At 63.0% G+C, this 56,596-nt stretch carries 52 protein-coding genes (1 of these 52 cut by a window edge); 26 read left to right on the top strand and 26 right to left on the bottom strand.

Annotated elements, in window-relative coordinates; translation table 11 throughout:
- A protein-coding gene (locus NKJ57_RS28820) for a nitroreductase (RefSeq protein ID WP_023700347.1) crosses the window boundary here: on the top strand, nucleotides 1-197 show its 3' portion. 508 nt of this gene lie to the left of the window's left edge; the window shows 197 of its 705 coding nt (coding positions 509-705); the start codon falls outside the window, past its left edge; the stop codon is at nucleotides 195-197.
- 18 nt (nucleotides 198-215) lie between these two features.
- Here the strand turns inward: NKJ57_RS28820 and NKJ57_RS28815 are convergent, their stop codons facing one another.
- The 5 genes from NKJ57_RS28815 to NKJ57_RS28795 all read right to left on the bottom strand — a co-directional run bounded on the left by NKJ57_RS28815 (nucleotide 216) and on the right by NKJ57_RS28795 (nucleotide 6,978).
- Nucleotides 216-1,658, bottom strand: coding sequence for an MFS transporter (locus NKJ57_RS28815; protein WP_352513549.1), 1,443 nt, complete (start codon nucleotides 1,656-1,658; stop codon nucleotides 216-218).
- A 152-nt stretch (nucleotides 1,659-1,810) separates the two neighbouring features.
- The gene (gene soxG / locus NKJ57_RS28810) at nucleotides 1,811-2,398 is read right to left on the bottom strand and encodes a sarcosine oxidase subunit gamma family protein (RefSeq protein ID WP_023751625.1); all 588 of its coding nucleotides are present in this window, start codon (nucleotides 2,396-2,398) and stop codon (nucleotides 1,811-1,813) included.
- Nucleotides 2,399-2,420: 22 nt separating this feature from the next.
- Nucleotides 2,421-5,414 carry a sarcosine oxidase subunit alpha gene (locus tag NKJ57_RS28805; RefSeq protein ID WP_352513548.1) on the bottom strand — a complete coding sequence of 998 codons (2,994 nt, stop codon included), beginning with the start codon at nucleotides 5,412-5,414 and terminating at the stop codon, nucleotides 2,421-2,423.
- Complete coding sequence (locus NKJ57_RS28800; protein WP_023710790.1) at nucleotides 5,411-5,707, bottom strand: sarcosine oxidase subunit delta; 297 nt, start codon at nucleotides 5,705-5,707, stop codon at nucleotides 5,411-5,413. Before NKJ57_RS28800 ends, NKJ57_RS28805 begins: the two co-directional genes overlap by 4 nt.
- Nucleotides 5,708-5,718: 11 nt before the next feature.
- A complete protein-coding gene (locus NKJ57_RS28795; RefSeq protein ID WP_352513547.1) occupies nucleotides 5,719-6,978 on the bottom strand; it encodes a sarcosine oxidase subunit beta family protein in 1,260 nt (419 codons plus the stop codon).
- A 319-nt stretch (nucleotides 6,979-7,297) separates the two neighbouring features.
- Between NKJ57_RS28795 and NKJ57_RS28790 the strand changes: the two genes are divergently transcribed.
- From NKJ57_RS28790 to NKJ57_RS28725, 14 genes are all read left to right on the top strand, one after another.
- Nucleotides 7,298-9,787: a mechanosensitive ion channel family protein gene (locus tag NKJ57_RS28790; RefSeq protein ID WP_352513546.1), complete on the top strand. Its 2,490-nt coding sequence runs from the start codon at nucleotides 7,298-7,300 to the stop codon at nucleotides 9,785-9,787.
- Nucleotides 9,788-9,932: 145 nt separating this feature from the next.
- Nucleotides 9,933-10,196, top strand: coding sequence for a hypothetical protein (locus NKJ57_RS28785; protein ID WP_023670370.1), 264 nt, complete (start codon nucleotides 9,933-9,935; stop codon nucleotides 10,194-10,196).
- Between the two features lie 207 nt (nucleotides 10,197-10,403).
- Nucleotides 10,404-11,837: a UbiA family prenyltransferase gene (locus tag NKJ57_RS28780; RefSeq protein ID WP_352513545.1), complete on the top strand. Its 1,434-nt coding sequence runs from the start codon at nucleotides 10,404-10,406 to the stop codon at nucleotides 11,835-11,837.
- A gap of 3 nt (nucleotides 11,838-11,840) precedes the next feature.
- Nucleotides 11,841-13,193, top strand: a complete 1,353-nt coding sequence (locus NKJ57_RS28775) for an FAD-binding oxidoreductase (protein ID WP_352513544.1) — start codon at nucleotides 11,841-11,843, stop codon at nucleotides 13,191-13,193.
- A 124-nt stretch (nucleotides 13,194-13,317) separates the two neighbouring features.
- The gene (locus NKJ57_RS28770; RefSeq protein ID WP_023741597.1) at nucleotides 13,318-13,761 is read left to right on the top strand and encodes an EamA family transporter; all 444 of its coding nucleotides are present in this window, start codon (nucleotides 13,318-13,320) and stop codon (nucleotides 13,759-13,761) included.
- Nucleotides 13,758-14,765, top strand: coding sequence for an NAD-dependent epimerase/dehydratase family protein (locus NKJ57_RS28765; RefSeq protein ID WP_352513543.1), 1,008 nt, complete (start codon nucleotides 13,758-13,760; stop codon nucleotides 14,763-14,765). Before NKJ57_RS28770 ends, NKJ57_RS28765 begins: the two co-directional genes overlap by 4 nt.
- Before the next feature lie 67 nt (nucleotides 14,766-14,832).
- Nucleotides 14,833-16,263 (top strand): aspartate aminotransferase family protein, encoded by a 1,431-nt coding sequence (locus tag NKJ57_RS28760; protein WP_245274398.1) that lies wholly within the window; start codon nucleotides 14,833-14,835, stop codon nucleotides 16,261-16,263.
- A gap of 33 nt (nucleotides 16,264-16,296) precedes the next feature.
- Entirely contained in the window at nucleotides 16,297-17,532 is a 1,236-nt protein-coding gene (locus tag NKJ57_RS28755) for a hypothetical protein (protein WP_352513542.1), read from the top strand.
- A 15-nt stretch (nucleotides 17,533-17,547) separates the two neighbouring features.
- Nucleotides 17,548-18,285, top strand: coding sequence for an FkbM family methyltransferase (locus NKJ57_RS28750; RefSeq protein ID WP_352513554.1), 738 nt, complete (start codon nucleotides 17,548-17,550; stop codon nucleotides 18,283-18,285).
- A 155-nt stretch (nucleotides 18,286-18,440) separates the two neighbouring features.
- Nucleotides 18,441-21,002, top strand: coding sequence for a GcvT family protein (locus NKJ57_RS28745; RefSeq protein WP_352513541.1), 2,562 nt, complete (start codon nucleotides 18,441-18,443; stop codon nucleotides 21,000-21,002).
- Between the two features lie 91 nt (nucleotides 21,003-21,093).
- Complete coding sequence (locus NKJ57_RS28740; RefSeq protein WP_352513540.1) at nucleotides 21,094-21,939, top strand: DUF1194 domain-containing protein; 846 nt, start codon at nucleotides 21,094-21,096, stop codon at nucleotides 21,937-21,939.
- Between the two features lie 99 nt (nucleotides 21,940-22,038).
- Nucleotides 22,039-22,989 (top strand): ABC transporter substrate-binding protein, encoded by a 951-nt coding sequence (locus NKJ57_RS28735; protein ID WP_352513539.1) that lies wholly within the window; start codon nucleotides 22,039-22,041, stop codon nucleotides 22,987-22,989.
- 105 nt (nucleotides 22,990-23,094) lie between these two features.
- Complete coding sequence (locus NKJ57_RS28730) at nucleotides 23,095-23,868, top strand: ABC transporter permease (protein WP_352513538.1); 774 nt, start codon at nucleotides 23,095-23,097, stop codon at nucleotides 23,866-23,868.
- On the top strand, nucleotides 23,865-24,650 hold the full coding sequence (locus NKJ57_RS28725) for an ABC transporter ATP-binding protein (protein WP_023741590.1): 786 nt from the start codon (nucleotides 23,865-23,867) through the stop codon (nucleotides 24,648-24,650). Before NKJ57_RS28730 ends, NKJ57_RS28725 begins: the two co-directional genes overlap by 4 nt.
- A gap of 1 nt (nucleotide 24,651) precedes the next feature.
- Here NKJ57_RS28725 and NKJ57_RS28720 read toward each other — a convergent pair whose 3' ends face one another.
- From NKJ57_RS28720 to NKJ57_RS28705, 4 genes are all read right to left on the bottom strand, one after another.
- On the bottom strand, nucleotides 24,652-24,825 hold the full coding sequence (locus tag NKJ57_RS28720) for a type II toxin -antitoxin system TacA 1-like antitoxin (protein WP_352513537.1): 174 nt from the start codon (nucleotides 24,823-24,825) through the stop codon (nucleotides 24,652-24,654).
- Nucleotides 24,826-24,832: 7 nt separating this feature from the next.
- Entirely contained in the window at nucleotides 24,833-25,771 is a 939-nt protein-coding gene (locus NKJ57_RS28715) for a GlxA family transcriptional regulator (protein ID WP_348524244.1), read from the bottom strand.
- Nucleotides 25,772-26,120: 349 nt separating this feature from the next.
- Entirely contained in the window at nucleotides 26,121-26,255 is a 135-nt protein-coding gene (locus NKJ57_RS28710; protein ID WP_023681787.1) for a hypothetical protein, read from the bottom strand.
- Nucleotides 26,256-26,617: 362 nt separating this feature from the next.
- On the bottom strand, nucleotides 26,618-26,803 hold the full coding sequence (locus tag NKJ57_RS28705; RefSeq protein ID WP_023700331.1) for a hypothetical protein: 186 nt from the start codon (nucleotides 26,801-26,803) through the stop codon (nucleotides 26,618-26,620).
- A 199-nt stretch (nucleotides 26,804-27,002) separates the two neighbouring features.
- Between NKJ57_RS28705 and NKJ57_RS28700 the strand changes: the two genes are divergently transcribed.
- Entirely contained in the window at nucleotides 27,003-27,902 is a 900-nt protein-coding gene (locus tag NKJ57_RS28700; RefSeq protein ID WP_023670389.1) for a LysR substrate-binding domain-containing protein, read from the top strand.
- 124 nt (nucleotides 27,903-28,026) lie between these two features.
- Here NKJ57_RS28700 and NKJ57_RS28695 read toward each other — a convergent pair whose 3' ends face one another.
- From NKJ57_RS28695 to NKJ57_RS28650, 10 genes are all read right to left on the bottom strand, one after another.
- On the bottom strand, nucleotides 28,027-28,992 hold the full coding sequence (locus NKJ57_RS28695) for an alpha/beta hydrolase (protein ID WP_352513536.1): 966 nt from the start codon (nucleotides 28,990-28,992) through the stop codon (nucleotides 28,027-28,029).
- 251 nt (nucleotides 28,993-29,243) lie between these two features.
- Nucleotides 29,244-29,411 carry a hypothetical protein gene (locus tag NKJ57_RS28690; RefSeq protein WP_352513535.1) on the bottom strand — a complete coding sequence of 56 codons (168 nt, stop codon included), beginning with the start codon at nucleotides 29,409-29,411 and terminating at the stop codon, nucleotides 29,244-29,246.
- Between the two features lie 186 nt (nucleotides 29,412-29,597).
- The gene (locus NKJ57_RS28685; protein ID WP_352500487.1) at nucleotides 29,598-31,727 is read right to left on the bottom strand and encodes an ASKHA domain-containing protein; all 2,130 of its coding nucleotides are present in this window, start codon (nucleotides 31,725-31,727) and stop codon (nucleotides 29,598-29,600) included.
- Nucleotides 31,678-32,652 carry a methyltetrahydrofolate cobalamin methyltransferase gene (locus NKJ57_RS28680; protein ID WP_023670394.1) on the bottom strand — a complete coding sequence of 325 codons (975 nt, stop codon included), beginning with the start codon at nucleotides 32,650-32,652 and terminating at the stop codon, nucleotides 31,678-31,680. Before NKJ57_RS28680 ends, NKJ57_RS28685 begins: the two co-directional genes overlap by 50 nt.
- 80 nt (nucleotides 32,653-32,732) lie before the next feature.
- The gene (locus NKJ57_RS28675) at nucleotides 32,733-33,824 is read right to left on the bottom strand and encodes a methylenetetrahydrofolate reductase (RefSeq protein WP_352513534.1); all 1,092 of its coding nucleotides are present in this window, start codon (nucleotides 33,822-33,824) and stop codon (nucleotides 32,733-32,735) included.
- A complete protein-coding gene (locus tag NKJ57_RS28670) occupies nucleotides 33,821-34,432 on the bottom strand; it encodes a methylenetetrahydrofolate reductase C-terminal domain-containing protein (protein WP_352513533.1) in 612 nt (203 codons plus the stop codon). The genes NKJ57_RS28675 and NKJ57_RS28670 overlap by 4 nt, the downstream gene beginning before the upstream one ends.
- Nucleotides 34,425-34,727 carry a virulence factor gene (locus NKJ57_RS28665; protein WP_023670397.1) on the bottom strand — a complete coding sequence of 101 codons (303 nt, stop codon included), beginning with the start codon at nucleotides 34,725-34,727 and terminating at the stop codon, nucleotides 34,425-34,427. The genes NKJ57_RS28670 and NKJ57_RS28665 overlap by 8 nt, the downstream gene beginning before the upstream one ends.
- Before the next feature lie 188 nt (nucleotides 34,728-34,915).
- Nucleotides 34,916-35,698, bottom strand: coding sequence for a formyl transferase (locus tag NKJ57_RS28660; RefSeq protein ID WP_352513532.1), 783 nt, complete (start codon nucleotides 35,696-35,698; stop codon nucleotides 34,916-34,918).
- Between the two features lie 110 nt (nucleotides 35,699-35,808).
- Complete coding sequence (locus tag NKJ57_RS28655; RefSeq protein WP_023670399.1) at nucleotides 35,809-36,384, bottom strand: DUF4893 domain-containing protein; 576 nt, start codon at nucleotides 36,382-36,384, stop codon at nucleotides 35,809-35,811.
- A gap of 114 nt (nucleotides 36,385-36,498) precedes the next feature.
- On the bottom strand, nucleotides 36,499-37,128 hold the full coding sequence (locus NKJ57_RS28650) for a DUF1638 domain-containing protein (RefSeq protein WP_023691015.1): 630 nt from the start codon (nucleotides 37,126-37,128) through the stop codon (nucleotides 36,499-36,501).
- Between the two features lie 65 nt (nucleotides 37,129-37,193).
- Here NKJ57_RS28650 and NKJ57_RS28645 point away from each other — a divergent pair, with 65 nt between their 5' ends.
- Nucleotides 37,194-37,334, top strand: coding sequence for an entericidin A/B family lipoprotein (locus tag NKJ57_RS28645; RefSeq protein WP_023670401.1), 141 nt, complete (start codon nucleotides 37,194-37,196; stop codon nucleotides 37,332-37,334).
- Between the two features lie 89 nt (nucleotides 37,335-37,423).
- On the opposite strand, the gene NKJ57_RS28640 is transcribed toward NKJ57_RS28645, so the two are convergent.
- Entirely contained in the window at nucleotides 37,424-38,122 is a 699-nt protein-coding gene (locus NKJ57_RS28640) for a cobalamin B12-binding domain-containing protein (RefSeq protein ID WP_023670402.1), read from the bottom strand.
- 261 nt (nucleotides 38,123-38,383) lie between these two features.
- On the opposite strand from NKJ57_RS28640, the gene NKJ57_RS28635 reads away from it, so the two are divergent.
- The 7 genes from NKJ57_RS28635 (at nucleotide 38,384) to NKJ57_RS28605 (ending at nucleotide 46,246) form a co-directional block, all read left to right on the top strand.
- Entirely contained in the window at nucleotides 38,384-39,958 is a 1,575-nt protein-coding gene (locus NKJ57_RS28635; RefSeq protein ID WP_023670403.1) for a trimethylamine methyltransferase family protein, read from the top strand.
- An 89-nt stretch (nucleotides 39,959-40,047) separates the two neighbouring features.
- On the top strand, nucleotides 40,048-40,734 hold the full coding sequence (locus tag NKJ57_RS28630) for a 4Fe-4S dicluster domain-containing protein (RefSeq protein ID WP_352513531.1): 687 nt from the start codon (nucleotides 40,048-40,050) through the stop codon (nucleotides 40,732-40,734).
- A gap of 103 nt (nucleotides 40,735-40,837) precedes the next feature.
- On the top strand, nucleotides 40,838-41,575 hold the full coding sequence (locus NKJ57_RS28625) for a dienelactone hydrolase family protein (RefSeq protein WP_352513530.1): 738 nt from the start codon (nucleotides 40,838-40,840) through the stop codon (nucleotides 41,573-41,575).
- A gap of 95 nt (nucleotides 41,576-41,670) precedes the next feature.
- Nucleotides 41,671-42,849, top strand: coding sequence for a BaiN/RdsA family NAD(P)/FAD-dependent oxidoreductase (locus NKJ57_RS28620; protein ID WP_352513529.1), 1,179 nt, complete (start codon nucleotides 41,671-41,673; stop codon nucleotides 42,847-42,849).
- Between the two features lie 215 nt (nucleotides 42,850-43,064).
- On the top strand, nucleotides 43,065-43,625 hold the full coding sequence (locus tag NKJ57_RS28615; protein WP_023688122.1) for an RNA polymerase sigma factor: 561 nt from the start codon (nucleotides 43,065-43,067) through the stop codon (nucleotides 43,623-43,625).
- 2 nt (nucleotides 43,626-43,627) lie between these two features.
- Entirely contained in the window at nucleotides 43,628-45,739 is a 2,112-nt protein-coding gene (locus NKJ57_RS28610; protein ID WP_352513528.1) for a vWA domain-containing protein, read from the top strand.
- Between the two features lie 240 nt (nucleotides 45,740-45,979).
- Nucleotides 45,980-46,246 (top strand): hypothetical protein, encoded by a 267-nt coding sequence (locus NKJ57_RS28605; RefSeq protein WP_031202677.1) that lies wholly within the window; start codon nucleotides 45,980-45,982, stop codon nucleotides 46,244-46,246.
- Between the two features lie 8 nt (nucleotides 46,247-46,254).
- Here the strand turns inward: NKJ57_RS28605 and bmt are convergent, their stop codons facing one another.
- Both bmt and NKJ57_RS28595 read right to left on the bottom strand, forming a co-directional pair.
- On the bottom strand, nucleotides 46,255-47,277 hold the full coding sequence (bmt, locus tag NKJ57_RS28600; RefSeq protein WP_023805462.1) for a betaine--homocysteine S-methyltransferase: 1,023 nt from the start codon (nucleotides 47,275-47,277) through the stop codon (nucleotides 46,255-46,257).
- A 114-nt stretch (nucleotides 47,278-47,391) separates the two neighbouring features.
- Nucleotides 47,392-48,249 carry a helix-turn-helix domain-containing protein gene (locus NKJ57_RS28595; RefSeq protein ID WP_023681768.1) on the bottom strand — a complete coding sequence of 286 codons (858 nt, stop codon included), beginning with the start codon at nucleotides 48,247-48,249 and terminating at the stop codon, nucleotides 47,392-47,394.
- 224 nt (nucleotides 48,250-48,473) lie between these two features.
- Here NKJ57_RS28595 and NKJ57_RS28590 point away from each other — a divergent pair, with 224 nt between their 5' ends.
- The gene (locus NKJ57_RS28590) at nucleotides 48,474-49,484 is read left to right on the top strand and encodes a fatty acid desaturase (protein ID WP_031201844.1); all 1,011 of its coding nucleotides are present in this window, start codon (nucleotides 48,474-48,476) and stop codon (nucleotides 49,482-49,484) included.
- A gap of 91 nt (nucleotides 49,485-49,575) precedes the next feature.
- A complete protein-coding gene (locus NKJ57_RS28585) occupies nucleotides 49,576-50,403 on the top strand; it encodes a phosphate/phosphite/phosphonate ABC transporter substrate-binding protein (protein WP_352513527.1) in 828 nt (275 codons plus the stop codon).
- Here the strand turns inward: NKJ57_RS28585 and NKJ57_RS28580 are convergent.
- The 4 genes from NKJ57_RS28580 to NKJ57_RS28565 form a co-directional block, all read right to left on the bottom strand.
- Nucleotides 50,368-51,675 carry a M24 family metallopeptidase gene (locus NKJ57_RS28580; RefSeq protein WP_352513553.1) on the bottom strand — a complete coding sequence of 436 codons (1,308 nt, stop codon included), beginning with the start codon at nucleotides 51,673-51,675 and terminating at the stop codon, nucleotides 50,368-50,370. The two genes, NKJ57_RS28585 and NKJ57_RS28580, sit on opposite strands and share 36 nt — an antisense overlap.
- Nucleotides 51,676-51,787: 112 nt before the next feature.
- The gene (locus tag NKJ57_RS28575) at nucleotides 51,788-53,290 is read right to left on the bottom strand and encodes an ArnT family glycosyltransferase (RefSeq protein WP_352513526.1); all 1,503 of its coding nucleotides are present in this window, start codon (nucleotides 53,288-53,290) and stop codon (nucleotides 51,788-51,790) included.
- Nucleotides 53,291-53,388: 98 nt separating this feature from the next.
- Nucleotides 53,389-55,959 (bottom strand): GcvT family protein, encoded by a 2,571-nt coding sequence (locus tag NKJ57_RS28570; RefSeq protein ID WP_352513525.1) that lies wholly within the window; start codon nucleotides 55,957-55,959, stop codon nucleotides 53,389-53,391.
- On the bottom strand, nucleotides 55,956-56,378 hold the full coding sequence (locus NKJ57_RS28565; protein WP_502902074.1) for an endonuclease domain-containing protein: 423 nt from the start codon (nucleotides 56,376-56,378) through the stop codon (nucleotides 55,956-55,958). Before NKJ57_RS28565 ends, NKJ57_RS28570 begins: the two co-directional genes overlap by 4 nt.
- Nucleotides 56,379-56,596 lie beyond the last annotated feature (218 nt).

Raw genomic sequence — 56,596 nt, 5'->3', positions numbered from 1 at the left:
GAGGCAGGGGCCTGCACACCTGCCCGCAGGCCGCCTTCGCGCCCTATCACCGGCAGATCCGGCCGGTGCTCAACATCCCCGATGAGGAGATCGTCGTCTGCGGCATGGCGCTCGGCCTCGAGGATACGTCGAAACCCGAAAACGACTTCCGCACCGACCGCGTGCCGCTGGAAGAGTGGGTGACGTTCAGCGAATAGGGCTCGGCTAACGGCGCCTCATTCCACGTTCATCTGCGCGCCGTGGCCGCTGACATGGGCGCCGTCCTGCGGTGTCAGTCTGAGATAGGCGATCAGCGCGCACAACGTGATGACGCCCTCGACCACGAACAGGATGCGGAAATCGTTGGTCACCGCCGGCCTGCCGCCAGCCAGGAACGACAACAGCGCCGCCGCCAGGCCGACGCTGATCGCCACCCCCAACTGCCACAGTATGTAGTAGAGCGCGCTGAAGCGGGCGAGCTGGTCGGGCGCGATGTCGGAATAGGCGAGGTTGCCGGTCGAAGCCCACTGCGCCGAGCGCAGAACGCCGAAGGCAAAGATATAGACGAGCACGATCCAGACCGGCGTTGTCGCCTCAATCGAGGCGAAGCCCGCTACCATGGCAGCAACGATCGGCGTGTTGACGACCAGCACGCGGCGAAAGCCGAAACGGTTGAGCAGGCGCGGCATGAACACACGCATGATCAGCGAGCCGATTGCGGCGACGAAAGTCAGCGATCCCGCCTGCACCGCGCTCATGCCGAAGCCGAGCTGGAACATCAGCGGCAAAAGGAAAACGACCGAGCTCAGGCCGATCGTGTCCAGCCCACCACCGGTGAGGAAGGAGATGCGAAAGGTGCGGATGCGCAGGAGTTTCAGGTCAAGCAAGGGGTTGCGGGCGCGCAGGCAGTAGAAGGAAGCAAGCGTCAGGATGACGATCGCCAGCGTCAGCTCGGCCGCGATCATGCTGCCGGCGGCGTCTTTGGCCGCAAGCGAATCCATGCCGAAGACCAGCAGGACCATGCCGCTGCCGACCAGCAGGAAGCCCGGGAAATCGAACGGCGTGCGCACCGGTTTGGTAACGGCCGGAAACAGCGACGCGGCAAGAACGGCCGCGGCCAGCGCGAACGGCACGTTGATGAAGAAGATCCAGCGCCAGGAAATGTAGGTAGTCAGCGCGCCGCCGACCAGCGGGCCGACCAGCGGTCCGGACTGGCCGGCCAGCGAAATATACATGTTGATCTTCAGCGTGCGGCTGCGCGGGAAGGTCGACAGGATGACGACCTGGCCGAGCGTCCCCATCAAGGCGCCGCCGAAGCCTTGCAGCGCGCGGGCGCCGACCAGCGTCCAGATGTCGTTGGACAGGCCGCACAGCGCCGATGACGCGGCGAACACCAGCAAGGCGAAGCAATAGACATTGCGCAGGCCGAAGCGGTCGGCGGCCCAGCCGCCGAGCGGCATCGAGATGATCAGGCTGGCAACATAGACGGTGATCAACAGGCCGAGCTGGCTCGGCGGCCGGCCGAGGCTGTCGCTGATGCCGGGCAGGGCGGTGACCACGACATTCTGGTCGAGGCTGGTCATGAACACGCCGCAGGCGACCGTGAGCGGCAGCAGGAGCAAGGCTCTGGCGGACACATCGGCGCGATCCGTGGCGCCGGCGGATAGTTCTGCGGTCATGGGGATGTTCGAACCAAACGACGATGCCGACTCTGAGACGGGATCTTTTAATCCCGTGGGCCGGTTGGGCCACGTTCCCCACCATGGGCTTCCATTGGAGCATTCTCTAGCGGCAGAACCGGCTGGCCTTGAGGCCAGAACGGCTGTCGGCCCTACTGAACCTCGTAGCCGACCTCCTCGCTGGCATGGCAGAGCGCCTTCCAGAACGAGCGGGCGAAGGAGCGGAAGACATAGATGTCGAACTGGTCGGCGCCGGTGCGCTGGATCTGCGCAAAGACGTCGTGATGGGTGGTCGAACGGCCGGAGCCTATGGGGAAGGCGGGCAGCGCAAAGTCGATGGCGAAGAATTTCGCCAGCACCCATTCGGCCTTAGGGCCGGCGATGCGGATAGCGGTGCGGCCATGCGACAGGTCGGTGATCGTGCCGATTGCCGGGGTTACGTCCCCGGCAAAACGCGCCGCCAGGCCCTCGGCATCGTCGACGACCGTGAATTTTCCAGGCGCGAAACCGAACACGGCCTTGCCGAACTTGGCGAGACCGCCGCCGGCACCGTCGGGCAAAGCGAGCCCGGTGACCTTGCCGATCGCCTCGATCAGCTGCTTTTCCGCGCCCGGCCACGCGGCCAGTTGCAGGATCGAGCCTGGCCGGGTCTCGGTCAGGATGACTTCAACGCCATGCTCGAAATTGCCGTGCGAACCCGGATGGGATACCGGCTCGAGCGGCGAGAGGCGCTCGGGCAGTTGGCGTTCGGGTGATTGGCGCTCAGCCATGCATGCGGCTCCCGTCCGGGTCGTAGAAATGGTTGGAGACGATCTCGACCGGCCCGAACCGCTTGCGCAGCGGATCGGAGATGAACGCGCGGGTGCCATGGCGCGCCTTGCCGCCTTCGACCAGGGCCAGCGCGATGTGCTTGCCCAGCGCCGGCGAATAGCAGCAGGCGGTGATGTGGCCGATGGAATCGTGCGGATTGGCTTCGTCCAGTTGCTCGACGAGGTGGGCGCCGCCATTGAACGGCCGGTTGTCGAGCGAGACCAGGCCGACCAGCTGCAGCCGCTCGGGCGCGATCAGGCCTTCGCGGTCCATCATCGCCGAGCCGATGAACGGCTTCTTCTTCGACAGCATCCAGTCGAGATGCAGGTCGCGCGCCGTGGTGCGGCCGTCGATCTCCGCGCCGGTGACATGGCCCTTTTCGATGCGCATCGTGCCCAACGCCTCCAGCCCGTAGGTGACCAGGCCGAACGGCTTGCCGGCTTCGACAAGGGCTTGCCAGACATGGGTGCCGTAGCCGGCGCCGCAATAGACCTCGAAGGCCATTTCTCCGGAGAAGGACAGCCGGCAAATCATCACCGGCACGCCTGATATCTCGCCGCGCACGATGCCCATGAAGGGCAGGGCTGTGTTGTCGACGGCGGTGCCGGTGACACAGGCGGCGAGGATGGCCCGTGCCTTCGGCCCGCCGATGGCCGCGCCCGCCCATTCGTCGGTTACCGAGGTGACATGCACTTTGAGTTCCGGCCAGATGACGTCGAGGAAATATTCCAGATGCTGCATCACCTTGCCGGCGTTGGCCGTGGTGGTCGTCATCAGGAAATCCTGTTCGCCGAGCCGCCATGTGGTGCCGTCGTCGAAGGCCAGCCCGTCCTCGCGCAGCATCAGGCCGTAGCGGGCCTTGCCGACGGGGAGGGTGGAAAACATGTTGGTGTAGACGCGGTCGAGGAATTCGCCGGCATCCGGCCCCTGAACGGCGATCTTGCCCAGCGTCGAAACGTCGACGATGCCGGCACTTTCGCGCGTCGCCCTGGCTTCACGGACATAGGCCTGTTCGACCGTCTCGCCGGCAAGGCCGTAGATCATTGGTCGATACCAGAGGCCAGCGGAATACATCGTTGCGCCATTGGCGAGGTGCCAGTCATGCATGGGCGTCAGGCGCTCGGGTTTCAGATCGCCGAAGCGTTCGGCGGCAAGCGAGCCGATCGACACCGCGGAATAGGGCGGGCGGAAGCGCGTCGTTCCGACTTCGGGGATCGGTTTGCCCAACGCCTCGGCCATGATGGCGAGGCCCGGAACGTTGGAGTTCTTGCCCTGGTCGGTCGCCATGCCGAGCGTGGTGTAGCGCTTCAGATGCTCGACGGAGACAAAACCTTCGCGATGCGCCAGCCGCACGTCTTCGGCAGTCACGTCATGCTGGAAGTCGACGAAGCTTTTTCCCTTGGCTTTGATCTCGAACACCGGCGCCGGATCGGGGTTTCCCGGGGCTGCTTCGACATCCGGCAAAGCTGCCGGCGCAGCCGCTCCGCCCGCGGCGGACAGGCCGGCTGCACGGCCCTCAGTGATGGCTTCGACGGTCGAAAAGCTGCCGTTGAAAACGCCGGCGCCAATCCATTGCCGAGTCGGTTTCGGCGGCAGGAAGGCCTGGCGGGCAGGGTTCCATTCGGCTCTGGCACCGGCCTGGCTGGCGAGATGGATGGTCGGCGACCAGCCACCCGACATCAGCAGGCAATCGGCGTGGATGCTGCGGGCGTCACCGCTCAGCGTGCCCGAATTCATGTCGAAGCGCTGCACCTTGAGGCCGGAGAGTGCCTTGCCGCCCTCGGTTGCGACCACGGCATGGCCGGAGAGGATTTCGGCTTCGGCTTCGGTGGCGAGGCTGCGCATCTCGGCCGACAGTTCGGGGCGCACATCGACGATGGCGACAATGGCCGCGCCGGCCTTCCTCAGCGCCAGAGCCGAGCGATAGGCGCTGTCATTGTTGGTGAACAGGGCAATGCTGTCGCCGGGCAGCACGCCATAATCATTGGCGTAGCGCTCGCCGGCATGCGCCAGCATGATGCCCGGCCGGTCATTGCCGGGAAACACAAGCGGCCGCTCGAAAGAGCCAGTGGCCAGCACCACCGTTTTGGCGCGGATCGCCCAGTAGCGATGGCGCGGCTCGCCCTTCCCAGGCGTTTCCTTGTGGTCGGTGACGCGCTCGAGTGCCGCCAGCGTGTTGCCGTCGTAATAGCCCCACACTGTGGTGCGCGGCAGCAGGCGGACCGTGTCATGGCCCTCAAGCTGGCTGAGGGTGCGCGCCGCCCAGTCGGCGGCCGGCGCGCCGTCGATGGTCTCGCCGGACCAGTTGGCCGAGCCGCCGAAACGCGGCTCGAGTTCGGCCAGGATGACGCGCGCGCCCTGGTCGGCAGCGGCCTTGGCGGCTGACAGGCCGGCCGGGCCGGAGCCGACCACCAGCACGTCGCAAAACGCGTTCATGCGCTCGTAGCGCGAGGTGTCGGCGGCAATACCGGCGCGGCCCAGGCCGGCGGCGCGGCGGATGAAATGCTCGCAGAACATCCAGAAGCGGGTGCCTTTCAAGGGGCCGAAGACAGGGCCCATGAAGGTCTTGTAGTAGAAGCCGGCGGCCAGGATCTTGCCGCCGAGCTGGTTGACGGCGTTGATGTCCCAGGCGAGCGAGGGAAAGCGGTTCTGGCTGACGGCCACCAGCCCGTCATAGATCTCGACCATGGTTGCGGCGATGTTGGGCTCGCGCACTTCGCCGCGCAGCACCGTCACCAGCGCGTTCGGTTCCTCGACGCCGGCCGAGAGCAGGCCGCGCGGGCGGTGGTATTTGAACGAGCGGCCGAAAAGCGTCACGCCGTTGGCAAGCAGCGCCGAGGCCAGCGTGTCGCCGCCATGGCCGGTGTAAGGCGTGCCGTCGAAGGTGAAGCGGATGGTGCGCAGGCGGTCGATGCGGCCGCCGGTCTCGGTGCGGCGCGGGCTCACGACTTGCCTCCGGCTTTGTGCCGGGCACCGGCATTGTGGTCGACGCGGGCGAAACCGGTGCTGGAAATCTCATGCGTGACCGTGTTGCGCACCATCCTCAGATGGGTGCGGCAACCGCCGGAATGCTGCCAGATCTCATTGTGGTCGCCGGCCGGGTTCAGCCGGTCGTAGACATAGGCGTTCCAGGCGTCGAGATCCTGCGAGGCGGGCTGCGGGCGCTCGCGGTTGCCGTCGCCTTGATAGGTGAACTCGATGACGTCGCGCGGGCCGCAATAGGGACAAGTGATAAGCATTTGTTTGAACCCTAATGCAGCCGGGGCGTTGCGCCCTGGCCCTTGTCGTCGATCATCAGGCCGCGATAAAAACGGTCGAGCGTGAAGGGCGCGTTGAACGCGTGCGGCTCATCCTTGGCGATGGTGTATGCAAAGCACCAGCCCGAGGCCGGCGTCGCCTTGAAGCCGCCATAGCACCAGCCGCAATTGAGATACATGCCCGGCAGCGGGCCAGTGGTGATGATCGGCGAACCGTCCATCGACATGTCGCAGACGCCGCCCCAGGAGCGCAGCATGCGTACACGCGCAAGGCCGGGAAACAGCGCCAGCATCTCGCTCATCACCTCGTCGACGATGGGCAGGTTGCCGCGCTGGGCGTAGCTGTTGTAGCCGTCGATATCGCCGCCATAGACGAGGCCGCCCTTGTCGGACTGCGACATGTAGAAATGGCCCATGCCGAAGGTCAGCACCGTGTCGATGAAGGGTTTCAGCGATTCGGTGACGAAGGCCTGCAGCACATGGCTCTCGATCGGCATCCTGTCGATGCCGGCAAGCTGCATCACCCGTCCGGTGCTGCCGGCAACGGCCACGGCAACTTTCTTGCCGCGGATCTCTCCGCGCGTCGTTTGCACGCCGGTGATGCGGTCGCCGTCGCGCAGGAAGCCGGTGACCTCGCAATTCTCGACGATGTCGACGCCGCGGCGGTCGGCGCCGCGGGCATAGCCCCAGGCCACCGCATCGTGACGGGCGGTGCCGGCGCGCGGCTGCATCAGGCCGCCGACGATCGGAAAGCGCGCCGAGGACGACATGTCCAGCGCCGGGACCAGGCGCGCGATCTCGGCGGTGCTCATCAGCTCGGCATCGACGCCGAGATGGCGCATGGCGTTGCCGCGCCTGGCCAAGTCGTCGAACTGGGCCGGCGTGTGAGCCAGGTTCAGGCAGCCGCGCTGCGAGAACATGACGTTGTAGTTGAGGTCGTGCGACAGGTTCTCCCACATCTTCATCGAATGTTCGTAGAAGCGGGTGTTGGAGGGCAGGAGGTAGTTGGAACGCACCGCCGTGGTGTTGCGGCCGACATTGCCGGAACCCAGCCAGCCCTTTTCCAGCACCGCGACATTGGTGATGCCGTGCTCCTTGGCCAGATAGTACGCCGTCGACAGGCCGTGGCCGCCGCCACCGATGATGATGACGTCATAGGAAGCCTTGGGGTCGGGCTTGCGCCAGGCCGGCTTCCAGTCCTTGTTTCCCTTGAGCGCGTTCGTGAGAAGCGAAAGGGCTGAATATTCCGCCATTCTTCATGTCATCCCTAGAGCATGATGCCGAAAAGTGTGAAGCGGTTTTCGGACGACATCATGCTCTATATCTTTAATTTCTAGAGCCGGATGATTTCAGGTCCAACAGACCTGAAGCCATCCGGCTCGGGTGCGATGCGGCAGACTATAGAGCAGGCGGCGTGCGCAAAGCCAAGATTGCGCCATGGCTTTTCGACTGGCCGACTCCCGCAAGGCGCCCAACTGTCATGACTTCGCCACGACTTGCCCCACGGGATGAGCGTCTCTATCAAGGACCGCTTTAGAAGCGGCCTTTGCCGCCCTTTGAGTCGCCACCATTATGTCTTTTCGCTTCTTTCGCCTGATCCTGGTCCTCGCGCTCGTTGCCTTGGCGCCGCATTCGTTCGGCGCGATGGCGCAGGGGCTTGGCCAGGCGCCTGCCGGGCTGGTCGCCGACCAGCAGAAAATCCTGCAGGGTTTGACGACGAAAACCGACGCTCTGGAGAAGAAGGTCCAGGAGGACGGCGTCGACGACACCACCCTTGTCGAGATCCGCCTGCAGTTGGAAGAGCTGTCGCGCGCTGCGCTGAACAGCGCGCTGGCGTTTCGTTCGCGGCTGGGAGAGATCAATTCGAGGCTCGAGCAGCTTGGCGCCCCGCCGGCTGCCGGACAGCCCCCTGAACCGGACATCGTGACCGGCGAGCGCCAGGCGCTGGTGTCGGAAAAGGCGGAGATCAACGCCGTCATCGCCGGGGCGCAGAACCTGTCGATTCGCATCAATTCGCTGATCGAGAAGATCGGTAATATGCGCAGCGAGCTGTTTCGCAGCGGCCTAACCAAGCGCTATGTGCTGTCCGATGCACTGAGCCCGCAGGTGTTTTCCGACGCAAGGGACGAATACGCCAATTTTTACAGGGCGGTGTCGTCGTGGCTGAGCTTTGCCTTCAAGTTCAAGTTCCAGGCGATGCTCGCGGCGACCCTCATGGCGCTTGCGTTGGCCGTGGTGCTTCTGGTCGGTGGGCGCCGCCTGTTTGGGCGCATCTTCGAGCCCGACGCGTCGGTTGAAGATCCGACGTATCTCAGTCGCCTGTCGGTGGCGTTCTGGTCGACCTTGCTGCCGACGCTGGCGGTCAGCGCCTTCCTCGCCTCGACGGTGTTCCTGTACAACTACTACAATGTGCTGCGCGGCGACATAGGCGTGTTCCTCAACGCTCTGGCAGCCGTCATCGCCATAGTGTTCTGTGTCAACCGCCTGACCAATGCGGCTCTGTCGCCCAGCATGCCGAACTGGCGTCTGATCCAGGTCGAGACCGGCCCGGCGCGTTGGCTGGTGCGGCTGACGACGGCCATGGCAGTCGTCATCGGCATCAACAATTTCCTGTCGATCGTCAACGACAAGATGGGCTCGCCCCTGTCGCTGACGGTGGCCAGGAGTTTTGTCGCCACCGTCATCGTGGGCGTCATCCTGATCCTTATGGCGCTGCTGAAGCCTTACAAGGACGTCGCTGGGCGCTGGCGCCGCTGGCCGGCCTGGCTGCGCTACACCTGTGTCGCGCTCGGCCTGTTCACGATTGCGGCGGCGCTGTTCGGCTATATCGGTCTTGCCATCTTCGTCTCGTTGCAGGTCGTGGTCACCGGCACCATCCTGCTTACCGCCTATATCGGCTTCCTGTCGGCGCGCGAGATCGGCGAGGAGGGTGGTTTCGCCGGCACCTCGATTGGGCGCTGGCTGAAGACCAACTCCAGCTATGAGGACACCGCGCTCGACCAGCTCGGCCTCGTCGTCAGCGTCGCGATCAACCTGATGATCGTGCTGGTGTTCCTGCCGCTGATCCTGTTGATGTGGGGCTTCCAGCCCGGCGATATCCAGGCCTGGGGCTATAAATTGGCGACAGGCGTCACCGTCGGTTCGGTGACGATTTCGGTCACCGGCATCCTCACCGGCATCGTCGTCTTCATCATCGGCTATTTCCTGACCCGCTGGTTCCAGGGCTGGCTCGACGGCTCGGTTATGGCGCGCGGCAAGGTCGATACCGGCGTGCGCAACTCGATCCGGCTGGCGGTCGGCTATGCCGGCGTCGCGCTCGCCGGCCTCGTCGGCATCTCGGCGGCGGGCATCGATCTTTCCAATTTGGCGCTCGTTGCCGGCGCACTCTCGCTGGGTATCGGCTTTGGCCTGCAGAATGTCGTGTCCAACTTCGTGTCGGGCCTGATCCTTCTCGCCGAGCGGCCGTTCAAGGTCGGCGACTGGATCGTCGCCGGCGACACATCAGGCACGGTCAAGAAGATCAGCGTGCGCGCCACCGAAATCGAGACCTTCCAGCGGCAATCGGTGATCCTGCCCAATTCGAACCTCATCAACAACGCCGTCGGCAACTGGACGCACCGCAACAAGCTCGGACGTGTGGAGATCAAGGTCGGGGTCGCCTATGGCAGCGACCTCAAGCGGGTACACGCGGTCCTGCTTGAGATTGCGCGCGGCCATGCGCTGGTGCTGAAGAACCCGGAACCCTTCGTGCTGTTCACCAATTTCGGGCCGGCAGCACTCGAGTTCGAGATCCGCGTGTTCCTGGCCGATGTGCTGAACGGCGCCATCGTTCAGAACGATATCCGCTTTGCCGTTCTCGATGCTTTTGACGCCGAGCACATAGAAATCCCCTCGACGCCGCGCGCCGAGGTCAAGGTCAAGAAGACCGACGCATGGCCGATCGACGACGACAAGATCGAGGTCGAGTTCGCCGAGAAGGAGCAGGCGGAGGCCAGAGCCGCCGCCGAGGCGAAGCGGCTGGCCAAAACTGGTCGCAAGGCCCGCAAACCCGATCCCAGCTAAGGCCCCAAGCTCCTCCCAAACCAATTGCGGCATGAATGCGGCATTCAGTTGCGGTTCAGCTTGCATCTCATATAAGCTCACATGCAAAGGCGAGAATGCCTTGCGAAATGCAACAGAGGCGGTGTGGAAACACCGATATTGCAAAATGTGGAAGTCGCTCGTCGTCGCCATCGCTCTTACCGCAGCGAGTGGCTCGGCCTTTGCCGCCAGCGCGGTCAACAAGGATGCTGAGACCCGTACGCTGATCGTGACGGAAGGCGGCGGCAAGACGGAGCTGGCGCTGGCCGCCGGCGAAACCGTGGAATTCTGCCCGAACGGCTGTTTCGTCACCTTGCCCAATGGTGACCTCGAGGCCCTGACCGGCTCGGAAACGGTCGAAATCTCGGGTGGCGTTGCCCGCATCAAGTAAAGTCGGCAGGCAGCTCTTGCAGAGGCCGGGCAATGCCCGGCCTTTTCTCGTCTACGGCAACGGTTGCTTAACGATGACGAGGGAAATACCCCGGCGCATATCCGTTGCAACCAGACGTTTTAACGTTCGTTGCGCCGTTGCTCGCTATGCCGGATACCAATACGCCGAAACGTGGCGCGACGGGTTTTTGAGCTGGGCAGGAAAGATATGGATGCGCGGTCGGACAAGAACGCAATTCCGCTTGCGGTCGACCTCGACGGCACGCTGATTGCGACCGATCTTCTTTGGGAAGGCCTGTTCATCCTGCTCAAGAAGAATCCGCTCTATGTTTTCCTGGTTCCGTTCTGGCTGGCCGCCGGCCCGGCGCGGCTGAAACAAGCGATCGCCGACCGCATCGACATCGATCCGGCCTCGCTGCCCTATCGCGAAGCGCTGCTGCAGCGGCTGCGCGCCGACCATAGCGACGGACGCAAGATCGTGCTGGCGACCGGTACGCCACGCAAGTTCGCCGAGGCGATCGCCGCGCATCTGGGCGTCTTCGACTATGTGCTGGCGACCGACGGTCCCCACAACATGACCTCGGGCCGCAAGCGCGACGCGCTCATCGCCGCCTATGGCGACGGCGGTTTCGACTATGCCGGCAACAGCCGGCACGACCTCAAGGTTTTCGGAGCCGCACGCAACGCCATCGTCGTGGCGCCCGACCGCCATGCGAGGCGCTGGCAGGCCGCGCATAGCGCCGAAAGGATGCCGGCGCCGAAAAGGACATTGAAGACATTCGTCAAGATGCTGCGGGTGCATCAGTGGCTGAAGAATTCGCTGATAGCGGTGCCGATGGTGCTGTCGCATGAATACTTCAACATCAACATGATCTGGCAATGCCTGCTGGCGTTCGTCTCCTTCAGCGCCGTGGCTTCCGCCATCTACATCCTCAACGATTTCTTCGACCTTGCGCTTGACCGCAAGCACCCGACCAAACGCAACCGGCCTTTCGCCAGCGGCGCTTTGTCGATCCCGTTCGGTCTCGGCGCGATGGCGGTGCTGCTGGCGATCGGCATTGCCGCCGGGCTTCTGTTGCCGACCGAGTTCCTGGGCGTGCTCGCCGGCTATCTGGTGGTGACGACAGCCTATTCGCTGTCGTTCAAGCGCATGCTCCTGGCCGACGTACTGACGCTGGCGGGGCTCTACACAGTGCGTGTGCTGGCAGGTGCTGCGGCGACCGGGGTCGAAGTCTCGTTCTGGCTGCTTGCCTTCTCGATTTTCTTCTTCCTGTCGCTGGCGCTGGTGAAGCGCTATGTCGAACTGCGCACCACAGCCATTCCGGTGGGCGAGCGCATTGCCGGCCGCGGCTACCGCATCGAAGACCAGGAGATCGTCGCCCAGGCAGGAATGGCGTCGGCCTTCTCCTCGGCGCTGGTGCTGGCGCTGTACATGGACAGCGTCGCGGTACGCGAACTCTATCCGCATCCCTGGCTGGTCTGGCCGCTGGCGCCGATCGTGCTGTATTTGACCATGCGGGTCTGGATCCTGGCGCGCCGCAACGAGATGAATGACGATCCGGTCATCTTCATCATCCGCGACTGGCGAAGCCAGATCGTCGTGGTGATCGGCGCCGCCCTTCTGGTCGCGGGAGGCTGGTAGGGCATGGCCGGCGAACGGTACCGGAGTTTTGGCCTCGCCACGCCGGCCGCAAAGCGAGCCATCGCGGCCGACGATGCCATCGCGCTGATGAGGAGCGGCAAGGCGACAAAGAAGGCCTTGCTCGCCTATGGCAATGGCCGCTCCTACGGTGATTCCTGCCAGAACGAGCCAGGTGCGGTCGTGGACATGCGGCCGCTGAACCGCATCGGCGCCTTCAATGCCGAGGCCGGCCTGCTCGAGGCGGAGGCCGGCGTGTTCCTCTCCGATATCATTGCGCACACTGCACCTTACGGTTTCTTTCCGACTGTGGTCCCAGGCACCCAGTTCGTCACCCTTGGCGGCGCGATCGCCAATGACGTCCATGGCAAGAACCATCACCGGCGCGGCACCTTTGGCTGCCATGTCGAGTCGTTCACGCTGCTGCGCTCGGATGGGCGGACCTACACCTGCTCGGCAACCGACAATGCAAGGCTGTTTGCGGCGACGATCGGCGGCATGGGGCTGACCGGCCTGATCCTGTCGGCCTCGATCCGGCTGATGCGGGTGCATTCGCTCGATATCGCCGAGAAGGTAACGCGGTTTGCCGATCTCGGCGAATTCTTCGAACTGGCCGAGGCCGCCGACCAGGCCAATGAATATGCCGTCGCCTGGATCGACCAGCTTGCCGGCGGCCATGGCCGCGGGCGCGGCCTGTTGTTGACAGGCAATCATGCCGAGTATGGTTCGCATGCGGCGTCTCGCGCCGGCTCCCGTTTTTCAGTGCCGTTCCAGCCGCCGTTCAATGTGCTCAACCGGCCGTTCCTCACCGCCTTCAACGCCGCCTATCGGTGGAAGAAGGGGCGCTCGCCGGGGCCGAGCCAAACCGGCTACCAGGGCTTTTTCTTTCCGCTTGATGGTGTCGGCGACTGGAATCGGCTGTATGGCCCGAAAGGTCTCTACCAGCACCAGAGCGTGGTGCCGGAAAATGTCGCGCGTCAGACCGTGCCGGCGCTGCTCGAGGCGGCGCGACGGGACGGGCAGGGCTCTTTCCTCACCGTGTTGAAGCGCTTCGGCTCGATCCGCTCGCCGGGGCTGCTGTCCTTTCCGCGGCCAGGCTTCACGTTGACGCTGGATTTCCCCAATCGCGGCGACAGGACGCTGGCCCTGCTCAGCGAACTCGACCGCATCACGGTCGCGGCCGGCGGCGCGGTCAACCCGTACAAGGATGCGCGCATGGGCGCTGATACTTTCGCGGCCTCCTTCCCGAATTGGCAGCGGCTTGAAGCGCTGCGCGACCCGGCGTTCGTGTCCAGTTTCTGGCTGCGGACGGCGAAAAAGCTCAACGGCCGGCCAGGGCGTGTCAAGGCAGCTGAATAGGTACAATCCGAATAAGTCATGGTTAATAGATCGTAAGTTCCGTGGTTTACTCAAAGCATTGTCGTGACTTCATGAAATGTTTGCAGGTTCGTAATAGGACCGTTGCGAGTGGCGGGTGCAAAATATGAAATACATCGTCTTCATTCTGTTCACGGTCATGACCAATGCCGCCGCGCAGCTGATGCTGAAGCAAGGCATGATGTCACTCGGGCCGATTTCGTTCGAAGGCACCAATCCGCTGTTGAGGCTGTTGCAGGTCGTTTTCAGCCCATGGGTGTTTCTCGGCCTGTGCACCTTCGTCATCTCGATGGCTTCGCATCTCTATGTGCTGTCCAAGGTCGAGCTCAGCTTTGCCTATCCGTTCCTCAGCCTTGCCTATGTCGCGGTTGCGATCTTCGCCTATTTCATCTTCCGCGAGGACCTCAATGCCTGGCGCATTGCCGGCATCGCCTTCATCTGCGTCGGCACCGTGCTGATCGCGCAAAGCGGTCGAGACTTGGGCGGGCGCGGGCATGACGACCAAACCGCTTCCATCATCCCCGACAAGACCAGCGAGATCGTTCGATGAGACATGTTATTTTCGGCGGCGACGGCTTTGTCGGCCGTCATCTTGCCCCGAAGCTTGTGGCCGATGGTGAAGACGTTGTCGTTGCCGACATCGTCAAGAGCGACCTGACGCACTATCGCAACGTTCGCTTCGTCACCTGCGATGTCACGGATACGGCCTCGGTGGCCAACATCGGATTGAAGGCCGACGACATGGTCTACAACCTGTCGGCCAAAATGCTGTCGCCGATCCAGGTGCGGGCCAAGCGTCACGACTTCTTCTTTCCGGTGAATTTCCACGGCACCGAACACATCATGCAGGCGATGGACAAGGCCGGCGCGTCCAAGCTCGTCCACTACACCACCGACATGATCTACGGCCACACGGTCACCCAGCCGATGACCGAGGAGCACCCGGTCGCACCGCTCGGCGAATATGGCTGGTCGAAGCAGAAGACCGAGGAGCTCGCCGCTCAATGGCGCAAGCGCGGCATGTCGATCTCGCTGTTTCGCCCGCGTCTGATCATCGGTCCCGGCCGGCTCGGGATCCTGGAAAAGCTGTTCAAACTGATCGACTGGAATTTTCCTGTGCCGATGATCGGCTCGGGCAAGAACCCCTATCAGTTCATCTCGGTGTTCGATTGCGCGGAAGCTGCCCGCTCGGCCTGGAAGGCAGGCGTGCCCAACCAGGCTTATAATCTTGGCTCCCTCAATCCGCCGCCGGTGAAGAAATTGCTGGGCGACCTGATCAAGCATGCCGGCTCGAAATCGCTGCTGATCCCGACGCCGGGCTGGGCGGTCAAGTGCACCCTCGACCTGCTCGATCTCATGAACATGCCGATCATGGATCCCGAACAATATCTGATCGCCGATGAGGAGTGCGTGCTCGACGTATCCAAGGCCGAGCGCCAGCTCGGCTGGGTGCCGCAATATCGCGACGAGGACATGCTGATCGCCGCCTACAGCGAATACCGCGCCAAGAAAGACGGGCTTGCCGTCACCGCCAATCATGTCCCCGCCGAATAAGTGGGACGACCAGGAGAACTCCGAAATGACCGTCATGGCCAAGCCTGAGCAGACGAACGCGCGCACCATGGTCGGCGCGCCGGCGTTGTCGCCTACCGCCATCGCCAAGCCCGACCTGATCAGCGTCGAGCAGGCGAAGGCGATGGATGTCGCGCGCATGACCGACCTGTTCAAGGCGCATCTCAATCCGGGCCAGCTGCATTTCATGAAGCTGCTCGGCTTCCACAAGATCAAGATCGAGCGTGCCGAAGGCATGTTCTACATCGACCAGAACGGCCGCAAGATTCTCGACTTCTTCGGCGGCTTCGGTTCGCTGGCCTTCGGCCACAACCATCCGCGCATCCTGGAGGCCAGGCGCAAATTCCAGGAGGAGAAGCGCCAGGAAATCGCCATCGCCTTCATGTCGCAATATGCATCGGCGCTGGCGCACAACATCGCCAAATGCTCGCCCGGCGATCTCGACATGGTATTTCTGGGCTCGTCGGGTTCGGAAGCGATGGAAGCGGCGGTGAAGCTCGCCGAGCGCGCCGCCGGGCCGAAGCGGCCGAAGGTCGTCTATGCCGAGAATTCCTTCCACGGCAAGACCAAGGGCGTGCTCGGCATCACCGACGGCCAGCTCTACCGCGCGGACTTCAAGATGGCTGAGAACACCGTGCGCATTCCGTTCGCCGATATCGAAGCGGTCGAGCGGCTGTTCCGCTCCGACCCGGAGGTCGGCGTCATCGTACTCGAGACCATCCAGGGCGGCGGCGGCATCATCCAGGCAGAGGCGCAATACTGGCAGAAATTGCGCGCGCTCTGCGACCACTATGGGGTGCTGTGGGTGGCTGATGAAGTGCAGTGCGGCTATGGCCGGTCCGGCCGCTTCTATGCCTTCGAGCATTATGGCGTCGTGCCCGATGTGACGGCGCTGGCGAAATCGCTCGGCGCCGGCAAGGCGGCGGTCGGCGCGATGATCGCCCGGCGCGAGGTCTATATGAAGGCCTATGGCACGCCGAAGACGGCGATGATCCATGCCATGGCCACCTTTGGCGGCATGGGCGAGGCCTGCGTCACCGCGATCGAGGGCATCAATGTGCTCTATGATGAGGGGCTGATCGACAACGCCGCCACTACCGGCGACTATCTGCTTCAGCGCCTGCAGGCGCTGAAGGAGAAGTACCCGAAGATCATCAAGGATGTGCGCGGCAAAGGCTTTATGGTCGGGCTCGAGTTCCACGACTTCTCGCAGACCTTGCCGATGGTGCTGCGTCCGATCGTCAGCGTCCTCGACGACAAGCTGAAGGGCTCGCTGTCGGGCTTCGTCGGCGCGCTGTTGCTGCGCGACTATGACGTGCTCGTCGCCTTCACCGAATACAACCGCAACGTCATCCGTCTCGAGCCGCCGCTGATCTGCCAGCGCGAGCATGTCGACCATTTCGTCGATGCCTTCGATAGCCTGCTGTCGCGCGGCATCGTGGGGATCGTGAAGGATTTCGTCAAAAGCCAGGTCCGTTAAAGAAGTCCGTTGAGCGAAGTCCCGAGTCCGACAATGCTGAGCAAGTCTCCCGCCCCGCAAAACACACTCGACCGGCTGACCGCGGCCGCTCTGGCGTGGGGCGAGGGGACTTATGCGCGATGGGCCGCGCCAATCGGCGCGATCGCGTTTTCGCTCTATATCCTGCTGACGGCGTTTACCGCCTGGACGATGCCCGATGCCAATTGGGACATGCTGCCTTATCTCGCAATCGCCGAGGAGGGCGCTTACCCAGATGCGCAGGCGCTGCATGACTATGCCTACAGGACGGTCCAGGCCGGCGTTTCGGCCGCCGACTACAAGGCGCTGACAGACGATGGCGGCGGCTTCCGCAGCCATATGGCGCAAAATGCCGCCGACTTCCACTCGCTGCTTGGCATGTACCGGATCAAGTTCCTCTATGCCGAGATGCTGTCGGCGATGAGTTCGGTGATGTCGCCGGTCGAGGCGATGCGGGTGCTGCAGGTGGTCTCGGTGCTGCTGTTCGGGATGATCACGCTGCTGTGGCTGCGAACCGAAGGTGCGCTGGCGCTGGCGCCGGTGGCCGGCGCGGTACTGATCATGGCCGATTTCGGCGACGCGGCGCGCGCCTCGACTCCGGATCTGATGTGCTCGGCCCTGTTCCTCGGCGGGCTGTTTGCTTATGTGCGCGGCCGCGAGGCAGCGACCGCTTTCCTGCTTTTCATGGCCTTCATGGCGCGGCCGGACAACATCGTGTTCCTGGCCATTTTCGCCGTGCTGCTGCTGGTCTTCCGGCAGCGGGCGTGGGGCGCGCTGGCCGGCTTTGCCGCGTCCTTCGTCGCCTATTTCGCGATTTCGCACTGGGCCCAACATCCCGGCTGGTGGCCGCATCTGTGGTTCTCCAGCATCGAGCAGCACTACAATATGGATGGCTTCGAGCCGCCGTTCTCGGTTGGCGCCTATCTCAAGGCGTTTGCCGCATCCTTCATTCGCGCCATCAGCATCAACAGCTGGGTCGGGGTCTCGGTTCTGGCGCTGGCCGCGTGGTTTGCGCTCGGCCGCGCCGGCTTCCGGCTCGATCGTCGCGCCGGCATCCTGCTTGCAGCACTGGTGCTTGGCGTGCTGGCGAAATTCACCGTCTTTCCGATCCACGACACCCGCATCTACTTCCCGAACCTTCTGCCGCCCTACCTTTTGCTCGTCGGCCCGATCATGGCGCTGTGGGCGTCGGCAAGCCTGAATGGAAGGCGGCCCATCGCCTTGCAGGCCATACCTGGAGATAAGCCATGAGTTCCATTTTCCGGCCTGGCGCGCATCGCCCTTTCGCTCGGCCTGCCCGCTGGTCTGCTGGATCGCGGGCCGGCGTTGCGCGGCACGAAATTCCTGGCCAAGGCTGCACTGAAGGCGCGGTTCAGCAGCGGGCAACCCTTCCAGATGGTCAATGTCGGCGCTTGCGACGGCGCGCTGTTCGACGACGTCACGCCGTGGCTGCACCGCATTCCGCGGGCGCGGGCCGTGCTGGTCGAGCCGATCCCGCACAATCAGAAGCGGTTGCGCGCCAACTATCCCGACACGGAACGCTTCGTCATCGAGCCGGTCGCGGTGACAAAAATCAAAGGCACGATCACCGTCCACACTTTCGATGCCGCGGCACTCGAGGCCGGCACGCTGCCGATCGAGTTCATCGGCTGCTCGTCGGTCACCGACACCAATCTGAAGTCGGGCAAGAATGCCTGGGGCGAGGCCGACGTAAATTTCAACAAGTTCGCGCCGCACCTGAGGGATATCGAGGTGCCGTCGGACACGCTGCAGACGCTGCTCGACCGCAACGGCATCACGCATATCGACGCCTTCCTGGTCGATTGCGAAGGCGCCGACTGGATCGTCTTCGAACAGCTCGATCTCAAGCGCTATCGTCCGGGCATGATCAAGGTCGAGGTCGGCGCGCTGCCGGCCGCCGAAATCGGCCAGGTCGTGGTCAAGCTGAAGACATCAGGCTATCAGGTCGGCTTCCAGGCCGAGGACATCTGGGCCTTCGCCTGAGATAGATCGCCACTGGCGGCACGCCGGCGCGCCGGGTCGCGTCGCATCCGCGACGTGTCGCAAACAGGCGGTAGCTGCATCCACGTCCTCTGCATATTGTGCGCCATTCGAACGGGCGCGGACGCGCCCGCTTTATCCCCTTGGAGTCGCGGGCAATGGCAGAGTTTCCGAAACAGGCGAAGGTCGTCATCGTCGGCCTGGGTGGCATTGTCGGCGCGTCGATCGCGCATCATCTGATCGAGCGCGGCTGGACCGACATTGTCGGCATCGACAAGTCGGGCATCCCGACCGATATCGGCTCGACCGCGCATGCCTCGGACTTCTGCTACACCACGAGCCATGATTTCCTGTCGTGCTGGACGACGCTCTACTCGATCGATTTCTACGAAAAGATGGGCCATTACGCCCGCATCGGCGGTCTCGAAGTGGCGCGCGTCGGCGACGACAGCCGCATGGACGAGATCAAGCGCAAGATCGCCTCGGCCAAATCCTTCGGCACCCGCGCCCGGCTGATCGAACCGGCCGAGATCAAGGAAAAATTCCCGCTGATCGAAGAGTCCATGGTGCAGGGCGGCCTGTGGGATCCGGACGCCGGCCTGGTCATCCCGCGCTCGCAGACTGTCGCCGGCAAGCTGGTCGACCAGGCGGAAGCGTCGGGCAAGTTGAAGTCCTTCGCCAACACGCCGGCCAAATCTCTCATCGTCGAGGAGGGCCGCATCAAGGGCGTCGTCACCGACCGCGGCACGATCATGGCCGATTATGTCATCGTCTGCGCCGGCATCTGGGGCCGGCTGATCGCCGAGATGGTCGGCGAAGACCTGCCGGTCATGCCGATCGACCATCCGCTGACGTTCTTCGGTCCCTACAATGAGTTTGCCGGCACGGGCAATGAGATCGGCTGGCCGCTGCTGCGCGACCAGGGTAATTCGGCCTATATGCGCGACACCGGCGACCCCAGGACCGCCGAAGGCGGCCAGATCGAATGGGGTTACTACGAAGAGACCAATCCGCGTCTTTGCCATCCGCGCGATTTGCTGGAAAAGGATCAGGCGCGGCTGTCGCCGTCGCAGCGCGATCTCGACATGGAGCAGATCCTGGCGCCGCTGGAGCGCGCCATGGAACTGACGCCGATCCTGGGCGAACTCGGCTACAACGAAAGCCATTCCTTCAACGGCCTGTTGCAGGTGACCGCCGATGGCGGCCCGTCCATGGGCGAGAGCCAGAAGGTGAGGGGCCTCTGGTACGCCGTCGCCATCTGGGTCAAGGACGGCCCCGGCATGGGCAAGCTGATCGCCGACTGGATGACGGACGGCCGCACGGAAATCGACCATCACGCCATCGACTATGCGCGCTTCTATCCGCACCAGACGAAAGAGCAGTTCATCTGGGATCGCTGCACCGAGACGGCGATGAAGGTCTACAATCCGGCGGTGCATCCGCGCGAGCCGTTCTCCAAAGGCCGCAACATCCGCCGCTCGCCATTCTGGGAGCGCGAGAAGGAGCTTGGCGGTTACTTCATGGAGCTGGGCGGTTGGGAGCGCGCGCATGGCTATGCCGCCAACGAGCATCTGCTGGAGAAGTATGGCAACCGGGTTCCCATACGTGAGAACGAGTGGGACAATCGCCATTTCTGGCGGGTGTCCAATGCCGAGCACCTGGCGATGAGCGAAGATTGCGGCATCGTCAACCTCTCGCATTTCTCGATGTACGACATCGAAGGGCCGGACCATGTCGCGCTGCTGGAGTGGCTGTGTGCGGCCAAGATCGGTGGCGACAACAACATCGGCAAGGGTATCTACACCCACTTCCTCGACGAGGAAGGCATGGTGCGCGCCGACTTCACCGTCATCCGCATGGCCGACCGCTGTCGGCTGATCGACGGCGCCGACGCCGGTCCGCGCGACTTCCGCTACATGCAGCGCACCGCGCAGGATAAAGGCTTTGACGTCACCATCACCGACGTGACGGAAAAATATGTCACCATCGGCATCTGGGGACCGAACGCCCGCACGACGCTGCAGAAAGTGGTCGAAAATCCGGATGGTCTCTCGCTCGAGAACTTCCCGTTCGCGGCGATCAAGCCGGTCAGGATCGGCGGCAAGGACGTCACCGCCTTCCGCATCTCTTATGTCGGCGAGCAGGGCTGGGAACTGCACATGCGCTACGAGGACGGCCTGGCCGTTTGGGACGCGCTGCGCTCGACCGGCGTGATGCCGTTCGGCGTCGAGACCTATGCCAACACCCGGCGCATGGAAAAGAGCCTGCGCCTGCAGAACGCCGACCTTCTGACCGAGTATAATCTGCTCGAGGCCGACCTTGCCCGACCGAAGGTCAAGGAGAACGACTTCTGCGGCAAGGCCAAACATGTCGAATACCGCGCCCGCGAACACCAGCCGGCGATCCTGTGCACGCTGGTGATGACGGAAAACGTCGATTCGAAGGGTGTTGCCCGCTATCCCGTCGGCACCATGCCGGTGATGGATCCGAAGACCGGCGAAACCCTTGTCGACGAACTCGGCCGCCGCTCCTTCACCACGTCGATGGCCTATGGCCCGACCATCGGCAAGAACATCGGCCTCGCCTATCTGCCCTGGGCCCACGCCCAGGAGGGCCGCAAGTTTGCCATCGAATATTTCGGCGAGACCTACCCGGTCGAGGTGGCTGCCGTCGGCTACAAGCCGCTCTACGATCCGGAGAATTTGAAACCGCGGAGTTGAGCGTCATAGGTTCCAACCAACACATCGAAAAGCCCGGCACCTCGCCGGGCTTTTCGCTTTGTCAGCAGCCGATTTTCGCTTACCTTCGGGCATGTCTGCATTTTCTTGCGCACGACATTTGTTTTCAGGCAGCGCCGCACTGGCGCTGGTGCTCTGGCTTGTGCCGCCGGTTCAAGCCGCCGAGCCGGTCGACGTCGAGCTGGTGCTGGCCGTCGACGTGTCGCTGTCGATGTCGCCGGGCGAACTTGAAATCCAGCGTCACGGCTATGCTGCTGCGCTGACGCACGACAATGTTCTGCAGGCCATCGCCGACGGCGCCTATGGCAAGGTCGCCGTCACCTATGTCGAATGGGCCGGAGCGACCACGCAGCAGGTCGTCGTGCCGTGGACGGTGATCGCCAGCCGGGTCGATGCCGAGCGGGTGGCCGCGCAGCTTTCCGCCCATCCGCCGGCCAGCGCCCGGCGCACCTCGATTTCCGGCGCGCTGGAATTCGGCAGCGATCTGTTCGCCGAAAGCGGCTTTCAGGGGACAAAGCGCGTCATCGATATTTCCGGCGACGGGCCCAACAACCAGGGCGCGCCCGTCGACATCACCCGCGACGCGGTGGTCAAGCAAGGCATCATCATCAACGGCCTGCCGCTGATGACGCGCGGCGGGTTCGGCGGCGCCTATGACGTCAACAATCTCGACCGCTACTACAGCGACTGCGTCATCGGCGGTCCCGGATCCTTTATGATCCCGGTCAATGACTGGACGCAGTTTCCCGAAGCCATCCGCCGCAAGCTGGTGCTGGAGCTGGCCGGTCCCGCTTCGCCGCAACGGGCGCGCGAGGAGGCCGGGCATCCGCCGGTGGTGCTGGCGCAGGACCGGCCGACCGACTGCCAGGTCGGCGAAAAGATGTGGCGCGACCGCAGCTGGATGTTCGATGCGCGTTAGCGTTCGCATCATCACGCTGCCGTGAAGGGCCGGTTTCATTGACAAGCCCATGGGCGTCTGTGACACAATTCGGCATCCGAAAAAACAAGGGGAACCGACATGAACAAGACCATCGTCGCTGCCGCGGTATTGGCGCTTGCGGCTGCAATATCCGTGCCGGCCGAGGCTGCCACATCGGTCACCATCGGCATCAGCGGATGGACCGGCTTTGCGCCGCTGACGCTCGCCAAGCAGGCCGGCATCTTCGAGAAGCATGGCCTCGACGTGACCCTGAAGAAGGTGCCGCAGGCCAGCCGGCCGCTCGCCATCGCCAGCGGCGATCTGCAATGCGCCGCCACCACGGTCGAGACCTGGCTGGTGTGGAACGCCTCAGGGGTGACCACCAAGCAGATCTTCCAGCTCGACAAATCCTATGGCGCCGACGGCATTGTCGTGCGCAACGACATCAAGACCGTCGCCGACCTCAAGGGCAAGAATGTCGCGTCCTCGGCGCCGGGCACGTCGCCCTATTTCATGCTGGCCTGGGTGCTGAACAAGAACGGCCTGTCGACCAAGGATGTGACCGTTGTCAACCTGGAACCGGATGCGGCGGCGCAAGCCTTCCTCGCCGGCCAGAACGATGCGGCGGTCACCTATGAGCCGTTCATCTCGGCGGTGCGCGACAAGTCCGATCAGGGCCACATATTGGCGACCACGCTCGACTACCCGATGGTGCTCGACACGGTCGGCTGCAGGCCTGAATTCCTCACCGCCAATCCCGACGCCGCCAAGGCGCTGGCCGACAGCTATTTCGAAGCGCTCGACCTGATCAAGAGCGATCCGCAGAGATCCTACGAGATCATGGGCGCCGACGTGAAGCAGTCTGCGAAAGAATTCGAGGATTCGGCGAAATACCTGAAATGGGCCGACAAGGCGGAGAACAAGCAGTTCTTCACCAAGGAATTCCAGGACTTTTCCAAGACCGCCGGCGAACTTCTGCTGCAGATGGGGTTGATCAAGGAAGCGCCAGATGTTGCAGCGCTTGCCGATACCAGCGCGGTGGCGAACTGATAGTCCGGCCTTTGACCATCATGCGGCGGTGCCAGCGCGCCGCCGCTTTCTACCGGGCAACGCGACTGAGCATGGGGACGATCTGACGATGCGGACGATCTGAAGATGCGCCCCTTGCATCCGGTGTCGCCGGGCATTCGAACCGTGCTTGGCATTTCCTTCTTCGTGCTGTTCGTCGCCTTCTGGGCGTGGATCACGCTTGGCGGCCACGTCAACCGCATCTTCCTCGCCGACCCGCTGTCGATGCTGCGGGATGGTTGGCGGCTGCTGGTCGAGGACCGCTTCTGGCTCGACATATTGATCACCATCTGGCGGGTCTTCGGCGGGTTCCTGCTGGCGTCGATCGTCGCCGTGCCGATCGGCATCGCCATGGGCGCCTGGAAGCCAATAGAGGCTTTTCTGGAGCCGTTGGTCTCCTTCGCCCGCTACCTCCCGGCTTCGGCCTTCATTCCGCTGCTCATCCTGTGGGCCGGCATTGGCGAGCTGGAAAAGCTGCTGGTCATCTTCGTCGGCTCGGTGTTCCAGATCATCCTGATCGTCGCGGTCAAGGTTGGCTCGACCCGGCGCGACCTGGTCGAGGCGGCCTATACGCTGGGCTCGACCAACAATGGCATCGTCAAACGGGTCATCATGCCGGCCAATGCGCCCGAGATTGCCGAGACGCTGCGGCTGGTGCTCGGCTGGGCCTGGACCTATGTTATCGTCGCCGAGCTGATCGGTTCGTCCTCAGGCATCGGCTACATGATCATCAACAGCCAGTCGCGGCTGGCGACAGGGCAGATCATCTTCGGCATCATCGTCATCGGGATGATCGGACTGTTGTCCGACTTCGCCTTCAAGGCGTTCAATCGCTGGCTCTTTCCCTGGAGCCTGGCATGAGCAAGTTGCTTATCGAAGGCGTCTCGCGAACCTTCGCCGGCGTGCGCGGCGGGCAGCCGGTCAAGGCGCTGATGCCGGTCGACCTTGCGGTCGCGGCCAACGACTTCATCACCATTCTGGGGCCGTCCGGCTGCGGGAAGTCGACACTGCTCAGGATCGTTGCCGGCCTGGAAGCGCCGAGCGAAGGCCGTGTGCTGCTTGACGGCAAGGCGGTGACGCGGCCGGGACCAGATCGCGGCATGGTGTTCCAGTCCTACACGCTGTTTCCGTGGCTGACGGTGGCGCAGAATATCGCCTTCGGCCTGCGCGAACGTGGCATGGCCGAAAAGGAGCGAGACGGGATCGTCGCTTCCTATGTCGACCTCGTCGGGCTGAAGGGCTTCGAGAACCATTGGCCAAAGCAGCTGTCCGGCGGCATGCAGCAGCGCACGGCGATCGCCCGGGCGCTGGCCAACGACCCCGAAATCCTGTTGCTGGACGAGCCGTTCGGTGCGCTCGACAACCAGACGCGCGGACTGATGCAGGAGCTGCTGCTCGGCATCTGGGAGCGGCGCAAGAAGACAGTGCTGTTCGTCACCCACGACATCGAGGAGGCGATCTTCATGGCTTCGCGGGTGATCGTGATGAGCGCGCGGCCAGGCCGCATCAAGTCGGATGTCGCCATCGACCTGCCGCATCCACGCCACTACACGCTGAAGACCAGCCCGGAATTCTCGGCGCTCAAGGCGCGGCTGACCGAGGATATCCGCGTCGAGGCGATGCGGACGGCGCAGGCGCAGTGACCTAAGCTGGGTCGCCTATGGAAAAGATGCTCGGTTCGCTCAGCAATCGCTTCAAGCGTGGTAGGTCACGCGCAGGAGTTTCCAACGCCGCCATGAAAGCTGCCCATTTTTCGACGTCGAGGCGGAAACTCTGCCGGTCGGCGAATTCTTTGGAGAGTGCCGTTCGCGCGGTCATGTGACTCTCAGGCCGCCAGCAGCTGCTTGCGGTCGACGCGCTCCTGCTGCGGCGAGCGGGCGTAGAGTTCGCGGTAACATTTGGAGAAATGCGAGGCCGAGACGAAGCCGCAGGCGACCGCCACCTCGACCACCGGCATCGACGACTGAATCAGCAGGTGCCGGGCGCGGTCGAGGCGGATTTCCAGGTAGTAGCGGGCAGGGGACCTGCCCATCTCGGTGCGGAACAGGCGTTCGATCTGGCGGCGCGACAGGTCGACGTGGTCGGCGATTTCGATCAGCGACAGCGGCTCGGAGAGGTTGCCTTCCATCAGTTCGATGATGGTCAGCACCTTGGAATTCTGCACGCCGAGGCGGGCGCGCAGCGGCAGGCGCTGGCGGTCGGTGGGGCTGCGCACGCGGTCGGTCAGCACCTGCTCGCACACGCGGTTGACCAGATTGTCGTCGAAGTCGTCGCCGATCAGCTTGAGCATCATGTCGAGTGCCGCAGTGCCGCCGGCGCAGGTGTAGATGTTCTGGTCGATCTCGAAGAGGTCGGCAAAGACGTTGGCCTTCGGAAAGGCTTCGGAGAAGCCCGGCAGGTTCTCCCAATGGATGGCGCAGCGCTTGTTGGAGAGCAGGCCGGCGGCGGCAAGGATATGCGCGCCGGTGCACAGGCCGCCGACCGCGACGCCTCTGTTATATTCCTCGCGCAGCCAGGCGAAGGCAGACCTGTTCTGGTAGCGCTCGACATTCATGCCGCTGCAGACGATGGCCATGTTCGGCCGATCCGGCCCGGCCATCTTCTTGCGCTCTTCCTCGAGCGAGGTGTTGACGGCGCATTCGACGCCGTTGGAGGCGCGCACCGGCTTGCCGTCGATGCTGGCGAGGCGCCAGCGATAGGCCTCATAGCCAAGCATGCGGTTGGCCGAGCGCAGCGGGTCGAGCGCCGTCGCAAAGGCGATCATGGTGAAGTCCGGGACAAGGAAGAATACAAACGATCGCTTGATCGGATGCTTTACGGCGTTCAAGGGAACCTCACGCAGCCATGGCGCGAACAGGATGTCGCGAACAGCACAGCGACATCAGGAAAAACCATTCCTGTCAATTGGCTAGGGGGCTAAGCGGAAACTATATTTGCGACATGGGTCGCAAATGGGCAATCGTCCGGGATGACAGGGACGGGCTGCCGACGGATTGGGCATGGTGGTGGCGGCATAGGTGCCAAAAACGAGAAACGCCGCTTCGGTCAAACCGAAGCGGCGCTGTTATCGACTATCGGCAGCGGCAGGGAAGCGCTGAGCGCTAGCCGTTATCTCAGGCAACGAAACCGAGGCGCACCGCATTCATGGCGCCGGTCTGGCCGGGCATGGTGTTGGCAAGGCGCTGGCGCTCGAGAGCGGTCGTCAGGTTCATTTCGCGGCGGGCAAAGAGGCGGGCAAAAAGCTTCATCATCATCTCCTATCGGTTGCTCAGACGGGTCGCCTTCGCTTGATGGAGTGGGGCAGCTCGTTTGCTGGCGTTGATATAGGCCTGCGTGAGCAGAAACTAAATCGCAAATGCGAAGCGCTTGAATGGAAATGCGACATCGGTTGCGACATTATTGGGCATGGTGCCCAAAATTTGCGATTACTTACAGCGTGTTACCGGCGACATTGAGGCGCCATGCAAGTGACGCATATGCGCCATGCAGCGGCGACACGGCTCTGAAAATCATTTGAATGCAAATAAGTTGGAGAAGCCTGCGGGGCAAATAGAGAAGGCCTGCCGGGCTGGTCTGCGCGGCAGGCCTTCAGCACATGGTACACAATGGTTTACTTTGCTCCAGCCCAGGATCCGACGCCGTGGCGTGCACCGGTCTTGGTGTCGGCAGCTTCAGGCCAGCCGATATCCTTCTGCAGTTCGATCGGCAGCGAGCGGATCGCACGTTCGGTCTGGAAGCGGGCGCGGGCCGCGCTGAACTCGGTCGCAAGCCGACCGATGGATGACAGGATAGACATTTCATTCTCCTTTGGTTGTGGCACGTCCCGCATGAACGCGTTCCGTCGCCTGGATATTCCGCGAGTGCAATTCCGTGTCAGGAGCGTTGGAGCCATGGCACGTCCTGCCTTCGATGGAGTTGACTATCATCCCAATCTGATGTTCAATCAAACGAAATGGAATGATGCTTCACATCAGAAAAATTGAAGGTCGATCCCGATGAACGCCCCACTCAATCATCCGCTGCCGCTGCTCGATCTCGACGTTTTGCGCACCTTCGTGGCCATTGCAGAGACCGGCAGTTTCACCACGGCGGCCAATGCGGTGTTCCGCACGCCGTCGGCGGTCTCCATGCAGATCAAGAAGCTCGAGGACATTCTCGGGCGCTCTGTTTTCGCGCGGGATGCGCGCTCGGTGACGCTGACCACGGATGGCGAGATGCTGCTCGGTTATGCCCGCCGGCTGTTGTCGATCAACCGCGAGGTGGTGTCGAAGTTCATCATCCCCGAGATCGTCGGCGTGGTGCGGCTCGGCTCGCCGGACGACTATGGCGAGCGCGTGTTGCCGCATGTGCTGAAGCGTTTCGCGCAGTCGCATCCGTCGATTGCCGTCGACGTCACCATCGACCAGAGCAGCAATCTGCGCCGCCGCATGGACGACCGGGCGCTCGACATCACGCTGCTGACCAATTCCTACAAGACCAGCGCACTCGGCGCCGAGGTGCTGCTCACCGAGCCGATCGTCTGGGCCGGCGCCAAGGGCGGCAGCGCGCATCTGCGCGAGCCTTTGCCGGTGTCGCTGTGGGAAGAGGGCTGCGCCTGGCGGGCCGGCGCGCTCGATGCGCTGAGCCGTGAAGGCCGCAATTACCGCATCGCCTATATGAGCGCCCACACGGCAGGCCAGCGCGCCGCCATCATGTCGGATCTCGCGGTTGCACCGTTGCCGAAGTCGTTCCTGGGCAACGACATGGTCGAGCTTTGCCCGAAGGACGGCATGCCCGATATCGGCACCTACAATCTGGCGATGGTGGTGTCGCCGGACGCCAGCGCGCCGGTCAAGGCCGTCGCCGACCATATCCGTGCGACGTTCGAGCTTTTCCGCGAAACCGGCAAGTTCTAGAGCGGTTCACCGTTTCACGGAAACGGCGAGCCGCTCTAACTCCTTGTTTTGACGCAATTCCCAAGGGAAAGCGCTACACGCTTTCCCGGGAAAACCGTTTTACACTTTTCCTGGAATTGCTCTGCTATTCCGCTGCTTGGGCGGGGCGCGCCGCGAGAGCGGGTCGCGCCGTGCGCCGCGCAGTTGCGCGCCGCTTGGTGGGCTCACCTTCAAGGAAGGCGACGATGCTGTCCCTGGCGCGACGCGTCTCCGGCATCTCGATCAGCGGCCAGACGTGGAACATGCCTTCCTCATAGACGACGTCGATATCGACGCCGGCAGCGCGTGCCTTTTTGGCGAAGATCAGATTGTCGGGGCTGAGCAGGTCGTGCGAGCCGGTCAGAAGCAGGGTCTGCGGCAGCACCGAGAGGTCGCCATAGAGCGGAATGATATGCCAGTCCCTGCGATCGATGCCGGCACTGTACATGCGGATCGCTTCCAGCCCGCCGGAAATGCCGAGCCACGGATCGTTGCGTTCCGCCTCGAACACTTCGGGGTTGGACAGCGACATGTCGAGGCCGGGTGAAATCAGCACGTGGCGCGACGGCAAGGGCAGGCCTTCCTCAGCCGCCATCATGGTCAGCACGACGGCCATGTTGCCGCCCGCGGAATCGCCCATGAAGACGATGTCTTCAGCGTCGGTCTCATCCAGCATCTGCCGGTAGACGTCGCCGACCATGCCGAACATGGCGTGGAAATCATGCTCCGGCGCGATGGGATAGATCGGCACGGTGATGCCGAAACCCAAGCGCTCGGCCACCTCGGCGATCAACCCCCAATGATAGGATGTGATCTGGAAGACATAGGCGCCGCCATGCATGTAGAGGATGCGCCTGCGTTCGCCGGCCTTCGGCGCGATTTCATAGACAGGGAAGCCATCGACGCTGCGCTCGGTGATATCGAGCCGCTCCCGCAGCAATGCCGGGGGATGATGATCCTCGGTCTTGCGGGCATAGGCGATCCAGCGCTGCAGGTTTTCCGGGCTGGCAAATGCCTTCTTGCGGCTGTGCCGGAGGATGAAGGAAACGAGGTGGCTTTTGAAACTGGGCATTCGCGTACACAAGCTCGGCCGCAGCCGACTAAGAGAATTCCCCCACTGTCTCGAAGATCGTACCTCCAGCCGAAATGTCAAGATTCTGGCCCAAGCCAACACGGTTGTTTGATCAGCCACGTCCGCGGTTCTGCGCAGCGCGGCTCAGCGCCGGGGCAGCAGCGCGGCGCGCAGCTTGATGTCGGTCGCAGCCGGGACCATGCGGCGGCCCCGGCGCTTGGTCAGCAATTTGCACTTGTCGGCGAAGGTCATCAGCGGCCCGAGCCCAGGATCAGACGCGACAGGTTGGTCTGGGCGTCGATGCGCGGCGACACGGGCCAGCCGATGTCCTTCTGGATTTCGGGTGGCAGGTTGTTCATGGCGCGCACGGCCTTTGCATTCTTCATGGCCGCACGAAAACGGCCGAGGGTCTCGAACATCTCTATTCTCCTTTCGAGCGTTGTGGCGGCGGAATAGTCCGGTCCGCCATTCGATGTCCGTTAAATGCTTCACGTCTGTATCGGACGTATTGCGCCAAAACAGCGTTTCGGTTTCCAGATCGGTGCGATCTGGAAACATTTGCATACAAATGAAATTGGTCGAATTGGCGGCCTTCGTAAGGCGGCTTATTCCCGGCTGCGCCTGGCGGCATGGCCTTCACGCGAACGCCGGCGCGGGGCGGCGTCGCCGGCGACGCCATCCTCGCTGACGGTCTTGCGTGGCGGCAATTTCACCGCCGCCGACAGTTTCGGGAACGGATCGACCTTGTTGGGAAGCGCCATCGCGTAGACGAAATGCTCCTGGAATTTCGGCTCCAGAGCGGTCTCGATCTTCTCGATGTGGCTGACCGTGTCCTCGATCTCGCGGCGATAGCCACGATTGAGCAGCGCCATGCGCGCACCGGCGCCGGCGGCGTTGCCGACGGCCGAGACCTTGTCGAGGTCGCAATCCGGAATCAGGCCGAGCACCATGGCGTATTTCGGATCGATGAACGAGCCGAACGCGCCGGCGAAATGGATGCGGTCGACGTGTTCGGTGTTCTGCTTTTCCATCAGAAGCTTGGTGCCGGCATAGAGCGCCGCCTTGGCAAGCTGGATGGCGCGCACGTCGGTCTGGGTGATGGTGATCTTGGGTTCGCCTTCCTTCAAGACATAAGAGAAGGTGCGGCCGTTGACCGTGACGCGCGGCGACCGCTCGGCCAGCGACCCGTCGATCACTCCATCCTCGGAGATGATGCCGGCGAGGTACATTTCGGCCACGATCTCGATGATGCCGGAGCCGCAAATGCCGGTGACGCCGGTCGCCTGCACGCTGTCGAGGAAGCCGGGATCGTCGGACCAGAGTTCAGAGCCGATGACGCGGTATTTCGGCTCCAGCGTATCGGGGTCGATGCGCACGCGCTCGATTGCGCCGGGGGCGGCACGTTGGCCGCCGGAGATTTCCGCGCCCTCGAAGGCCGGGCCGGTGGGCGAGGAGGCTGCGACCACCCGCTTGCGGTTGCCAAGCACGATCTCGGCATTGGTGCCGACATCGACGATCAGCATCATCTCGTCCTGGCGGTGCGGGCCTTCCGACAGCGTCACCGCCGCCGCATCGGCGCCGACATGGCCGGCAATACAGGGCAGCATATAGAGGCGGGCGCCCTGGTTGAGCTTCAGGCCGATATCGGAGGCCTTGATGCGCACCGCGCCCGAGACGGCGAGCGCGAAGGGCGCGCCGCCGAGTTCGGTCGGATCGATGCCGAGGAACAGATGGTGCATGATCGGATTGCCGACAAAGACGGAATCCAGGATGTCGTTGCGCTGGACATTGCCTTCCGCGCAGACCTTGTCGACCAGGCCCGAGATCGCCTCGCGCACGGCGACCGTCATGCCTTCGCGGCCGTCCGGGTTCATCATCACATAGGAGACGCGGCTCATCAGATCCTCGCCGAAGCGAATCTGCGGGTTGGAGGTGCCCGACGAAGCGGCGACGCGGCCCGACAGCAACGACACCAGATGCATGGCGATGGTGGTCGAGCCGATGTCGCAGGCCAGTCCATAGGCCTCGTTCTTGAGGCCGGGCCAGAGTGCTATGACGCGGGCGATGTCGCTTTCGGCATCCTTGTGGATGGCCGCGGTCGCGGTCCAGTTACCCTTGCGCAGTATGCCTTGCACCTGCGGCATCAGGTAGAAGTCGAATTCGAGGTTTTTAAAGCCCCAATCCTTCATCAAGGCGATCTTGAGGCGGTCGAGATCGCCCAGCGGCTTGTGCATGTCGGGCTCTTCGATCTCGACATAGCACATGCGGATCGCCGCATCGCGGGCGATGACGCGCGTGTCGGCATCCTTGCGGATGGTCTGGGCGTTGATGACCGTGTCCTGCGGCACGTCGATGACGAGGTCGCCGAGAATCTGCGCCGAGCAGGACAGGCGGCGCCGCTCGGGCAGGCCGCGGACGCGCTCATAGCGCTCTTCCTTGGCGCCCTTGGGCGAGATGTGGTCGTTGGACGAGACGATCTTGTGCTTGGCGAAATTGCCTTCCTGCACTTCGATCTGGCAGCGACCGCAGGTGGCGCGGCCACCGCAGACGCTCTCGACATAGACGCCGAGCTGACGCGCGGCATCGAGCACCGGTGTGCCGACGGGAAACCGCCCGCGCTTGCCTGACGGCATGAACAGCACGAGCGGATCAGTAATGTTTGCAGGCGAGTTCACGATTGCGCGCTTATCCCCTGGCCATGCGGGCTTCACGGCCGCCGCGACGGCGACCGCCATTGCCGCCGCCTTCGCCCGGAGCGTTAACGGCGGTGGGCGCTGCGACGGCCTGGCCGCCTTCGGCCGGTTTGTAATCCTTGTAGGTGCGGATCCAGTTGGTGCAGTTTTCGTCGGTGCCGTTGAGCACATTGGCGCCGCGCACGGCTTCCATTTCCTGCGGCCGAACCGGGTTCATGATGGCGCTGGTCATGCCGGCGCCGATCACCATCGGGATGAAGGCGGCGTTGATGCCGTGGCGGTGCGGCAGGCCGAACGAGATGTTGGACAGGCCGCAGGTGGTGTTGACCTTGAGCTCTTCACGCAGGCGGCGCAACAGCGCGAAGACCTGGCGGCCGGCATCGCCCAGCGCGCCGATCGGCATCACCAGCGGGTCGACGACGACGTCATGCGCGGGAATGCCGAAATCGGCGCAGCGCTGCACGATCTTCTTGGCGACGGCGAAGCGCACATCCGGGTCCATCGAAATGCCGGTCTCGTCGTTGGAGATCGCGACGACCGGAACATTGTACTTCTTGACCAGCGGCAGGATGGCTTCGAGCTTTTCCTCTTCGCCGGTCACGGAGTTGACCAGCGGCCGGCCCTTGGCGACCTTGAGCGCTGCCTCGATGGCGGCGGTCACCGACGAGTCGATCGACAGCGGCAGGTCGACCAGGCCCTGGACGATCTCAAGCGTCTGCACCAGCAGGCCGGGTTCGGTTTCGTTCGGATTAACGGAGGTGACGCCGGCATTGACGTCGAGCATCGTGGCGCCGCAGGCGGCCTGTTCCAGCGCATCCTTGATGACGGTCTCGAAATTGCCGGCGATCATCTCGGCGGCCAGCTTCTTGCGGCCGGTCGGGTTGATGCGCTCGCCGATGACGCAGAAAGGCTGGTCGAAGCCGATGATGATCTCTCGTGTCGCCGAGGCGACGATGGTCCGGGTCATGAAGTCTCTCCGCCTGATATAAAGATTTCTTTATATCGTTGTCTGGTTTCATTCAAGCGAATGGCTGGCCGTCCGCGCTGTCAGTGCGCGGTCTTCACCATATCCACCTGCGTTTCGGTAATGTCGTCGTGGAGTATGCTCTCGAGCCGGTCGGCGACCATCTGATCGTCGTGGCGGATCTCACGTTTCCATGGCTGGCGGCCTTTCAGCACACCCGATTCATCGACGATCTCGGCGACATATTCCTCCTGGCGGTAGGCCATCACATGGATGCCGGAGACACCAGGAATTTCCTTCACCTCGTTGATGATGTCGGTGCAGAGCTGCTTGCCTTCCTTCTTCTGGTCCTGCGCGCCTTCCAGCCGCTTGATGATGGTATCGGGAATATGAATGCCCGGCACGTTGGAGCGGATCCATTTGGCCGTCTTGGCCGAAGCCAGCGGGCCGACGCCGCACAGGATGAAAACTTTTTCCGTATGCCCCAAGTCCCGCGCCCTCTGCATGAAGGTTCTGAACATCGGCACGTCGAAGCAATACTGCGTCTGCACGAACTGCGCGCCGGCGACGATCTTTTTGCCGAGATGGATCGGGCGGAAATCGAAGGGTGGCGCGAAGGGGTTGACGGCGGCGCCGAGGAAAATTTGCGGCGGCGTCGTCAACTTGCGGCCGGACAGGAACTTGCCGTTGTCGCGCATGATGCGGCAGGTTTCCAGCAACGACATGGAATCGAGGTCGAAGACAGGCTTGGCGCCGGGCTGGTCGCCGGCCTGGACGCCGTCGCCGGTGAGGCACAGCATGTTGGCGACGCCCATCGCCGCACCGCCCAGCACGTCGCCCTGGATGGCGATCCGGTTCCTGTCACGGCAGGCAATCTGCATGATCGGGGCATAGCCCATGCGGGTCAAAAGCGCGCAGATGCCGACCGAGGACATGTGGCAGTTGGCGCCGGAGGCATCGACGGCATTGATGGCGTCGACCCAGCCGTCGAAGATTTTCGCGCGGTTATAGACGTCTTCGGGATCGGCGCTGTCGGGCGGGTTGAGCTCGGTGGTGACCGCGAATTCGCCGCGCCGCAGCACACGCTCCAACCGGCCACGCGAGGAGTGGCCGGGCAGCGGATCGAGCGGCAGATGGATGCCGGCCGGGTTTTCGTCGCGCTGGCGGCCGATCATGCGCCCGCTCCGGTATTGGCTTTGGCAGCGGCTTCACGGGCCGCTGCCGACTGCGCCGTCACCCGCAGCCAGGCCGAGGTTTCACGCAGCGACTGGTCTACGGGCTTCTGAACGGTCAGGATCTTGTTGCCATGCTCCATGTTCCGCGAGCCTTCCCAGGCCTTGACCCAGACGCAAGGCATATCGGGCTCGACCTCGCAATTGCCATTGGCGCGCACGCCGCCGCAAGGTCCGTTGCGCAGCTGCTTGGGGCAGTTCATCGGGCACGACATGCCGGTCGAGGACAATATGCACTGACCGCACATGCGGCAGTCGAACATGAAGCCTTTTACGCGTTTTTCAACGAACTTGATCGGCGCTTCGACGCGGCCGTAGCCAAGGCCTTTCCACAGCGGATGGAGCAGCAGGAACATGTCTGCGAATCTGGAGTAGAACCATTCGAGCAATCGCGAATGGCGGATCGACCACAGCCTGATCGCAAACGAGCGCTGCACGCGCCGCTGCGGCGATACGTCGGCCGGCTTGTAGTCGGATTTCGGCGCTGCCTTCTTGACCTGCGTGGCCTGGGTCACCGCCGGGCCCCCTTTGCCGGGAGTCGTTTCAGACATTTTCTTTCCCGCCCGCCTTGACCAGAGCGACCAGCCGCTCGCGGTCGTATTTCGCGTCGATGTCGCTGAATGCCTTCTCGACCTCGGCTTCGAGGTCGTCGCCGACGGGGATCGGATCGGCCTTGCGCCATTCGGCGAGGTAATCGTCGGTGCCGCCGGCGCCGGTGCGCATGGCGCACATATCGATCGCCTCGGTGAAGCGCAGCGGCAGTTCGCGCTTGGCGTTCTGCCGGCCCTTCTTGACGATGACCTGGGCGGGGATGTCGCGCCAATAGACGACGATCAGATCGGCCATGAATTCTCTCACTCCCTGTAGAGCGCCGTGCGTCCATGAGGGAAACGACGCTCCACCACTTTGTCCAGCAGGTGCGAGCATTGCCGGATGCGCAGTGGGGCTGCTTGTTATGGGACGACGCGCGCGCATTCAAAAGCGACGCTATTGGAAGTCGCAAAAAGAAAGGCGAGATTCCGAGGGAAGGCTGGCTACCAAACCCGCTTGGTCAGGCCGGTCCAGAGATAGAACCAGATCGTCGGATGGTACCATTGTTTCGACGGCAGGCCGGGGTCGATCGTGACAAGCTTGCCGTCCAGCGCATCGCGGACCGCCTCGACGCAGATGTCACGCGAGAACGCCGCCTGGCGCAACGCATGGCTCGAAATCGTGTCGCCGGGCTCCGGCTTGCCGCGCGCCTGTTTCAACACGCCGCCGGTATCGACGCCGGCGTCGACCAGATGCACGGTGGTGCCGAAATTCTGGAGATCGCGGGAGGCCAGCGCCCAGTAGCCGCCATTCATGCCGCGGTATTTGGGCGCGATGCCGGCGTGGTAGTTGAGCACCGGGCAGGGCATTTGCGCCAGCGTCTGCCGGGACAAGAGCCGGCAGCCGGCGAGCAGCACCACGCCCGGGCGGATGTCGGCGATCGCCTGCAGGCAATCGGCTGCGTTGGCGGAGGAGACGTGGATGATCTTTTGTCCCGGCTTCGGCTCGGTCTCAAGCTTCTGATCGGCGATGAGCCGCTCTGCGTGGCCAGCGAAGAAGCGCTTGCCGAGCCGCGTCAACACCATCGTGCCGAGTTGACCGATGGCCGAAAACAAGCCCTGGCGGCGCGCCCGGCCGAGCAGCAATTGTTTTTTGGATTCAGGGCTTTCGAGGATGACGCTGACAGGACCGAACTGGTCGGCGATGGCGTTGACGATTGCCCAGATGTGCGGTCCGCCTTCGGTGACGATGACGATCGCAGCACTTTTTTCAACCGCTGATGCCATGGCACGCTTTCTTGCCGGCGCGCAACCATTTGCCGTGCGCTGCCCGGCTCAATTCTGTGCCGGGCGAGGTTAAATCTTGATGACCGCCCGGCCAGCGAGAGACCAACGGATCAGCGCTTGAACTCGATGATGTCGAGTTTCGATTCGTAGTAGGGCGCCGGGAATTCGATGCGCCATTCATTGGCGCTGGTGCGGAAGGCATAGCCGACCTGGTCGCTTTCCGGGCCGCTGCCATAGGGTTTTGGCTTGTTGTCATTGACATAGCCGGAGCCGAGATAGATCGCGCGTTTTTCGCTATCGTCGAAGAAACGGCCCTTGGTGCGTTGCGAGCCGCTGACCTTTTCCAGCTGCCAGCCGGAGCCATCGTCCGTGACCTTGCACTTGAACCAGCCATAGATGACCAGCGGGCCGGTCAGGCCCACCTTGATGGTTCGGCATTGCCAGTTGCCGCTCAGGTCCTTGTCGGAAAAGGCCACTATCGGCTTTGCCAGCAGCGCGTCGAGTTGGCTGACCTCAGCCGGGTCTCCCGCTTTTGCCTCGGCCAGCGCCGCCTTGCGGGTCTCGCCATATTTGTCGAGGCGAACCTTGTCGGCAGGCGTGATGATCTTCTGCACCTCGCCGTCGGCGCGAGCGGGCAAGACGAGGCAGAGGAGGCCAAGGGCGGCAAGCAGGACGCGAGGGGTCATCGGGACGTTCCGTGTTCGGATGGCTGAATCAGCCTGTTTGCTTTTGGCTCACAACTTAACCATTCGCGGCGGCCTGTCATCTGTTCTCGACAGCGTCCCGGCTCAAGAACCGCTTCAGGCGTGGGCGGCGGCCTGCGCCAGTCCGGCCGTCAGGTCGCCATAGCCCGTCGAGCGGCGCTCATAGGCGAGGCCAAGCATCTTCGCGGCCTTCTCGGCGACCTTGTCGAGTTCCGGATCGTCGGTCTGGGCGATGTAGATCAGCTTCTGGTAGTTGCCGAAATAGTCCTTGATCAGCTCCGGGTGCTTGTCGAGGCCGAGCGGCTTCATGAAGAAGGCGTCGAACTGGCGGCACAGGAAATCGGTCATGTAGAACGACATCATGTCGTCGTCGGCGACCTTCGCATAGGCGTCCATGCCCTGGTAGAAGGCAAAGCAGTGCGGCCCGGCCATGCGCTCGACGCCGTGCTTCTCCAGGACCCGGTCGAGCATGCCGCCGGTACCGCAATCGGCATAGCCGACGAAGATGTTGCTATAGCCTTCCGCCTTGGCCTTTTCGATCGCCTTGTCCATCGCCGGTGCGATGCGGTCGGGGTAGAAATGGAACTCCGCCGGCAGGCAGGTCAGGTCGAGATGGTCGAGCTTGAGCTGCTCCTTGACGGCCAAAACTTCGCGCGCAATCATTCCACAGGCGATGACCAGCAGCCTGTCGTCTTGGTTCGGTTTCGTTTTTTGCATTCTGGCCATGGAACCCGGTCGAAGCGGCCTTCGTTGCTGTGGGGCGAATCTATCGAGAGAGGGATAAACCGTCCATGAAACTGTTACGCGTTGCGCCGATTGCAATCCTTGCCTGCGTCCTGGCGCTTACGGCCTGTGCCAACACCGTCCGTGGTGTCGGCCGGGATATCAAATCGACTGCCAAAGCCGTCGACGACACCGTCACCAAACCCTGACGCAGCCATCCGTTCCAATAGCTGGGAACAAAAAAGCCGCGCTGCAAGGCGCGGCTTTCGATTGTGGGCCAGACGCCTTACGGAAGAGATCAGGCTGAAGCGCGCATATTATGCTTGCGCTTCATGAAGTCCTTCGCGGTCTCGACCGCCACAGCCGCGTCGCGGCAATAGGCATCGGCGCCGACGGCCTTGCCGAATTCCTCGTTGAGCGGCGCGCCGCCGACCAGGACGACATAGTCGTCGCGGATGCCCTTTTCCTTCATCGTGTCGATGACGACCTTCATGTAGGGCATGGTCGTGGTCAAAAGCGCCGACATGCCGATAATGTCGGGCTGGTGCTGCTCGATGGCGTCGAGGTATTTTTCCACCGCATTGTTGATGCCGAGATCGATGACGTCGAAGCCGGCGCCTTCCATCATCATGCCGACGAGGTTCTTGCCGATGTCGTGGATGTCGCCCTTGACGGTGCCGATCACCATCTTGCCCTGCTTCGGCGCGCCGGTGGCGGCCAGCAGCGGGCGCAGGATGAACATGCCGGCCTTCATGGCGTTGGCCGACAGCAGCACCTCGGGAACGAACAGGATGCCGTCGCGAAAGTCCTCGCCGACGATGCGCATGCCTTCGACCAGAGCTTCGGTCAGCACCTTGTAGGGCACCCAGCCGCGCTCGAGCAGGATGTTGGTGCCTTCCTCGATCTCTTCCTTCAGCCCGTCATAGAGATCGTCGTGCATCTGCTGCACCAACTCGTCGTCGGAAAGCTCGGAGAGGATGATCTCGTCGTCGGCCATTTTTCTCGGGCTCCTTGCCGCACGGGATGCGACCACGGCGGCTTAAAATAATCGCGTCAATACCTAACCCGGCGGGGGCAGGTATCCATAGCTGATTTGCGACTTCCCGCAAAAGGAAAGCGACCGCAAATCTATTGGAATTCTTGTCGATTTTGCGACAGGCGTTGGCGCTGGCGGGCCGTTTCGAATAGGGTGCATGGCTACGATCCGGGCGAGAAGCCGCCATACGCGGCCGCAAACGGTTTTTAGGGAAAAACGATCATGAGTGAAAACGCGTCAGTCGACCAGGAAGCGTCCAATGCGCGACGTGGACGTGCTGCCAGCGGCGGCGCGGCTGCAAGGCGGGCGGCGCGCTCGGGCGGCGGACCGGGCACCCAGCTCACCTATATCAAGCGCAAGATCAACATCTATGAGGTCCTCAACGAGGAAGGCCTGGCGATTATCGAAAACAACACCGATACGGTGCTGGAAGAGATCGGCATCATCTTTCGCGACGACGCCGAGGCGCTGCAGCTTTGGAAAGAGGCGGGCGCCGACGTCAAGGGCGAGCGCGTGCATTTTCCCAAGGGCCTCTGCCGCTCGCTGCTGAAGACCGCGCCGCCCATCTACACCCAGCATGCGCGCAACGCCGAACGTTCGGTGCAGATCGGCGGCAACGCCACGGTCTTCGCGCCGGTCTATGGTCCGCCCTTCGTGCGCGATCTCGACGGTGTCAGGCGCTACGCGACGATCGAGGATTTCCGGAATTTCGTGAAGCTCGCCTATATGGCGCCGTCGATTCACCATTCGGGCGGCACGGTTTGCGAGCCGGTCGACGTGCCGGTCAACAAACGCCATCTCGACATGATCTACAGCCACATCAAATATTCGGACAAACCGTTCATGGGTTCGGTGACGGCGCCAGAGCGGGCCGAAGACACCGTCGCCATGGCCAAGATCGTGTTCGGTGACGATTTCGTCGAAAACAACACCGTGCTGACCAGCCTGATCAACGCCAATTCGCCGATGGTGTTCGACGAAACCATGCTGGGCGCGCTGAAGGTTTATTCGCGTCACAACCAGGCTTGCATCGTCACGCCGTTCATCCTTGCCGGTGCGATGAGCCCGGTGACGGTGGCCGGCACGCTGACACAGGTTCTGGCCGAGGTGCTGGCCGGCGCCTCTTTCACGCAGTTGATCCGCCCCGGCGCGCCGGTGCTGTTCGGCACCTTCGCCTCGTCGATCTCCATGCAGTCTGGTGCGCCGACTTTTGGCACGCCGGAGCCGTCGCTGGTTTCCTACGGCGCCGCACAGCTTGCCCGCCGGCTCGGCCTGCCGTTCCGCACCGGCGGATCGCTCTGCGCCTCCAAGGTTCCGGACGCGCAGGCCGCCTATGAGAGCGCCAACACGCTCAACTCGACCATTCTTGCCGGCACCAATTTCGTCCTGCATTCGGCAGGCTGGCTCGAAGGCGGACTGGCGTCCTGCTACGAGAAATTCATGATGGACATCGACCAGCTCGGCATGACGCAAAAGTTTTCCGAAGGCGTCGACCTGTCGGAAAACGGCCAGGCGATGGACGCCATCCGCCAGGTCGGCCCGGGCAGCCACTATCTCGGCTGCGACCACACCCAGGCCAATTTCCAGACCGCCTTCTACCGCTCCAGCATCGCCGACAACAATTCCTACGAGCAGTGGCTGGCCGAGGGCGAGAAGACAGCGCCGCAGCGCGCCAACGAACTCGCCCGCCGCTGGCTGGAGACCTATGAGGCGCCGTATCTCGATCCGGGCATCGACGACGGGCTGAAGGACTACATCGCGACGAAGAAGGCGTCGATGGCTGACGCCTTCACCTGAAAGGAGCCCGAGTCAGGCGGGGCTAAAGTCGCCAACATCATCCACAAGGAAGTCTGGCGGAGCGCTTTCTCCGACCCGGACAAGAAGGGATGATTGCGCGGCGCCGGGCTGACGAGATAGCGGCCGCGCTTTCCGCCGACGGCCTCATCCTGCGCGGCGGCTTCAATTTCGCAACAAGCGAAACGCCGCCGCATGGCCCTTCAGCCGCCCCTGCCAAATCCGTGCTGTTGGTCGGGCAGGCGGGAGCGGCACCCTGGCCGCATTTCCTGCGCTGGCGCGACCGGCAACCGCAAACCATTGCTAATCCGCTCGACACATGGTCGCGCGAAGTGATCGGTGCGGTGGCGGAGAAATTCGTCGCGCGCGCCGTTTCGCCTTCGGACAGACCTTATCTGCCGTTCCAGCAATGGGCGATGCGAGCGGAGGGGCTGAGACCGTCGCCGCTGGGCATCCTGATGCATCCGCAGTACGGCCTCTGGCATGCCTATCGCGGCGCGTTGCTGTTCGAGGATGAGATCGCGCTTCCTGAACGTCGCGAAGCGATTCACCTTTGCGACGCCTGTGTCGCAAAACCTTGCCTGAAATCCTGTCCGGTCGATGCCTATTCCGCGGATGGTTTCGCTCATCAGGCTTGCCTGGCGCATGTGCGGGGATCGAAGGGCGAACCATGCCGCGGCGGCGGCTGCCTCGACCGCAACGCCTGTCCGTATGGCACGGCCCATCGCTATCCGCCTGAGGTTCAGGCCTTTCACATGACGGCGTTTGCCGGCCTGTAGCCGGGTCGAAAGCCCGCACAAAGTGTTGAACGGGATTGTCAGGGAACGGCTTGCCCTGACAATGCCTGCTTATATGTACACACGACAATCAACGGGGCGCGCCATGGCGAAGCAGGACATTGAGATAAAAACCGAGGACGGCGTAGCGAAAGCCGGGCTGTTCCGTTCGGCGACCGCTTCCCCGTCCAGGGCCGGTGTCATTCTCTATATGGACGCCTTCGGTCCGCGACCGGCGCTCGACGCAATGGCGGAGCGCCTGGCTGGCGAGGGCTGTGCGGTGCTGGTGCCGGATCTTTTCTATCGCAACGCACCCTACGGGCCGTTCGAGCCCAAGACCGCTTTCGTCGTCGAGGAGACCAAGGTCGCGCTGACGGCGTTGGTCCACGGCACGACACAGGACATGACCATCCGCGACAGCAGGGCGTTCCTCGACACGCTTACCGCTGAAGGTGTCACCGGACCGGTCGGTGTCGTCGGTTACTGCATGGGCGGGGCGCGGGCCTTGAATGCGGCTGCAACCTATCCCGATCGCATCGTGGCGGCGGCAAGCTTCCATGGCGGCAATCTCGCCAGCGATGCCGCCGACAGTCCGCACCGCAAGGCTGCAATGATCAAGGCGCGGGTCTATGTCGGAACGTCTGGGGTGGACCGCAGCTTTCCGCCGGAGCAGTCGGCGCGACTGGCCGAGGCGCTGCGCGTGGCGGAAGTCGACCACGTCATCGAAAACTATGCCGGCATGGCGCATGGCTGGTGTGTGTCGGATCACAGCGTGTTCAACGCGGCCGGCGCCGAACGTCATTGGAAGCGATTGACGACGCTGTTCGCCGAGACGCTGATCTAACGAGGCGTTGCCTGAAGTCGCAACGAACGGGTAGAGACTGCACGATTGGCGCGGCCTGTTAAAACAGCGCCAGTCGAGCGGGAACGAACAGCCTGATGCAATCCTATGATGTCGTGGTGATCGGCGCCGGTGCGGCCGGAATGATGTGCGCCATCGAGGCGGGCAAGCGCGGCCGCTCGGTCCTGGTGCTCGATCACGCGGCAAAGCCCGGCGAGAAGATCCGCATCTCCGGCGGCGGCCGCTGCAACTTCACCAACATCCATGCGAGCCCGAAGAATTTCATCTCGGGCAATCCGCATTTCTGCATTTCGGCGCTCAGCCGCTACACGCAGCGCGATTTCATCGGGCTCGTCGAACGCCACGGCGTCGCCTATCACGAGAAGACGCTGGGACAGCTGTTTTGCGATGGCTCGGCGCGGCTGATCATCGACATGCTGGTCTCCGAAATGCAGGATGGGGGCGTGGAGCTTGCGCTGTCGACCGAGGTGAGGAACGTCAGCAAGGCCGCGGACGGTTTTGTGCTGACGCTCTCCACTGGCAGCGTCGCCTGCAATTCTCTGGTCGTGGCTTGCGGGGGCAAGTCGATCCCCAAAATGGGCGCGTCCGGTTTCGGCTACGAGCTTGCGGCGCAATTCGGCCTTGCGGTGGTGGAAACACGGCCGGCGCTGGTGCCGCTTACCTTCGACGCAAGAACGCTGGAGCGGCTGGCGCCTTTGGCCGGCAATGCCGTCGATGCCGAAGTCGCCTGCGGCAAGACGCGGTTTTCAGAAGCGATGCTGTTTACGCATCGCGGCTTGAGCGGGCCTTCCATCCTGCAGATATCGTCCTATTGGCGCGAGGGCGACGAGATCCGCGTCGCCATGCTGCCGGGGAGGGATGTGGCGGAACTGCTTCGCGCCGCCCGGCGCGTCAACGGCAGGCAAGCGGTGCAGACGGTGCTTGCAAACCATTTGCCGAAGCGCCTTGCGCAAGCAGTCGCCGAGCGCAGTGGGATCGATGGCAATCTCGCTGATTTGACAGACCTGCAAATGAAAACCGTCGAAGCCGCCGTCAACGACTGGCGCATCAAGCCGGCCGGCTCCGAGGGTTACCGCACGGCGGAAGTGACGCTTGGCGGTGTCGATACCAACGGGCTCGATCAGAAGACGATGCAGGCGAAATCCGTGCCGGGGCTGTTTTTCATCGGCGAAGTCGTCGATGTCACGGGCTGGCTGGGCGGCTATAATTTTCAGTGGGCTTGGTCGTCCGGCTGGGCCTCGGGCCAGGTGTGCTGATATTCAGGTGAGGCCGGCCTGCAAACGACGGCTTTCTGTGCTTCCGGTGCTCGCGTACCAAAAGTACGCTCCGCTCCGGTTCTCGAAATCCATCGTTTTCGGCTCGGCCTGACCTGAATCTCAGCGCACCTGTTGCGCGTGCATCCGTCGCCTCGGAAAAAAATCTTTCCATAACCCCAAGGATTGGCCATTAGCCTTCGTCCAACAGGCAAATGATGGCGATGATGCTGGATGAAAGCGAAGCCTCCGACGCCGAATTGATCGGGCGGGCGAAGGGCGGAGACAGGGGTGCCTTCGGCAAATTGCTGGAGCGGCACTACGACTTCGTCTATCGCGCCGCCTATCGCTGGTGCGGAAAGAAGGCCGATGCCGAAGACATCGCCCAGGAGGTCTGTGTCCGTCTCGGCAAGGCGATCCGCGACTACCGCGGCGGCGGCGCGTTCACGACATGGCTCTATTCCGTGACGTTGAACGCGGCGCGCGACATGATGCGCAAGACGACGCGCGAAAACGTCAAGACCGAGGCTTTCGGCGCCTACAGCATGATATCGGGAGAGGCCTCGGCCGAACCTGAAGATCCCACTGAGGCGCTCTGGGCAGCGGTGCGGCAATTGCCGGACAAGCAGCGCGATGCAGTACTTCTGGTCTATGGCGAAGGTTTGAGCCATGCGGCCGCCGCCGAGGCGATGGCAATCTCGGAGACGACGGTTTCCTGGCACATCCATGAAGCGAAGAAACGGCTGAAGACGTTGATTCGTTCAGCCGGGGAAGTGTGACCATGGTCGACGACAACGAACTCAACAGGCTGCGCGACGCAGCAGTACCGGCGCCGGGCGAAAGCGCGAAGGCACGCGCCGTCGAAGCCGCCATGAGCGCCTATGATCAGGAAAATATTTCTGCCGTCACCCAAGGATCGGTCGGCGGGCTTCGTCTCACAGAGCGAGCACAAAAGCTCTGGAGCGAGATCATGCAGAAGAAACTCATCGCCACGCCAGCCATTGCCGGGCTCGTCGCCCTGCCGATCGCCGGATACGCCACCTTTCATATGCTGAGGGAACAGCCGTCGCCGTTCGGCAGCGACGAGAAGATCACTGAGACGCTGGCCGACAAGCCGGCAACCAATGGGCCGGCGATCAACGCGCCGGTAAAAGACAAGCAGGCGCCTGAAGGCGACAAGAAGGCCGACGCCGACGCGCGAAGCCGCGACACTACTACGACGCTTACGCCGCCCGCGCCGCCGAAGCCCGAATCGACCGTTGCTGTCGCCCCTGCGCAGCAGGATGCGCTGGGGCGCGGCGTGTTGGCCGAGCCTGCGCCAGTTGAGAGCCGCGAGTTTTCGCTTGACGGCACCGCTGCCCCGGCCGGCGGCGCGCGGGTCGACCGCATGGCCGGCGCGACCGAATCCAAGTACCTGGCGCAGCCCTCTACCATGCCGGCCGACCAGATTGCGCCGCAGGAGCCAAACCGCGACCGCGTCGAGGATTTCAAGACCAATCCGGTGCATGCAGCGCTTCAGGATCCGGTCTCGACCTTCTCGATCGACGTCGACACCGCTTCCTATTCCTTCGTCCGCGGCTCGCTGAAGCAGGGCTACCTGCCGCAGGCCGACACGGTGCGCGTCGAGGAGATGGTCAATTACTTCCCCTATGACTGGAAGGGGCCGGACTCGGCTTCGACGCCGTTCAATTCGACCGTCAGCGTCATGCCGACGCCGTGGAACGGGCACACCAAGCTGATGCACGTCGCCATCAAGGGCTTCGACATCAAGCCGGTCGAGCAGCCCAAGGCCAATCTGGTGTTCCTGATCGACGTCTCGGGTTCGATGGACGAGCCTGACAAGCTGCCACTGCTCAAGTCGGCTTTCCGGCTGCTGGTCAGCAAGCTCAAGGCGGACGACACCATCTCGATCGTCACCTATGCCGGTGACGCCGGCACCGTGCTGATGCCGACCAAGGTTACCGAGAAGGACAAGATCCTCAACGCCATCGACAATCTGTCGCCCGGCGGCTCGACGGCCGGCGAGGCGGGCATCAAGGAAGCCTACAGGCTTGCCCAGCAGTCCTTCGTCAAGGACGGCATCAACCGTGTGATGCTGGCCACGGACGGCGACTTCAATGTCGGCCAGACCGATGACGACGATCTGAAGCGGCTGATCGAGCAGGAGCGCAGGACCGGCGTGTTCCTGTCGGTATTCGGCTTCGGCCGCGGCAATCTGAACGACCAGATGATGCAGACCATCGCCCAGAACGGCAACGGCACCGCCGCCTATGTCGACACGCTGGCCGAGGCCGAGAAGGTTCTGGTCGAGGATGCCTCATCGACGCTGTTCACCATCGCCAAGGACGTCAAGATCCAGGTCGAGTTCAATCCGGACAAGGTCTCGGAGTACCGGCTGATCGGCTATGAAACCCGCGCCTTGAACCGCGAGGACTTCAACAATGACCGCGTCGATGCCGGCGATATCGGCTCCGGTCATTCGGTGACGGCCATCTACGAGATCACGCCGAAGGGCAGTGGCGGCGAGCAGATGGATCCGCTGCGCTACGGCCAGGCAACGGTCAACAATGGCGGCGTCGCCAATGCCGACGAATATGCATTCGTCAAGATCCGCTACAAGCTGCCGAACGAAGACGTCTCGAAGCTGATCACCACGCCGGTGACGTCGGCCAACGAGGTCCAGTCTTTCGACCAGGCCAGCACCGACCAGCGTTTCTCCATCGCTGTCGCCGCCTTCGGCCAGAAGCTGCGCGACGAGGATGCGACCGCGAAGTTCGGCTACGACAAGATCATGGAGATTGCCACCGCCGCCCGAGGAGCCGACCCGTTTGGGTACAGGTCCGAGTTCCTTTCGCTTGTGCGCCTTGCCTCGGCGCTCGGCGGTAACCGGTAGTGGCAATACAGCCGGTTCCTTTCAGACGGGGGTCGTTCTGATACGGGGAACCGGCTACGGGCGGGTGAGGCAGGCCGGCGGGGAAAACCCTGCCGGCCTTTTTTCGGATCGATTGATCCGAAGCGCACCGATGATCCGCCTGATCGTTAAATTGCGCGGCTTTTCCGGAACGTCATCGCAATGCCCTGCTATTATTGCATGGGGTCGGGACTGGGCTTGGGGAGCCGGGAATTGCAGATCATGAACATTGGAAACACGACGCCGGCGGTGAGACACACGCAGGCGTCGGGAACGCTGTCGCCAGAATCCAGGCGCATCATGGATGACGTTGACGCAGCCCGGAATACCGCAAAGTCGGCGCTGACCAATGACCGCTTTCGCGTCATGCTGGAGCAGATCGGCAATCCGCAGTCGTCGGGTGACCTGGTGACGATGAGTGGCAACGCCAACGGCACCGCCCTGGATTTCAAGACGGCGCTATCGCGTTACGCTGAAAACAGCGAATAAGTTCGATATCAGGCCCGGGTGCGGCGGCGTTCGCGGCGGGCTTCGCTGGTCTCGGCGGTGTTTTCCGTCGCCACCTTGTTGCGCATCGGACCGATGCGCTCGACGATCGCCGCGACGGTCGGGCGTTCGGATTTGGTGTGCGCGTCGAGCGCCTTGCGCATGGCGGCAAGGTGCTGGAACGACGTGCCGCAGCAGCCACCGATGATCTTCGCGCCGCCATCCACCGCCAGCCGGACATAGTCGGCCATCAGCTCCGGCGTGCCGGAATAATGGATCTCGGTGCCACGAAATTCGGGAATGCCGCAATTGCCCTTGACGATCACCGTCGCTTCCGGCTTCGCCTCGGTCATGTCGAGCAGCGAGGCCAGGATGTCGGAGGCGCCGACACCGCAATTGGCGCCGACACCGAGCGGTGTCTCTGAAAGTCCGTCGACGACGCCGTGGATATCCCTGGGCAGCAGGCCCATCATGGTGCGGCCGGCAGTGTCGAATGAACCGGTATAGGTGTAGGGCAGGCCGACGCGGATGGCGGCCTCCGCCGCGGCGCGGATTTCGTCCGGCGCAGACATGGTCTCGATCCAGGCGACTTCGGCGCCGCCTTCCTTGAGACCCTCGATCTGCTCGGCAAAAGCCTCGACTGCTTCGTCATAGGTCATGGCGCCGAGCGGCACCAGCAACTCGCCGGTCGGGCCGACCGAGCCGGCGACGATGACTTTCCTGCCGGCCTTGTCGGCGACCGCGCGGGCAATCTCGGCGGCGCGCTTGTTCAGCGCATGCACGCGGTCCTGCGCATGGTGCAGCTTCAGCCGGTGGCGCGTGCCGCCGAACGAGTTGGTGAGAATGATATCGGCGCCGGCGTCGACGAAATTCTGGTGCAGGCTGGTGATGGTGTCGGGCGCTGTCTCGTTCAGCAACTCCGGCGCTTCGCCGGCCTCCAGACCCATGGCGAACAGATTGGTGCCGGTGGCGCCATCGGCGAGCAGCACGCCCTTTTCGGCCAGCAGAGCATCGATGGGATTGTTCGCGGTCATCGGATCGACTTTCAGATATTTGAATGGAATAAGGATATAAAGAAGTCTTTATGTCCAGTCAATGTGTTTGCAACCTGCAATGCCGCGCGGCGCACCTTTCCGGGGCGTTGGGGATCAGGCAGAACCCGATGGAAATGACGCGCCGGCCAGATTGCGCGCGTAGGCGGCGGCCTCATGCGGGTTGATGTCGGCGGCCCGGATCAGATTGTCGAAATGCTGGGTCAGCGCTTGGACCGGCTGGGTGGCGTTCAGCACGACATACATGTCGCCGACATAGATGGCGGCGCGGTAGGGACCGAAGATTGTCAGCGGGATCGAATAGCGCATGCGGCCGTCATAGAGGAACAGGCGGAAGGTGGGGTAGAGATCGTCAAGCAGCGTCGCCATATGGGCAAGCTGCTGCCGGCGGTCAGCCTCGGGAAAGCGGTCCCAGACGCCCAGGCCGCGGGCGAAAATCTCCAGCGTGTGGCGCGGCATGCAGACCTCCATATCGGTCTCAGGGCGCCGGTTGTACTCGATGCGGTACTGCGTCTCGCTGGCCTGCGCCAGACGGCTGCGGTTGGTGATGTTGGCTTCGTAGTCGACCAGCTGGCGTGTGCGCAGGAGATCGGGAATGCCGGCCGGCACATAGCGGATCTTGGTGCCTGCGGCTTCCGCGAACCATTTGGCGAGCAGCGTGCGGTCGAAGCCGTCGGGCGCCTCTTCGATCTCCAGGCTTTCGCGGATTTCGCCGGTGACGCCTTCGTCCTGGGAGAGGCCGAGCAGCCAGTCCAGCGAGATCTTGAATTCGGCGGCGATGTTGAGCAGCGTTTCGGCGCGTGGCAGGCGCGTCGAGGCGCCGGACATCAGTTGCGACAGCGCCGACCGGTCGATGCCGACTGCTGACGCGAAAGCTGACTGGTTGAGATCGGACCGTGTCAGGAGCAGCTTCAGGCGCTCCCGGAAGATTGCCGAAAGGTCCCGTTTGTCCACTGTTCGTTCTCCGCGCTCTCTTAGGAAAAATTTGCGCCCGAGCCGTCGATTCAGCACTTCCAGCGTAAATGAATCCGTAGGGTTGTTTACAATGTATAACATCTGCGGTCAAAAATGCGCAATCGCAACATTTTGTACACTTTGTCTCGTTGAGCGGAATCGCTTCTCCTGACACTATGCTGTCAGGAACCAATTCCGGCGACTGAGGGGCAGTGGTCGATAGCATGACAGGCAAGTGCATCAAGCGACGCGACGCAGCGGCCATCGAGTGGCCGACCGTGGTCCTCGCTTTCTTCTGTTACGGAATGTGGCTCGCTGCCGGGCTCCTGCTCTGGCCCTCTTATCCGACCCCGGCACTTCTTCTCCTCGGCTTCATCCTGGCCTTGCAGTCGTCGATCATGCACGAAGTGCTGCATGGCCATCCGACGCGCAGCGCGCTCATCAACGAAGCCTTCGTCTTCCTGCCGATCGGCCTGGTCTGGCCGTTCCGTCGCTTCAAGACGCTCCATTTGCGCCACCACGCCGACGAGCGCCTGACCGATCCGCTCGACGATCCCGAGAGCTATTACCAGGCGTTGTGGATGCATGACGATCTGCCGCCGACGATGAAATTCCTGCTCAAGATCAACAACACCATGGCCGGCCGTTTCTTTCTCGGCCCCTGGCTGTCCTGCATCGGTTTCTTCGTCGACGACGCCAGGCATGTGATTGCCGGCGACAAGGTGATCGGCAAGGCATGGCTGCTGCATGCGATCGGCCTCGCCATCGTGGTGCCGATCGTGCAGTTCGGCTTCGGCATTCCGGTATGGCTCTACATTCTGGTGCCGGTCTGGCTCGGCCAGTCGCTGATCGCGGTCCGGACTTTCGCCGAACATCAGTGGTCCGAGCACCCTGAAGGACGCACGGTGATCATCGAGCGCTCGCCGCTGTCGTTCCTGTTCCTCAACAACAATCTGCACTTCGTCCACCACAAGACGCCGACGGTTGCCTGGTACAGACTTCCAAAACTGTTTGCCGACCGCCGCGACGAGTGGCTGCGGATGAACAATGGCTACGCCTATCCGAACTATTTCGCACTGATCAAAGCCTACGCATTCAAGGCCAAGGAGCCGATCGTGCACCCGGTGCTGCGCCGCCAGCCCGAGCCGGGCAGGGCTTTCAAGCCCCGCATCAGGGCGCGCAGCATCAGCGGGCTTGGCAGCGCGCCGGTTCCGGCCGAGCCGCCGAAGGAATAATCCCCGGACTTCCCGAACCCGTGTCGGCCAATTCTGATTGAACGCCGCGTTTTTGCGATCCTTTCCCGAGCCATGATGATTGAGTGTCGGCATGAGTGAATTGATTGCGGCATTGCCGATGTACGACTGGCCCGAAGTGCGCGGCGAGGTCGACGCGCAATGGGCAGCGTTGCGCGAGGCTTTTCGGCACAAGGGCATCGATGCGCCGCAGACAATCGTGCGCCGCAGTGGCGACCTGCCGCCGGTGCCGGGCGGTATCCGGGACGCCGAGGGCAAGCTAATCGCGCCCGATCCGGCGACACTGCCGCCGAACGAACTCGACCATCACCAGCTTTGGCTCCATCCGGCGCTGCTGTTCGCGCAGACCTGCTGGGGGCCGATGGAACTCGGCCTGAACAAGCATGTGCGGGTGGTCGGCCAGCCGAGCTACGACGCTTACGAAGGCGGCCAGGGCGAACTCTATTCCAGCGCGCTGGTGATGCGCACAGGCGAGGGATCGGAAGTTCGCTCGCCCGCGGATGGCAAAGCCTTGCTGCCGCTCGATCTGATGCGTGGCAAGCGTTTTACCTACAACAGCCTCGATTCGATGTCGGGCATCATCGCGCTGACGCGCGACCTGCAGGCCGCCGGCGAGAGCATGGATATGTTTCCCTCGCGCAGCGAGAGCGGTGGCCATCGCGGCTCGATCGTCGCGGTCGCCGAGGGCAAGGCGGATATAGCTGCCATCGACTGTGAGAGCTGGGCGCTGGCGCAGCGTTTCGAGCCTGCGGCAAACGCCGTGAAGGTCGTCGGCTGGACGGCAAGGCGCAAAGGCCTGCCCTACATCACCGCCAGGACGACGCCGGAAAAGACGCTCAAGGCTCTGCGCGAGGCGCTTGCCGGATCAGCCGAGCAGCCTCGCATCCAACGGGTAGGTTGAAAGCTGCTCGTTACGGGTCTCGGTGATCAGGATCTGTTCCTCGATCTTGACGCCCTCATGGTCGCCGAGACGGCCGATATAGCTTTCCACGCACAGCACCATTCCCGGCTCCAGCACGCCATCGGGCGTGTCCGGCGTCCAGTCGCTGGCATGTGGCAGGGTTGGATACTCGTCGGCGAGGCCGACGCCGTGATAGAGCACGCCGTAGCGCGCCGGGAAGCAATCTCCCGGCGGCACCACGGAGCGTTCGACCAGGTCGCGAAAGGACATGCCGGGCTGCATCAATTGCGTGTTGTGGGCGATCTGGTCGGCGGCAATGCGGAACAGGTCGCGCTGCTCGTTCGACGGCCTGGCGTCACCGCAAAGCCAGGTGCGCGAGAGATCGGCGCAGAAGCCGTAGGGGCCGATCAGGTCGGTGTCGAAGGCGACGAGGTCGCCTGCTTCGATCACGCGCGATGAGCATTCCTGGAACCACGGATTGGTGCGCGGCCCCGAGGCCAACAGCCGGGTCTCGATCCATTCGCCGCCGCGCGCAATGTTGCCGCGGTGCAGTTCCGCCCATAATTCGTTTTCGGAAATGCCCGGCTTCAACGCCGCTTCCATCTCGCCCATCGCCGCCTCGCAGGCGACGATGGCGCGGCGCATGGCGAGGATCTCGTCCGGCGATTTGATCAGCCGCGCATTTTCCATCACCGCTTCGCCATTGCCGATCGAAATGCCGAGCCGGGCGAGTTCCTCGACGCCTTCCGGGTTGATGTGGTCGACCGCAATGCGGCTGTTGCCGCCGCCATGCTCCTTGACCAGATCGGCGATGCCGGCCGCCCAGCGGCGGACTTTGTGCTCGGTCAGCTCGCCGCCATAGAGATACATCCACGACACTGCCGGCCGCACCTCGTCGACGACGCCGGAATGATCGGACAGATGCTCGCAGGAGAAATAGTCGAACAGCACCACGGGTCCCTCAGTGGCGACGAAGCAGTGGCGGGTCGGATTGTGCGCGACCCACAGCTGCATGTTGGTCGAATCGGTGGCGTAGCGGATGTTGACGGGGTCGTAGAGCAGCGCGCCGGCGTAGTTTCGGCGCCTCAGTTCGGCGCGGAGGCGCTCGAGCCGGTATTTGCGCATCGCGGCAAGATCGGGCGCGGCGATGCCTGCCGCTTGCCATTCGGCTTCAGCCAGCGCGCCATAGCCCAGCACATGCTGGTTCAGCGACGCCGCCTTCTGGCGCGATGTTTCGCGCAAGGCTTCGACGGAGCCGAGCTCGAACGGCATGATCTTGCGATGACGACCGAACCGTCGCTCGATGCCTTGCTCGCTCAAGTTGCGATCCTTGCGCCGGATCGTGGCGCATGTCTCCGGCGGATGTCAGTCGATCGCCGGGCGGTCATTTTGCGTTCCGCTTTTTCAACTTGACGAAGGTCACAACCCGGCCGTCCTTCGAACCGAAGAATTCAGGAACCCTGACACTACGGCTTTCTCCGTCCAAGACATAACCTGCCTGATTGAGGCGATCGAAGATTTCCTGCTCCGGGCTTGGGTTGTCCAGCCAGAGCAGAACGGCCGGCTCTTGCAGCAATGCGGCGAAATCCGGCACTTCGTCGTCAAGCGCAACTGTATTTCGATCGACCAGCCGCAAATTTCCGACCCATGGATTGTCGGATATTGCAGTTTTGATTGGCCCGTCAGCGGTCAGTTCGCGATATAGAGCCGGGTAATCCATCCGTAGTACCTGCGCGAGACCGTTGCCGCCGCTTATCTGATTGTACCAGGAAGCGGGTGCAAGCAGGACGGCGGTGATCGCTCCAGCTGCGATCACAAAGAGCTGGGCGTTCCTGCCGCGCGGTGCGAGCCGTTCCATGTAGGCAGCCATTGCTAGCGGCAACATGGCCAGGATTGGGAGCAGCCAGCGGCTCTTGACTTCCGTCGCCCCGCTGGCCAGCACAAGTATTGCCACGATCGCTAGGCCGAACGCCAAGGTACGCCACAGTAGATATTCCTTGGCTGGGCCTTTGGGATGGTTTTCGGAGAAACGAAACCCGGCCACGGCGAAAGCCAACGCAGAAATGAGCGTCGGCATGACAGCGAAATTGAAAGTCCCCATGATGAACTTGACAGCGCCAATGGCCGCAGCCGCCATGAGCTCTTGTTGCGGGTCTATTCCGAACTTGTAGCCTCTCGCCAGTGATTCGGCAGAATGCATGAAGCTCCAATATGCCGTCGGCGTCAGCGCCAATGCCGCCACGGCAAGGCTGATTGCGAATTTCGGATGGAGGATCGTCCCACGGAATTCGCGCAGCGACAGCGCTGCCGCAACAAGTGCCGCCACCAGAAAGACGTCGTTGTATTTGGCGAGAATTGCTGCAGCCATGGCCAAGCCAAACACCGCATAGGCAATCGCGCTTCGCCGCTCAAGGAGGTAAACCATCGCGAGCAGGAGCAGTGCGCAGAAGCCGACGACGGCGACGGAGTGCGACAAGGCGCGTTGCGATTCCCAGGCAATTTGCGGGATGGTGAAAAGGCCGAACATGGCCGCCACGGCCGTCGTCTTCGTGTAGGCGAGCCGGCGCATGGCGGCAAACACGCAGCAAGCGGCGAGGAACAGCACGGAATATTTGACGATCTTCAAGGTGAAAACGCTGGTGCCAAGAATTTGCGCGGCTAGCCAATTGATCCACGTGTAGAGAGGCGGTTGCGAGCCGCCATATCCAGCCCAAAGGTGCGGAAGATAGATCAGTTGCTCTGCGTCATCGATGCCGACACCGGTTCCCGCCCAAAAGGTCAACACGGACAATGTGACCGTCTGGAACAGAAAATAAGCCGCGACCATCACGATCGCTGCGGGGAAGGGGCCGATCCTGCTTTCGGCAAGCCATTCGGCCCATCTCATGGGATACTTCAAGGGATTCTCGTTGCCCGTGCTGGCCCAGTTGCCGCCTGCTCCGCTAACATGAGAACCGCGCCCTGCACAATGTAGCAGCCCTGTCGTTACGTCCGCATCTTCTCGCCGCTGGGGTCGAAGGGCGCCTCGACACTGATGCGCGCCGGACGCCGGTGGCCGAGGATCTCGATCTCGAACAGTCCGGCACTTTCGTCCTCGGCGAGTGCCGCCGGCACATAGCCCTGCGCCATCGACTTCTGCACATAGTGCGCATAACCGCCCGAGGTGACCCAGCCGACCACGCGCCAGTCGCCGTCGACGATGCCGCGCACGGCGGAAGCGCCTTCGGCAGCCTTCGAGCCACGCACTTCCTTGCCCGCCGTATCGAAGCGTGGCGCGCCATAGCCATGAGGCTTTTCCACCGTGCCATAGTCCTTGCCGACCTTGGCCCAGATCGGCTCGTCGCCCATGACATCGGCGTCGGCCGCATCGACGATAAAGGAAACGCGGCGCAGTTTCGGCCCTTCCGCCTGTTCCTTGGCGGCGGCCTCGCGGCCGATGAAGTCGTTCTTCTCCAGCTTGATGAAGCGGTCCATCGCGCCTTCGAACGGCCCGTAGATCGGGCGCAGCTCGCGGTACCAGGTCGGGAAGTTCTTCTCCAGGCGCATGGAGAGCAAAGCGCGCATGCCGAAATCGACGAGGCCGAACTCCTCGCCGGCGTCCTTGATCGCCTTGTAGACCAGGCGCTCATAGGCCGGCGCCATCCAGATTTCATAGCCGAGATCGCCGGTATAGGTGATGCGGTTGACCATGCAGGGCGCGCCGCCGGCCGCCATTTCGCGGAAATCCATGAAGCGGAAAGCTTTCGTCGAGATGTCGACATCGACCAGCTTCTGCAAGAGGTCGCGCGATTTCGGCCCGGCGATCGACAGGCCGACGAGCGTCTGATCGAAGCGGTGGATGCGCACCGAACCATCCTTCGGCAGGTGCTTTTCGAACCAGCGCATGTGGTATTTCTGCGCGGCGGAAGAGCCCCAGATCATAAATCTGTCTTCGCCTGCCTTGGCGATGGTGAAGTCGCCGATCAGCTTGCCGAATTCGTTGATCATTGGCGTCAGCACGATGCGGCCGATCTTCGGCATGCGGTTGGTCATCAGCCGGTTGAGGAAATCCTCAGCCGCAGGTCCCGACACTTCGTATTTGGCGAAGTTGGCGATTTCGGTGACGCCGACGCGTTCGCGCGTGGCGCGCACTTCCTCGCCGATAGGACCGAAATCGTTTGAGCGGTGGAAGGAGACGACGTCCTTCGGCTCCTTGCCCTTCGGCGCGAACCACAGCGGGGTCTCCAGGCCCCAGCTATCGCCCATTACGGCGTTGTTGGCGAGCATCGTGTCATAGAGCGGGGTGGTTTGTGCAGGGCGCGCAGCCGGCAGCTCTTCATTGGGGAAGCGGATGGAGAAGCGGCGCGAATAGTTTTCGCGCACCTTTGCGTTGGTGTAGCGCAGGCCGGCCCACTCGCCGAAGCGGGCGACATCCATGCCCCAGACGTCGAAGCCGGGATCGCCATGCACCATCCAGTTGGACAGCGCGAGGCCGACGCCGCCGCCCTGGCTGAAGCCGGCCATGACGGCGCAGGCGCACCAGAAATTGGTCAGGCCCTGCACCGGCCCGACCAGCGGATTTCCGTCGAGCGCGAAGGTGAAGGGGCCGTTGATGATCTGCTTGATGCCGGCTTTCTCGATGCCGGGGAAATGCTTGAAGCCGATCTCCAGCGACGGCGCGATGCGGTCGAGGTCGGGCGGCAGCAGTTCATGGCCGAAATCCCACGGCGTATTGACCGGCGACCAGGGTTTGCAGGCTTTTTCATAGGTGCCGAGCAGGATGCCGTTGCGCTCTTGGCGGGTGTAGATCTCGCCCTTGAAGTCGAGCACGCCGATCATCTCGCGGCCGGTCGATTTGTTGAATTCCTCGACCTCGGGCATCGGCTCGGTGAGGAGGTACATGTGCTCCATGGCCAGCACCGGCAGTTCGACGCCGACCATGCGGCCGATCTCGCGCGCCCACAGGCCGCCGCAGTTGACGACATGCTCGGCGTGGACGGTGCCCTGTTCGGTGACGACGTTCCAGGTGCCGTCAACTTCCTGCGTCAAGTCGACGACGCGGTTGCGCAGCACGATCTCGGCGCCCAGCTTCTTGGCCGCCTTGGAGTAGGCGATCGTCGTGCCGGAGGGATCGAGATGGCCTTCGACCGGATCCCACATGGCGCCGACGAAATTGGTCTCGTCCATCAGCGGGAACATCGCCTTGGCTTCGGAGGGCGTGATCAGCTCGGTGTCCATGCCGAGATAGCGGCCCTTGGCGTGGGCCAGGCGCAGAAAATCCATGCGCTCGGGCGTATCGGCCATCATCACGCCGCCGGTCAGATGCAGCGAGCAGGACTGGCCGGAAATTTCCTCGATCTCCTTGTAGAGCTGCACCGTATAGGCCTGCAGTTTGGCGACGTTGGGATCGCCGTTCAGCGTGTGGAAGCCGCCGGCTGCGTGCCAGGACGAGCCGGAGGTGAGCTCGGACCGCTCGATCAGCATGATGTCGGTCCAGCCGGCCTTGGCCAGATGGTAGAGCACCGAGCAGCCAACGACGCCGCCGCCAATGACAACCGCTTTAACGTGAGATTTCATGAGAGATAGGTCCGTTTTTTAAGAGATTGAATCGAATGGGCGGGGCGTGAAAACAAAGCGGAATCGGCCGCAGCGACGTTCTCGGCCAACCTGCCATCAAGCGCGGCAAGGATGGTCTCGCAGACGGAAATGCGATGGTTCAGGACGTCATGGTTCCAAACACGCAGGATCGAATAGCCTTGGGCGCGCATGAAATCGTCACGGCGATGGTCATAGGAGCTGTCGGCGTGTTGATGGCCGTCGATTTCCACGACAAGCCATTTTTCGCGACAGGCGAAGTCTGCAAAGAAGGGTCCGATGGAAAACTGGCGGGTGAAGCGATAGCCCCCTAGCTTGTGCGCCTCCAATTCAAGCCACAGCAATGCTTCCGCCTGGTGGCCGCCTTGCCTCAGCGTTCGCGCGCGTTGAGTGGTGCCCATCTGGCGGCGACTGCGGGTTTCATGAGCGCCGTCCCCCACTCCGTCGCCGCTTCGCGGCGCCACCTCTCCCCCCTCCGGAGGGAGAGGAAGGGAGCCAGCTGGAATCGCTTCGCGCCTTTCCTCTCCCCCGCCGATCGGGGGAGAGGTGTCGAGGGCCGGGGGGGCGGGGGGTGTTAACAATCGGGCGCGGGCGCCGAGATGGAGTGTGTATTTATGGG

Source organism: Mesorhizobium sp. M0077 (assembly GCF_040322955.1).
GTDB lineage: Bacteria > Pseudomonadota > Alphaproteobacteria > Rhizobiales > Rhizobiaceae > Mesorhizobium.
The sequence above is the reverse complement of the archived record's forward strand: the minus strand, read 5'-3'. Positions and strand labels throughout refer to the sequence as shown.

Bases quoted from the DNA above. Each gene is read 5' to 3' on its own strand.
- NKJ57_RS28635 (WP_023670403.1), top strand. From the start codon at position 38,384: ATGAGTGAAAACGCGTCAGTCGACCAGGAAGCGTCCAATGCGCGACGT.
- NKJ57_RS28815 (WP_352513549.1), bottom strand. From the start codon at position 1,658: ATGACCGCAGAACTATCCGCCGGCGCCACGGATCGCGCCGATGTGTCC.
- NKJ57_RS28580 (WP_352513553.1), bottom strand. From the start codon at position 51,675: ATGCCGTTCGAGCTCGGCTCCGTCGAAGCCTTGCGCGAAACATCGCGC.
- NKJ57_RS28585 (WP_352513527.1), top strand. From the start codon at position 49,576: ATGAGTGAATTGATTGCGGCATTGCCGATGTACGACTGGCCCGAAGTG.
- NKJ57_RS28590 (WP_031201844.1), top strand. From the start codon at position 48,474: ATGACAGGCAAGTGCATCAAGCGACGCGACGCAGCGGCCATCGAGTGG.
- NKJ57_RS28760 (WP_245274398.1), top strand. From the start codon at position 14,833: ATGGTCGGCGCGCCGGCGTTGTCGCCTACCGCCATCGCCAAGCCCGAC.
- NKJ57_RS28780 (WP_352513545.1), top strand. From the start codon at position 10,404: ATGGATGCGCGGTCGGACAAGAACGCAATTCCGCTTGCGGTCGACCTC.
- NKJ57_RS28665 (WP_023670397.1), bottom strand. From the start codon at position 34,727: ATGGCCGATCTGATCGTCGTCTATTGGCGCGACATCCCCGCCCAGGTC.
- NKJ57_RS28685 (WP_352500487.1), bottom strand. From the start codon at position 31,727: ATGGCGGTCGCCGTCGCGGCGGCCGTGAAGCCCGCATGGCCAGGGGAT.
- NKJ57_RS28735 (WP_352513539.1), top strand. From the start codon at position 22,039: ATGAACAAGACCATCGTCGCTGCCGCGGTATTGGCGCTTGCGGCTGCA.
- NKJ57_RS28775 (WP_352513544.1), top strand. From the start codon at position 11,841: ATGGCCGGCGAACGGTACCGGAGTTTTGGCCTCGCCACGCCGGCCGCA.
- NKJ57_RS28610 (WP_352513528.1), top strand. From the start codon at position 43,628: ATGGTCGACGACAACGAACTCAACAGGCTGCGCGACGCAGCAGTACCG.
- NKJ57_RS28695 (WP_352513536.1), bottom strand. From the start codon at position 28,992: ATGCCCAGTTTCAAAAGCCACCTCGTTTCCTTCATCCTCCGGCACAGC.
- NKJ57_RS28770 (WP_023741597.1), top strand. From the start codon at position 13,318: ATGAAATACATCGTCTTCATTCTGTTCACGGTCATGACCAATGCCGCC.
- NKJ57_RS28690 (WP_352513535.1), bottom strand. From the start codon at position 29,411: ATGTTCGAGACCCTCGGCCGTTTTCGTGCGGCCATGAAGAATGCAAAG.
- NKJ57_RS28615 (WP_023688122.1), top strand. From the start codon at position 43,065: ATGGCGATGATGCTGGATGAAAGCGAAGCCTCCGACGCCGAATTGATC.
- NKJ57_RS28565 (WP_502902074.1), bottom strand. From the start codon at position 56,378: ATGGGCACCACTCAACGCGCGCGAACGCTGAGGCAAGGCGGCCACCAG.
- NKJ57_RS28675 (WP_352513534.1), bottom strand. From the start codon at position 33,824: ATGATCGGCCGCCAGCGCGACGAAAACCCGGCCGGCATCCATCTGCCG.
- NKJ57_RS28605 (WP_031202677.1), top strand. From the start codon at position 45,980: ATGAACATTGGAAACACGACGCCGGCGGTGAGACACACGCAGGCGTCG.
- NKJ57_RS28680 (WP_023670394.1), bottom strand. From the start codon at position 32,652: ATGACCCGGACCATCGTCGCCTCGGCGACACGAGAGATCATCATCGGC.
- NKJ57_RS28645 (WP_023670401.1), top strand. From the start codon at position 37,194: ATGAAACTGTTACGCGTTGCGCCGATTGCAATCCTTGCCTGCGTCCTG.
- NKJ57_RS28720 (WP_352513537.1), bottom strand. From the start codon at position 24,825: ATGACCGCGCGAACGGCACTCTCCAAAGAATTCGCCGACCGGCAGAGT.
- NKJ57_RS28570 (WP_352513525.1), bottom strand. From the start codon at position 55,959: ATGAAATCTCACGTTAAAGCGGTTGTCATTGGCGGCGGCGTCGTTGGC.
- NKJ57_RS28790 (WP_352513546.1), top strand. From the start codon at position 7,298: ATGTCTTTTCGCTTCTTTCGCCTGATCCTGGTCCTCGCGCTCGTTGCC.
- NKJ57_RS28660 (WP_352513532.1), bottom strand. From the start codon at position 35,698: ATGGCATCAGCGGTTGAAAAAAGTGCTGCGATCGTCATCGTCACCGAA.
- NKJ57_RS28715 (WP_348524244.1), bottom strand. From the start codon at position 25,771: ATGATCGCCTTTGCGACGGCGCTCGACCCGCTGCGCTCGGCCAACCGC.
- NKJ57_RS28785 (WP_023670370.1), top strand. From the start codon at position 9,933: ATGTGGAAGTCGCTCGTCGTCGCCATCGCTCTTACCGCAGCGAGTGGC.
- NKJ57_RS28700 (WP_023670389.1), top strand. From the start codon at position 27,003: ATGAACGCCCCACTCAATCATCCGCTGCCGCTGCTCGATCTCGACGTT.
- NKJ57_RS28630 (WP_352513531.1), top strand. From the start codon at position 40,048: ATGATTGCGCGGCGCCGGGCTGACGAGATAGCGGCCGCGCTTTCCGCC.
- bmt (WP_023805462.1), bottom strand. From the start codon at position 47,277: ATGACCGCGAACAATCCCATCGATGCTCTGCTGGCCGAAAAGGGCGTG.
- NKJ57_RS28800 (WP_023710790.1), bottom strand. From the start codon at position 5,707: ATGCTTATCACTTGTCCCTATTGCGGCCCGCGCGACGTCATCGAGTTC.
- NKJ57_RS28655 (WP_023670399.1), bottom strand. From the start codon at position 36,384: ATGACCCCTCGCGTCCTGCTTGCCGCCCTTGGCCTCCTCTGCCTCGTC.
- NKJ57_RS28730 (WP_352513538.1), top strand. From the start codon at position 23,095: ATGCGCCCCTTGCATCCGGTGTCGCCGGGCATTCGAACCGTGCTTGGC.
- NKJ57_RS28640 (WP_023670402.1), bottom strand. From the start codon at position 38,122: ATGGCCGACGACGAGATCATCCTCTCCGAGCTTTCCGACGACGAGTTG.
- NKJ57_RS28670 (WP_352513533.1), bottom strand. From the start codon at position 34,432: ATGTCTGAAACGACTCCCGGCAAAGGGGGCCCGGCGGTGACCCAGGCC.
- NKJ57_RS28745 (WP_352513541.1), top strand. From the start codon at position 18,441: ATGGCAGAGTTTCCGAAACAGGCGAAGGTCGTCATCGTCGGCCTGGGT.
- NKJ57_RS28710 (WP_023681787.1), bottom strand. From the start codon at position 26,255: ATGAAGCTTTTTGCCCGCCTCTTTGCCCGCCGCGAAATGAACCTGACG.
- NKJ57_RS28620 (WP_352513529.1), top strand. From the start codon at position 41,671: ATGCAATCCTATGATGTCGTGGTGATCGGCGCCGGTGCGGCCGGAATG.
- NKJ57_RS28575 (WP_352513526.1), bottom strand. From the start codon at position 53,290: ATGAGATGGGCCGAATGGCTTGCCGAAAGCAGGATCGGCCCCTTCCCC.
- NKJ57_RS28650 (WP_023691015.1), bottom strand. From the start codon at position 37,128: ATGGCCAGAATGCAAAAAACGAAACCGAACCAAGACGACAGGCTGCTG.
- NKJ57_RS28705 (WP_023700331.1), bottom strand. From the start codon at position 26,803: ATGTCTATCCTGTCATCCATCGGTCGGCTTGCGACCGAGTTCAGCGCG.
- NKJ57_RS28725 (WP_023741590.1), top strand. From the start codon at position 23,865: ATGAGCAAGTTGCTTATCGAAGGCGTCTCGCGAACCTTCGCCGGCGTG.
- NKJ57_RS28755 (WP_352513542.1), top strand. From the start codon at position 16,297: ATGCTGAGCAAGTCTCCCGCCCCGCAAAACACACTCGACCGGCTGACC.
- NKJ57_RS28765 (WP_352513543.1), top strand. From the start codon at position 13,758: ATGAGACATGTTATTTTCGGCGGCGACGGCTTTGTCGGCCGTCATCTT.
- NKJ57_RS28625 (WP_352513530.1), top strand. From the start codon at position 40,838: ATGGCGAAGCAGGACATTGAGATAAAAACCGAGGACGGCGTAGCGAAA.
- NKJ57_RS28740 (WP_352513540.1), top strand. From the start codon at position 21,094: ATGTCTGCATTTTCTTGCGCACGACATTTGTTTTCAGGCAGCGCCGCA.
- NKJ57_RS28795 (WP_352513547.1), bottom strand. From the start codon at position 6,978: ATGGCGGAATATTCAGCCCTTTCGCTTCTCACGAACGCGCTCAAGGGA.